Origin of the sequence: Nostoc linckia z4, from assembly GCF_002608075.1 — a bacterium.
GTDB classification, from domain to species: Bacteria; Cyanobacteriota; Cyanobacteriia; order Cyanobacteriales; family Nostocaceae; genus Nostoc; species Nostoc linckia.
In genome coordinates this window covers 1-57,671 of sequence record NZ_LAHA01000031.1, presented here as the reverse complement: position 1 = coordinate 57,671, position 57,671 = coordinate 1, and the positions used below count along the sequence as shown (strand labels likewise).

Genomic DNA, 57,671 nt, shown 5'->3' with positions numbered 1-57,671 from the left:
TGTGTTGGCTCCAGATAATCCCAACATGCGCCTAGCTTGTCAATGCATAGTGCAAGGTGATATTCAGATTCGGGTAGCGAATTAGCCAAATACATACTTGACAACAATTAAATAGGTGTATTTTTTTGAGCATCAATAAATAGTGCCCAAATTAGATAAAAAACAATAGCACAAACTCAATCTTTCTCGTAAATTTAAAGGTGTGAACATGAGTCAGTCTACTCCTGAAACAATTAAAAAACAGTCTTATACCGCAGAAGAAATTCAAGCTTGGATAGTCTCTCATATTGCAGAGCAATTGGGAGTCGAACCTCAAGATATAGATGTGCGACAGCCTTTAGATAGTTATGGTTTAGAGTCAGCACAAGCAATGCTTCTTGTGAGCAAAGCCGAGAAATTATTTGGTTTTGAACTATCTCCAATTTTATTATGGCATTACCCCACCATTGAAACATTATCTCAGCGCTTAGCCGAAGAATCTAAAGCTTCACAGTCAGAAATTTTTGAAATTTAAACTTCAAAGCTGTTCTTGAACTGATATCAAAAATAAAAATGATTTACAACAGAAAGCTGGGACGCCTTGAAGAGGCTATGGAAATTTTAAATAGCCGTGCTAAAACCTGGAACATAGTAACTATTAGCTGTATTAATGGGCTAATTTATGAAGAAACTATGAGACAGGCTTTAGAGATGATTCAGTGTCGCCATCCCCGTCTGAATTGTCGAATTGTGCGTTTGAAAAATAGTCTCAGCTTTCAAAGTCAAGGAACAGCAGATATTCCTTTACGCCTGGTGAAAGTGTTAGATAAACACCAGTGGCAAGAAGTTGTTTCTGAGGAAATCAATCAGAAAATTGATAGTAATAAACATTTACTACGAGTGGTAATTGTGCATGTTTTAGGTGATAGCAAAATCAACTATTTACTGACAACAATACACCATGCGATCGCAGATGGTTTATCATGTATTCAACTTCACTCAGAAATTTTAACTTTTTGCCAAAAAATCGTCTCAGGCGAACAAATTAATTCAGTGACTAGTTTAACTCCACTTCCGCCCATTGAAGAACTAATACCTCAATGGGCTAAGGGATTGAAAGGTAGGATAAATAGTGCATTTTTTTTGTTGCAGCTTGGATTAAAAGAACTTTGGAACCGGCCAAAAACATTAGGCTTTGAAAAGTATGCGCCTATCGCAAAGCGTAGTTCCAATATTATCCACAGACAACTTGGCCAAGAATTAACTCATAAATTTGTAAATTGTTGTAGAGAAGAAAATACGACAGTACATAATGCGTTATGTGCTGCCATGATGTTGACTGTGGCTAAAACAATAACTAAAGGTCAGAGAAAAGATATACGAGTCAATTGCTTATCATATCTTGATTTAAGGAGACATTTACAACCTCAAATTAGTCAAAAAAATCTAGCTATTTTAGCCTCTTCTATCATGCGATTCCACCTCATAAAGCCAAACAGTTCCTTTTGGGAACTAGCTAGAGAAGTGAAACAACAGTTGGAAGCTAGTCAAAAGCATGGCGAACTTTTTAAAATGATTTTAATTGCTAAAAATCTGATAAATTTTTGTTGTATTTATCCAAAAAAAATAGCCGCCACCGTATCTGTTTCTAATGTTGGTAAAATTAATATTCCCACAAATTACGGTAATTTTGAACTCGAAGAAATCAGTTTTATCAGTTCTAATTGTCTTTTTGCAGGTGTTTTTTCAATTCATGTTTCCACATTCCAAGGAAAAATGCTTTTGAATTTTGCATTTTCTCAACCTTCAATTAGCCAAAACACTATGGAGTATCTTGTAGATAATCTCATGTCTAATATTATTGAGATTTGCAATTTCAAAGATAATTCTTCTGAAATTTAAAAATATTACTTAAATAATGAGAATTAATCATGAACCATCCAACCACCGATTACAAATTCTGTATTTATTTTTAAATTCTGCTTCAAAGACTGATAAAACAAAATGAAAAAAATTAGGAGATTATTCAACTATGAACGTATCAGAACTGGTAGCAAACCTAACACAACAGGGCGTTGATTTGTGGGTTGATAACGACAAATTAAAGATTCGCTCTCCCAAAGGAGTAATCACACCAGATATTCAGGAAAAAATAGTTACTTATAAAACAGAAATTGTAGCATTTTTGCAGGAAATGGATGTCGCTGTAGATTTAGAGTCTACTCCTTTACCTCAAGGATTAAATCTACAAACAATTGGCCGTTTAATTGGTGGATTTGCTCAGCAATCATCTGTGGAATATAAACCGCCAATTATCGATCCTAAAATTATGGCTCAAAAATTAACAGTTACATTTAAACCTTTACCCAACACTTACAAGAATCAAGAAATTTTGAAATTTCGCCAAGAATTGCAAGAACAACTAAAATATTATGGTGTGAAAATTTTATCTTGGGAAGAAGCGATCGCGGAATTTAATTATGACTTGATACTCCCAATAATTAATAAAAAACAAAACTTTAAATTTAAGGGAGTTAAATCAGAAGTTAATGCAATTATTGATGTTGAAATTCCTCCTTCTTTCGTCAGAAAATTGGGCATTGTTTTAGCAGAAACCATCTATCAAATTTATTCTAGAGTTATATTAAATAATCGCAAAATTCCTGTAATTAAAATAGCTAGATTGAGTAGTTGGGCTGAAGATTATGCTGCGAAGTATGTTGATAATCCTAGTAAAACACAAGTAATTGTCATTACTAACATAGATCGTGACTTTATAAATCCCCTGATTCCATACAAAGAAAAAATTAATATTGGCTTAAACACCTTAATCAGAACATTTTCAGAAATTGTCATTGGAGTATCATCTGATAAGATTTCTATATTAAATATGAATCTTTCAGATTCCATTTTTAGAAGAAATGAAATCGCTAATTTTGTTTTAAAGTCGTTGATTCCTAAAGTTTTTGTACCAATTGCGCCGCTTTTATTAAGTCGATTTGAGGTAGAGCAGTATAATCCTCAAGAATCTATTTATGCTGGAAAATTAGTCAAATTAGGTCAAGAATTGGCATCAACAGATTTATTTCCTCCTGGTTTTAAGCTCGATAAAGTTATCAAACGAAAATCTCATAGAGATATAGTCAGTACCATTATAAATGGTAGAACGGGTGTTTCCTATGGCTTTGTTGCTTACGCTGAACCACCACAATATTTTGGAGAAATAGAAATCACAAAAAATGAGTGGGAAAATCTATTACCTGTTCCAGGGTTTAGCAGCCATGAAATTCGCCAAAATGACAAAGGTAGACGTTATGCCAAAATCAAAAAATTAGAAGAGTATGTATTTAGACAGATACCAGATATTTGGTTAGTAAGTTCTCGCTCAGGATCTAACAAAACAAACTTAAATATTGCTGATGATGCCATCAGAATTGGTTTGAAAGACAAGCTATATCTGCAACTACCTAAAGTGATTCGTTCCGAGCTAGTAGACATGAAACCTTCTTACGATATCTATGTCATGCTTGCTATCAGTCTTTCAGCTGCTTTATATACACCTGAATTAATCAAAGATGGTGCGCCAATCGTTCATTTCCACGGCTATCCAGCATTAGATTGGTTTAAACCAAATGAACATTGCGTTGGTGTTGATAATCCTTCTGTTCCTTGCGGAACTTATGAATCTGGCGTCTTCAATTTTTTGGGTATTTCTAGCTTAGTTAATCAACAACAAAACAACATATCTTTAGTGAGTTTAATAGAACCAGATCATGGTGCAAATTTTATAGCTCATGATTTAGAATATCTAGTTCAAAGATTGAAAGATGGGTGTATACAAGGACAAATTGAACTAGGTGGAAAACATTTTGCTTCTCTCAAATCTAAAATAGGTGAATGCAGAATTTGACACTCGCCTGTCTAATCTAATACGGTTCAGTTAAGCATTTCTTCCTTGTGTTTGCGTCCTTCTCTAACGAGACGCTACGCGAATGCGGTAGCCTCTGTCTTGCCGCTGCACGTCTACGTTAAAAAAATTGACTTTGACAAAGACTTTTAGCCTTAACTAAACCGTATTGCTGCCTAATACCAATTCACCAAAATATTGATACTTGTACGAGCGAACGGCTGTACCCTGCAAGAAGGCAGAGCCTACGTCCTGACGCTTGTATTTGTATCATTTATAAAGTGAAATGGTATAAGCAAGTTTCGCTTTCGCTCACTTGCTTGAAAAGGCAGGGAATTCCTGGTTATACGAGTCTACTTAACACTGTGCCACCTGAGCGGACTATAACCAACCTCACTATCCTTACCAAGGCTGCGTGGTTGGGCCAATCGTAAATTCGTTCGCGTTTGTATCTTCTGGCTGGTCAATCGCAAACGCCACAACATTGAACAGCATAGGACGAGGCGAAATCGTCTCAATATCGTTGAATGGGTAGAAATTCATGAATTTGACGTTGCTGGTCAGCGTCGGGTGGGTTGTCAGTTTTGGCGATGAACCTTTGGGGGTGTACTCGCCCCTGGAAGTGCGGTAGAAGTCATAAAACTCACGCTCAATAGCGGTGGAGTTCTCGTTCAGTTCATGCACAGTTCCGCTTGTGTATTTGGTTTCGCCGCCCGTGAATTCCGCATAGCGTTGTTTTGCCGCCTGTGCGATCGCTTTCTTTCTCTGTTCGAGGGTTGTAGAATTTCTCAAACCGTTACGGTTGGCTGCACCCATATAGTACATACTGACTGTGGCAATGGCCTTCAGGCGCGGGTCGATTTTGGCGGCACTGATGGCAAAGCTCCTGCTACCACAAATCCCCAGCACGCCGATTCTGTTCCTGTCAACGAATGACTGAGTACCTAGAAAATCTACCGCCGCACTGAAATCTTCGGCATAAATATCCGGCGAAACAACGTTGCGGGGCTGCCCCTCACTCTCGCCCCAGAAGGACAAATCGAGGGACAAGGTGATGAACCCTTGTTCAGCTAATTTTTGGGCATACAAGTTTGCACTTTGTTCTTTGACTGCGCCCATTGGGTGTCCGACAATGATTGCGGAATTCTTAGCGTTCCGATTCAAGGCTTTGGGAATGAAGAGATTTCCCGCAACCTTCATGTTGTATTGGTTTTTGAACGTAACTTTCTGCATAGTTACCTTATCGCTCTTGTAGAAGTTGTCCGCCCCCTCGACGATAGTGGACTGCTTTACGGATGCTTGGGAAATTTTATGAGAGACTTGTGTTTTGTCGAGGGAAAATGCCACCGTTGCGTAGATTGCACCAATCAAGACGGTTGGTATTAGAACGAGGTATTTCATTGAGTTCTCCGTATGTGTGGGTACGAGGCGAAATGTTCTGAGTTCTGATAGGCAGATTGCTCTCTTTAGTGCGATCGCACAAGCTCGATTGTCACTTTTACAGAGTCAGGAACTTTAAATGCCTCGATGCCACCATCTATTTTTCCGAGGATAATTAGTCCGTTGGCATATCCAGAATCTTGATAAAACATCGCCAAATTCCCCCAGGGAGCGTAATAAGCAATATCTCCAACAGCCGGATCGCTGCCTGGGGGTGCATCTTCTGTGGATAATTTTCTTGACAGATAACTGATTTTTTCGGTTTTCGCGTAATCTTCTAAAGTCAGCGTTAATGGCAGTAGAGAAATAAAATCCTGAGTGGTTTTGCTGTCTATCAAAGTAGCTGTAATTACTTTGTCTTTGACCTTGATGTTGATCTTCATACTGTCTGCCTGCTTGGTTGATATTTCAGTCGGCATCTTTGACGGGGGGCTAATGGTCATACTGTTATCGGCACGGCAGGCTGAGTCACTCAGGGACATCAACAGGGCGAGAACCAAAATCAGCATTCTTTTCTGGCAATTTTTCCCCTTGCCAGGAAATCCTCTGCAAAGCATTAAGCTCTTCCTCTATACTGTTCATCGCTGACCTGTTCCATCCAGTCCACAGCCCTACCGTCGATCTGTTCCAGAAGCAACTGCGGCTCCAGGAGGCTCGCCGTCTGATGTTGGGGCAAAACCTGGATGCGACCAGTGCTGCCTACCGGGTGGGGTATGACGATGCCTCGCACTTCAACCGGGAGTACAAGCGGCTCTTTGGTGCGCCACCGATGCGCGATGTGGAGCGGCTGCGAGAAGCTGTGAGTGAAACTGCTAGTTCAATACAATCTCCTCAAGACACCCGCCATCTTGCCAGAATTCACTAAAATATTGTGGAGATAACTCTGTGTAGCACACTGTATGCTGAGTGTTCTTGTGTCTTAGATAGTGCTGAATAATCCTCTTTTGTCACTTTGGTAGAATCCAATTGCCCAAACTCTAACGGAGCTTTATTTTCCATTTTTTGCCTATAAATTTTAGTTTATATTAGGAAATAAAGCCTCAAATCTAGATTGCATCAAATTTTCATAATTTTACTCTTATTATTATTTTTCGAGAGTAACAAAACAAAAATAAATTGTGTATCTTGCCCATTAGACTTATTGTAAAAGTCGGGAAAAGGGGAAGGGGAAAGGGGGAAAGGTTTGCTATTTTCCCTTTCCCCTTTAAGATGCATCCCTTTTTCTTTTTTTGACTTCTTATTTCCCCTGAACCTAGCAGTATCAGGGGTGTATGGCTATGCGCCCCTAAGATTAATAACTGTATATTACGAGTTGCATATGAGTTGCGATTGAGTATCTCCCTGGGATAATATGCTTATACATCAGAAGTCTATAGCTTAATTAAGCAATTTAAATACTGTTTTAACAGTAATAATATGATTGTTGCCAGGGACTAGTTTTAGAAACTTCTGTTCTTATATGTCTGCAAAGTAATAACTCATTTTGAATTCATTCAAACATGAATTGATATTGCTTATAAGCTAATGCACGCTAAAAAAGCAAATTATTCGTGGTTGCTGACTGTTGACCATTCCGCTCAGGGTCAAGGCTGAGCGCAGTCGAAGCTTTGACTGTGGACTATCAACGGTAAAAAGTAAACAGCTGTTGACGAATTAATGTGCAATTTTTACGTGGAACAGCTTACTAAAAATTTCTTGAATATAAAACTATGATTTGATGAAAAAATTTGCTACAACTCGTAAACCCTGATTCTCTATTCCCTACTCCCCACTCCCCAACTACACTATAGAATTTCAAAAATCAAAGATGATTCCTATAGCCGCAGTTGATTTTAAAATTTTCAGTATTAAGCAGACACAAGTCTTAAAGCATAAATAAACAACATGGCTCGGATAAAATCCTGTCCATTGTTAATTCACTACTATTATGAACCTCATCCGCCTACTATTACGTACTTCTTCTCTTCACCTCAGTCTGGCAATGTTAGCTGGCATTCTAAGCGGTGGTACTGCTGCGGGTTTAATTGCCCTAATTAATACAACACTAAATCAAAATCAACCATCGAAAGCTATACTATTCTGGAGTTTTATTGCTCTGTGTATACTACGGCTAATTGCTAATTTTATTTCTCAAATTTTATTAATTCAAGTTTCACAAAAAGCCATTCTCAATTTGCGGATTTTGTTAAGTCGTCGGATTTTAGCATCGCCTTTAAAGCAGTTAGAAAAAATTGGTATTCATGCTCTTTTAGCTGTCCTTGTTGAAGATATCCAGACAATTTCTAATACAATTATTATTATTCCTTTTTTATGTATTAATATTGCTATTGTAATTGCTTGCCTAATTTATTTGGGTTGGTTATCTCGACTTATTTTCCTTATAGGTATTAGCTTTATGTTCTTGGGAATATTTAGCTATTCATTACCAACAATGAAAGCCATGTCTTTTTTGAAACTGGCTCGCGAACAGGAAGATAAATTATTTAAGCATTTCCGCGCCATAACCCAAGGTACAAAGGAACTCAAACTACACCGCAGACGACGGCAAGCATTTCTCTCAGAAGATTTGCATAAGACTGCTCTATCCTCTCGCCAGCATAATGTTGTGGGTATGAGTATATTTGCTGCCGCTGCTAGTTGGGGACAAATTTTATTTTTTGTTGCCATTGGTTTGCTTTTATTCGCTATACCTGCAATTAACAAAATTCATCCTACAATTTTATCTGCATACGCTCTAACTATTATTTACTTGATATCTCCTCTGGAGTATATTATGAGTACAATGCCTAATATAACTAGAGCGGTAGTTGCTTTAAAAAAAGTAGAATCTTTAGGCCTTTCATTGACAAATTCTGCAAATGAAATCGTTGATGATACTTTATTGATATCCCATAAATGGAAACATTTAAAGCTGGAAAATATTACTCATAGTTACTATCACGAACCAGAAGAAAACAGTTTTGTACTTGGGCCTATTAACTTGAAACTTCATCAAGGAGAAATTATTTTTATTTTAGGAGGTAATGGTAGTGGTAAATCTACTCTTGCTAAATTAATTACTGGGCTTTACATACCTGAAACAGGAAATATTTATCTAGATGGTAATCCCATTAATAACGAGAATATAGAATGGTATCGTCAGCAATTTTCGGTGGTATTTTCTGATTTTTATCTTTTCGATCGCTTTCTGGGTTTTGATAATCAAAATCTCGATTTCCAAACTCAAAAATATCTCGCCAAATTGCAACTTGACCACAAAGTTAAGGTAAAGAATGGCGTACTTTCCACTACAGAGCTTTCTCAAGGACAACGCAAACGCCTTGCTTTGCTTACTGCTTATCTCGAAGATCGTCCCATCTATATGTTTGATGAATGGGCATCAGATCAAGATCCTGTATTCAAAGAAATTTTTTACACTCAACTTCTCCCAGAGCTAAAGAATAGAGGAAAAACTGTACTGGTTATTAGTCACGACGATCAATATTTTTATCTAGCAGATCGAATTGTCAAGCTGGAATACGGTCAAGTAAAAACTGAACATTTAAATATTAGAAAGGAGCAAATTAATGTTTTTGAATAATGTTTTCAAATTATCTGATGAATTCAGAAAATTTTTACCAGAAGAAATTACATTACGAGAAAAACAAAATCGAACTTTGAATGCAGATGTCAAATCTGTTCTCTATTATCGAGATTGGATTCGGACTCAAACTAATCATACTTTTGACAACACCAGAATATTAGGCACAGTTGCAACTACTAAAGGAGCCGAAAATTATTTACCTTATACTATCCCTAAAATTATTCAACAAATTTCTGAAATAGGGATGATGGCTGATATAGTCATTGGTTTAAATAATGGCTTTGAATGTCCAGTTGTTATAGATGGTTTTAGTTTGCTACCAAATACCGAAATTATTCATTTATATACTGAAGAAAAGTTAGCCAATAATATTCCAGCATCAATATTTGATAATGTAATGTGCCAAGGAAAACCTTATTACTTAACTAACATTGACCCTCTGCAATGCAGACATAGAATATTTGTTGTACATCAAAAACAGGGGCAACACTCAGCAGGGAAAATCCGAATTTTGGGAGATATTTATGGTTCATTACTACTCAAGAGTATTGAACATGGATGGATACCACCTGCCATTTTAGTGACTTTTGACGCTGAATCTCAGTTTTTAGTTGCCCACAATCATTCAGTTATAGATTTAGAATCTAATGGCTTAAAATTAATAGTCAATGAACTGCAAAATCAGTCTAAAATTGATATTTTAAGTACCAGAAATAAGTTTGCTGTTTATCAAAAAGCAATATTAGATGGAATTGAAGTTTTAGTGCCTGATTTTAGCGAGCAAGTGCCTCCTATCCAATGGTTTATGGATATTGCTCATGGTAGATTCAGCGGTTTTCAGTGTAAATGTGGAGGAGGCACATTTGGTAGAACTGATGTGATGGTGAGCTTATTAGTAGTGATTTCTAAAAATTATCCAGGTATTAGAGGCGAAGATACTCAACTTACCATCTTAGCTAAGTATGCAGGCTTTATAGACGACATATTTTTAGATGTCATTTCGACAAATAGAACTCCCAGTATGACGGATATGACAATAGAACAACCCCAAAAAAAAGCTTGGATAGAACAAATATATAGATGGTTCGTTTCTACTTATCCCTTAAATTTACTTTACGGAAAACATAACATTAAAATGTTGGTAAATCATGGTTTTCCTTATTTTATTTTAACCCATCCAATTAAATTTTGGAAACTAGTAATCGCAGATGAAAAAATTAATTTATATACGGTAATCAATAAAATAAAATTGATGATAATTGCATTTTTTATTTCTCAAAAAGTGCAAATAAATAGCCATAAAAAGTATGATGTCTTACAGGGGAGTGAAGCAAAAGCTTTTTGGTGAAAATATCTTCGAGTGATTGAAAATGTGGCGCAGACTCCGAATCATTTAATTTATATTATTCAGGCATATAAATTAATTACAGTAAAGAATCAACAGATAAATAAATAGCAAAATTTATCTAACAAAGCTGTTATTTACAGCTTTATTTTCTCAAATAGTGTGACAGCAACAGGATAAGATTTAAGGTGTTTATCATGACAAGTTTAGCAGGTAAAACAGTACTTTTGACAGGTGCATCGCGTGGTTTAGGAGTATATATTGCTCGCGCTCTAGCTAGAGAACATGCAACTGTAGTTTGTGTTTCTCGTTTGAAATCAGGGCTAGATATAACATGCGCTCAAATCAAAGCTTTGGGTGGGAAAGGGATAAGTATTCCCTTTGATATTAAAAATGTCACAGAATTATCAACTCTCAAGCAGCACATTAATAAAATTGTTGGTTCAGTAGATATTATAATTAATAATGCTGGCATAGAGATTTACGGAGATTTTGTTGATTATTCTCTAGAGGATATCCAGTCAATATTAACAATTAATTTACTCGCTGCTGCTGAATTAACCCGTTTGTTTCTGCCAAGTATGTTGGAGCGGCGTACTGGTCACATTGTTAATATTGCTTCTCTAGCTGGCAAAAAGGGAGTCCCTTACAACAGCATTTATTCTGCGAGTAAAGCTGGTTTGATTATGTGGACTGATGCTATGCGACAAGAATTAGCTGCCACTGATACTAACATCTCAGTAATCTGTCCAGGATATATCTCTGAAACTGGTATGACTGTTAATAGTCGTGTATCTGTTCCTTGGTTAGCAGGTATATCTACACCAATAGATGTAGCAAATGCAGTAATTAGAGCTATCAAACAAAACAACTCGGAGATAATTGTCAATCAAAATCTACTAACAGCAAATATGACTAAACTAATGTTTGCTATTGGGCAATTTTGTCCAGAATTTGTAGATAAAGTTTATCAGTGGTTGGACATAGTTAAGCTGAACCGCAGGCGTGCAAATGCCAAAAATTTTGCCGCAGATCATATCACTGCGCCAGTTCATCATTATGAAATACGTCACAAAAAGAGTTAAGTCCTGTTAAGAATTTGCTTTCAGGTAGATGAAGAAATTTCTGGCAGTATTTAGATTCGTTTGTAGTTTCAGGCTAGCTCGATGTGTAATGGCGATCGCTTTGGCAATATATCAACGCATATAAGGTCAACTTGTAGATCGCTATTTACTGTGCAAAAAAAATTAACATTTTGTTTTTCATGTCTGGTGGAATACCAATACTTGTATTTTTGACTTGAATAATAACGCGATCGCTACTATCTAAAATCACAGCGAATGTCACCTCGATTACTGTGTATGAAATTGCGTTGGTAAATAAGTTATATCTCAAAGGAGTAAAGCAATGTTTTTCACTAAACTATTACCATTACAACAATCCAGCAATTTTGTAGAAGAGAGAATTACATTACGAGAAAAACAAGACAGAACTTTAGAAGCAGATGTACAAGCTGTTTTGTCTTATAGAAATTGGATTCAGAGTAAAACTAATAATACTTTTGACAACACGAGAATATTAGGAATAGTTGCAACTACTAAAGGAGCCGAAAATTATTTACCCTATACCATCCCTAAAATCATTCAACAAATCTCACAAATGGGGATGATAGCTGATATAGTCATCGGTTTGAACAATGGTTTTGAATGTCCAACTGTTATCGATCAATTTGTGTTATTACCAGATATCCAAGTTATTCATCTATATACTGGAGAAAAGCTGGCAAACAATATTCCAGCGCCAATATTTGGCAATGTAATGTGCGAAGGTGAACCATATTATTTAAATAATATGGAGAAACATCATTGCAGACATAGAATATTTATTGTGCATCAAAAAGAAGGGAAACATTCAGCAGGTAAAATACGTATTTTAGGAGATATTTATGGTTCATTATTGCTTAAGAGTATAAAATATGGATGGATACCTCCTGCCATTTTGGTGACTTTTGATGCTGAATCTCTCTTTTTAGTCAATCAAAATTATTCAGTTATCGATCCAGAGTCTAACGGCTTAAAGTTAATAGTAAATCAACTACAAAATAACCCTAAAATAGATATCTTGGGTGCGAGAAATAAGTTTGCTATTTATCGAAAAGATATAGTGAATGGAACTGAAGTTTTACTTCCTAATTTTACTGAAGAAGTGCCTCCTATCCAATGGTTTCTAGATATTGTTCATGGTAGATTTAGCGGCTATCAGTGTAAATGGGGAGGAGGTACAGTTGGTAAAACTGACACAATAGTTAGTTTGTTAGCAGTAATCGCTGAAAGATATCCTGGAAGAGGTGAAGACGCTTTTCTGACTATCTTAGCTAAACATGCGGGGTTTGTAGACAACATAATTCTAGATGTTATTTCTACAAACAGAACGCCTAGTATTACAGATATGACAATGGATAAGCCACCAAAAAAAGCTTGGATAGAACAAGTATATAGATGGACAGCTTATCTTCAAGGATTGAAATTACTTTATGGACAACATAATATTAAAATGATAATAAATCCTGGCTTTCCCTGGTTTACTGTGACAAAACCAATTGGATTTTTAACAACAATCATAGGTGATGAACAAATCAACTTTAATACAGTAATTAAAAAAATTCAAGCTTTGGCAATCGCTTTTATTGTATTTCGCCAAATCAACAAAAGAAGTATAGAAAATCCTGATATTTTACAAGGCAATAAAGCAAAAGCCTTTTGGTAAAACTAATTCAGTGGATAACAATAGTAATAATTTGTAACCTTTAGGAAATTAAAAATATGATCTTTTTTACTGACCAGCGTGTAAGTCTTCCTTCTCCTCTTGTTAAACCACTTGATGATAACAATTGGATTATTAATTTGATTGCTGAAATTACTCATGAATCTGTTGAAACTGTTCGTCATAATCTAGAAGAAGAAGAAATTAATCTTGGTCGTAAACAAATCCGTGACTTTCATGAACAGGGTTTGTTACCCCATGTCTGGAGCGAAGAGATGAGCGAATTTTACAAGAATACAGATGCATTTTTGTACAATTTGGTGGCGTGGAACCGTAATCACATTAAGCTACAAATGCGTGATTGGATTGGGAAGTATTTGAGCCGGGAAAAGAGTTCTCCTTTGGATATTCTCTGTTTAGGGGATGGGTTGGGCATTGATACTCTTTATTTGGCTCAAGCTGGACATCATGTTACTTATTATGATGTTCCAGGCTATACGGAAACGTTTGCTCGTCGGCTCTTTAAAGACTCTGGCTTGGCAGTATCTATTGTTAATGATATTCAGGCAATTTCTAAAGAAGCTTATGATGTGGTTTTGTGCTTAGATGTGCTAGAACACGTTTCCGACCCACCCTCTTTTGTGGCTGAAATTGCTGGCTATTTGCGATTTGGAGGAAAAGCTATTATTCATGCCCCATTCTATTTAGTTAATGAGAATTATTTGACGCATTTGAAGTCAAATCAAAAGTATAGTGGCAGGTTGAGTCTGTTTACCAAACAGGGATTACATTTGGTTGATGGGCAACTTGGCTGGAACCCAATTGTACTGCGTAAAATTGACCAGAAAACGCAACTTCCCACAAGGTGGAATTTACATTTATGGAGTATTCAGTTAATAGGATTATATATTGCTATTAGCACTCGAATCTGGGGTAATCCATTTTTCTGGATTATTCCAAACAATAGATCTATGTTGAAAATAGGAAGTAAGAAGTAGGATAAAAAAGTGGCGATCGCTCTTGCAATATATAGACTTATATCGGATGCATCTGTATGAGAAGCGATCGCTATTCATTATCAACCAGCTATCAATAATGTAATTCAGATACAAATATCATACATACAGCTTTCTGTAATCAGACTAATCAAGGATATGAACTTAATCTATTTTCCTGAAGAACCGATTACAATTTTTACTGTGCCTAAAGCCTTTAAAGGACATATTGCTATTATTCAAGAGAACGCGATTAAGAGTTGGAAATTGCTTTCTCCTCAACCACAGATTATTTTGTTTGGTAACGACGAAGGTATCGAAGAAGTTTCTCAAAAATTGGATGTAATTCACGTGCCAAATATTCAGTTAAATGAATATGGTACACCTTTGTTAGATGGTATATTTCGACAAGCTCATGAACTTGCTAAAGGTTCTATTCTGAGTTATGTGAATACTGACATCATTCTATTAAATGACTTCTTGGTGGCTGTTAAGCAATTGCAAACCGCATCTTTCGATCGTTTTATCATGACTGGACAGCGTACTGATGTAAATATTACAGAACTGCTGAACTTTGATCTACCTAATTGGGATACAGAAATTCGTCACTTTGCTTTAAAACAAGGGGCATTGGCATCAATTGTGTGTATGGATTATTTTGTATTTCCTAAGCCACTTTATGCCGAAATTCCATCTTTTGCTGTTGGAAGGGGTCATTGGGATCATTGGATGGTTTATTATGCTCGGAAATTAGGAATACCGGTTGTTGATGCCACAGATGTGGTAACAGCCATACATCAGAATCATAACTATGCTCACTTATCAGGTGGTCGGGGTGTGGCTTACGTTAGAGGTGACGAAGCTAAACAAAATGCCAAGTTAGCCGGAGATGTGCATATGGCTAATGGATTTGTTGCAACCTGGAAGCTAACACCTTGGGGACTTAAAAAATCTAACTCATTATCTGCTATTTTCTCATTTCTGGTTGACATGCCTCGTTTTGTGAAGTTGGTAAAAGAGGTTAATTCTAAGACTAAAACCAATGTATAAAATTTTAAAAATGTTGTTTTAAACGCTGCGATCGCAGTTTAGCAATAATTACTGTCTGTGACTATTTTCATCTTAATAAAATTCAATAATTAACCATAAACATGGAGATAAATTATGGAAGCTACACAAATAAACCATTTGACAAATTGGACAGAAATAGTACTTAGAACGATAGGAATAAAGTTGAAAAAAAATCCAGATTCATTTCTTAATAACGTTTCTGGTGTCATTCATGTTGGTGCTAATACAGGTCAGGAGAGAAAAATCTATGCACAGCAAAAACTAGATGTCATTTGGATTGAACCAATACCTGAAATATTTGAAAAATTGAAAAATAATCTGAAAAAATACCCACGCCAGCAAGGATATAAATATTTGGTAACTGACAAGGAAAACGAAAATTATGAATTTAACATCGCTAACAATAATGGAGCATCTTCATCAATTTTTCATTTTAATCTTCATAAAGATATTTGGCCACAGGTTAATTATGAACGATCTATTATGCTTAAAAGTACGACATTGGTATCTTTAGTACATAAGGAAAATATAAACATAGACAAATATGATGCTCTTGTTATGGACACACAAGGTTCTGAATTACTTGTTTTGAAAGGAGCAGAGTCTATTTTAGATAAATTTAAATACATTAAAACAGAAGTACCTGATTTTGAATCGTATGTTGGTTGTTGTCAACTCAAGGATATTGAGAGTTTTCTGCTTAATCATGGGTTTAAAGAATACTCTAAGCATAATTTTGCTTCACGTAAAAACGGAGGAAATTACTACGACATAGTTTATGAAAAGGTGAATTAATAACTAAATTATAGTCTAGTGTTCAAAGGATTTGATGTATGAATATAAGCTTCTACAAGAATTTAATTCCAGTGTCTTTACGTGTCAAATACGCAAATATTAAAAGCAAATTTTTACCATTTAATTTACCATCAGTTGAAACTGGGGAAATCAATCTTCATTTAGGATGTGGTTTTGTGATACATCCTAAATTTGTTAACGTTGATCTTTTAGCAGCACCTCATATTCACTATCAAATATCAATCGATAAACTATCTCCTTTTGAAGACAATAGTGTGAATCTAATATACGCTTCACACTGTTTGGAGCATTTTCCCCATGCTAAAGTTCCCAAAGTTTTATCTGAATGGTTTCGCGTGCTGAAAAAAGGTGGCATCCTACGTTTATCTGTTCCTGATTTTGATTTATTGCTAAATATCTATAACAAAAATGGAAACAACATTGATACGATTTTAGGCATTCTAATGGGAGGTCAGGATTATGAGCATAACTTTCATATGACAACATTTACTAATTCCAGTGCAGAAAAGTTATTAAAAAGGACAGGATTTCAAAAGATTCGGCAATGGCAACCAAATTCTTGTGAAATGACTACCTTTGATGATTATTCTGTATATCAACATTTTGTGGGCGGGAAATATTATCCTGTAAGTCTTAATATTGAAGCAGTAAAATGAGATATTTTATTTGCGCTAATTATCGTCAACACTTAGTTTTGAAACAATTGATAGCACTCTTCAATTGTCTTAAGATTCATGATTTCAACATATAGGATTTCTATTTAATTTGTGAAATACAGCTAACTGGGCAGTTAATGAGATATTTTAACTTCTGACACTGCCTACCTTAATAAGTAGGTGGACACAATTATTTAGAAGACGCATTTCGACTTCTCCCAAGGGGAGACGCTACGCCAAGCAAGCGCTCAATGCTCAGTAAGCTGATTCCAAGAGGTTTGAGCGGAGTCGAAGGCGAGATCGAGTTAGGTTTAATTTATTTCTACTTATTTTTCATAAATGATTGAAAATCACTGCAAATATATATTTGAGTAATTAATCTTTATATGCTATTCAACTCTTTTGAGTTTCTTTTTGTGTTCTTACCTATAACAATCTTCGGATTTTATGGATTAGGTAGCTTTGGGCTTCGTCAAGCCGCAATTATTTGGCTAACTTTAGCATCCTTTGTCTTTTATGGATACTGGAATTATGGCTCAATAATCCTCATTGTTTCATCAATGATTTTTAACTATAGAATGGGTATTTTGTTAGGAAATAAATACCAAAATAATCCAGCAAAATCATATTCAATGTGGGTTTATAATTTATTTTTGTATCTAGGTATTGCTGTAAATTTAGCCATATTAGGCTACTATAAATATGCAAACTTTCTTATCGATAACTTCAATGTATTTACTGGGGCAGAATTGAATTTAAAAAATATAATACTCCCACTAGGTATTTCATTTTTTACTTTCCAAAAAATTGCATATTTAGTTGATTCATATAATGGAAAAACTCGAAGTTATAGTTTTTTAGATTATTGTTTATTTGTCATATTTTTTCCTCAATTAATTGCAGGGCCAATTGTTCATCATTGGGAAATAGTACCACAATTTGCTAATCAAAAAATTATCAAATTTAGTTATGAAAATTTTGCATTAGGATGGACTATTTTTTCTTTAGGATTATTTAAAAAAGTGATTATAGCAGATGGTGTATCTGCATATTCAACACCCATTTTTGTCGCAGCTGCATCTGGAACGGAACTTGATTCTTTTGAAGCTTGGCGTGGTGTCTTAGCGTATACATTCCAGCTATACTTTGACTTTTCAGGATACTCAGATATGGCAATTGGTATTTCCAGAATTTTTGGTATTACATTGCCAATTAACTTCGATTCTCCCTATAAAGCTAATAGTATTATTGATTTTTGGAGGCGTTGGCACATTACACTGTCGCGATTTCTTAAGGATTATCTATACATTCCTCTTGGAGGAAATCGTAAGGGAGAAACGAGGCGATATCTAAATCTTTTGATTACAATGCTGCTTGGAGGTTTATGGCATGGTGCGTCATGGACGTTTGTTATTTGGGGAGGACTGCATGGATGTTATTTAATCATAAATCATTTATATATATCTATGAAAAAATATTTATCTTGGCATAATAATAAACAATCTATTTTGGAAATATTATTTTACCGAATACTGACTTTTTTATCTGTAGTTATTGCCTGGGTATTTTTCCGTTCAGAGTCACTTGATGGAGCAATTATTATTCTGCAATCAATGATGAAGTTTAATTTTAGTAGTTTCTTTCACAATAACTTATCAAATTTAACTTCCAACATTGTTTTCTATGGATTTTGGTTGCCCTTTTTATTGCTCATTGTCTGGTTTGCACCTAATACTCAACAGATACTTATGCAGTATAAACCTACTTTATCAAGTGATGACAGTAAAATTAATCATGGATTTTTATGGAAACCTAACTTACTTTGGGCAACAAGCTTAGGACTGATATCTTTTATAGCTATATCAAAGGTATTAGAAGCTAAAGCATCAGAGTTTTTGTACTTTCAATTTTAATCAAAATATGTCGTACATTAAAAAAGAAACATCCAAGTTTGAATTGCAAATATCGAGCTATTTTGAACATCAGCACAAGACATGTAAAACCTATTTAATCATTGTTTTTTTGTGCTTGTTTTTAGGATTATCTACTCATCTAATTTTGGGTTTTTGCTTAGTAGGTCGTTATATTATAGGTACAGAAGATTGGATATCAGTTGCACAAAAACATAAAAAAAATAAAGCTTTATCAGTTTTAGGCAATAAAATATTGATTGTTGCTGGAAGTAATGCCCTTTTTGGTATTAGCGCAGAAACAATTTCTCAAGAAATAGGAATACCTACAGTAAACTTAGCGATTCATGCAGGGCTTGATATTAAATATATACTCGATGATGCAAAAAAAAGTATAGCGGAAGGAGACATTGTTTTGTTACCCCTAGAATATAGTGCATACATGTGGGATGGTGAAATTAGCAATACTTATCTTAAACACGTCTTATCAAACGATCCTGAATATTTTCATAGCTTAAGCACTGTTGAAAAGTTCAATCATATTTTAAAAATATCTAATACAGATATTGTATTAAGTCTATTCATGAATAATATTAGACAAGATGTTTTTTTTGATTTACATAAAACTTTAAAAACTAAATGTTACACAGGATTTTCTTTTAATGGTTTTGGAGACGAACTTTGTAATATAGGTGGTAAGGCATTAGACACTTTACCTGTTCAATTTGATATTGGTGAAAACTACAAAATTGATAGTCACGGTATTATTGAAGATTTTCTTAATTGGTGCAAACACAAAAAAGTTAAAGTTTTAGCTCTTTATCCTGTTATGCAGCAAAAAGAGCAATATCACCAAAAGAAATATCAATTATTTTTTGACGATATCAAAAAATATTACCAACATAATAAAATTCCTATACTTGGAGATCCTTATCAAGCTACTTTACAGCATAATTTAATGTTTGATACTCACTATCATCCTAATGATATTGGTAGAAAAATAAGAACTCAACAAGTAATATCTCTTATTAAACCCTACATTTAAAAATTCAACTTGGTGTGTAGTGGCGCTATTCCAGTTCCATAAGCACTCAAAAAGACAGTTGATTATCGCTTGTCAAGCAATTTTATTAATCAGGATTATATATGAACTTTACTTTCAACGCATGGACTTTCGTTTTCGCTGCTAGTATCAATACTTGCATTGGAAATTTGTTATTGAAGCGATCGCGCCTTGAAGCCCCCGACCCTGGTTTAGTATCATTACTATTGTCCCCTTGGTTTATCAGTGGACTGGTTTTTTACAGCATCAACGTAGTTCTATTTGGCAAAGCATTAGATAAACTAGCAGTTTCCACAGCTTACCCCGTCTTCGCTGGGTTGGGATTTGGCCTAATTGCTATTACTGGAAATTGGTTTTTTGGAGAACGCCTTGCCCTCAACCAATGCCTGGGACTAGGAATAATTTTGATGGGGATTATTATTATGTCACGTTCTTAATTCATCAATCTCAATTTGGCATCGTTGCATAGCCGCAGAACCTCGACTTTTTCACAGAAGTCGGGGATTTTGTTTTTCATCAATAATTGTTCATTGCTATATATAAATTTATTTCAGAAAATTTACGGTAACAATCACCAAAGCGATCGCGGTATTTTAATTTAAATAAATTATTAAATTTTTCAGTGACAAAATTTACAAAATATGCCTAAACCAGGATGTAGAAGCCCCAACCAACGTCGAAGTGTACTTAATCTTAGCCCAAAACTTGTGCTTTATAGCACAGCACTGTTCTGACGAATGCTGAACATTTTCTCTTTTAGAATGTGAGAAGCCACACTCTAGTGGTCTGCCAACCCAAAAATGCTGGGTGGAGGTTGGGGAAAGGTTAAAGGGAAAAGGGGAAGGGATAAAAGCCTTTTCCCTTTATCCCGCCAAGTTTACTTGGCGAACTACTAGTGGTCTGCCAACACAAAAATGCGCTTGTGAGGGCTGGGGAAAGGGAAAGGTCTAAAGAGTAAGGGATTTAAAACCTTTCCCCTTTCCCCTTTCCCCTTTCCCCTTTCCCTTTAAAGAGCCAAGTTCACTTGGCGAACTACTAGGCGTCTTGGCGTCTACGAAGCTAGGCAGAAAATCTCTTTTCTCACACTCTGGCTTCGATGAGGACTTGTGCAGTATATGGGTTTCAATCGTGGAATTTTTAAATAATTTTTTCTCTGCTGACCAGTTTATTCCTCACGGACATTGCTACCTCTGGAAACCAGGACTTGTATGGTTGCATTTAATTTCAGATGTGCTAACTGCACTTGCTTATTATTCAATTCCAGTCATGTTAGTTTATTTTGTTCGCAAACGAAGAGATGTACCTTTTGACTGGATATTCCTGATGTTTAGCACATTCATTGTTGCTTGCGGCACAACTCATTTAATGGATGTGTGGACGCTTTGGTACCCTGCTTATTGGCTATCAGGGTTAATTAAAGCTATTACCGCTTTTGTCTCAGTAGTTACCGCTTTAGAACTTGTACCATTAATACCCCAGGCATTAGCTCTACCAAGTCCTGCTCAACTAGAGACAGCTAATTGCCAACTAGCAAAGGAAATTGGTGAGCGCAAACGCACTGAGGAAATTTTAAGAGAAAACGAACAACGCTGGCAATTAGCTTTACGTGGTAATAATGATGGAATTTGGGACTGGAATCTTAAAACTAATGAAGTTTTCTTCTCCACTCGTTGGAAGGAAATGCTTGGTTACCAAGACCATGAAATTTCTAACCATTTAGATGAAATGTTAAAACGAGTGCATCCCGACGATGTCAATTGGGTAACACAAGCAGTTGAAGATCACTTTGCTAAGAAAACACCTTTTTACATTACCGAGCATCGAGTTTTATGTAAAGACGGTAGTTACAAATGGATTTTAAATCGAGGTCAAGGACTGTGGGATGAAAACGGCGATGTAGTGAGGATGGCAGGCTCCCATACTGATATAACTGAGCGCAAGCAAGCAGAGGAGGCACTCAGTAGTTTACTTAATCAATTAGAAAACATAGTTGAGGAACGGACAGCAGAATTAACTAGAATTAATCAATCATTACAGACAGAAATTACTCGGCGTCAACGAATAGAAGTAGCATTGCGGGAAAGCGAACAGCGATTCCGGTGTGCATTTCATCAGGCTGCTGTCGGCATTGCTCATGTGGCAATAAATGGAAGATGGTTATTAGTTAATCAAAGGCTTTGTGATATTCTTGGTTATACACTCGAAGAACTACAATTGCTAACTTTCCAAGATATTACTTATCCAGAGGATCTTGAAGCTGACCTAAAATATGTTGAGGATATTCTAGCAGATCGCATTCCCACTTTTTCAATGGAAAAGCGCTATTTCCGCAAAGATAATTCCATTGTTTGGGTTAACCTCACTGTATCTTTAATGCGCGAATCTAACGCACAGCCAAAGTATTTTATTGCTGTCATCGAAGATATTAGCGATCGCAAGCATTCCCAAGAGCAAATTCGAGCATCACTTTTAGAAAAAGAGGTCTTATTAAAAGAAATTTATCATCGGGTAAAAAATAATCTACAGGTGATTTCCAGTTTGCTCAATTTGCAATCTGCGTATATCACAGATAAACAAGATTTGGCAATCTTCCAACAAAGTCAACAACGAATTGCATCAATAGCTCTGATTCACGAAAAATTGTATCAATCCCAAGATTTAGCAAGGATTAATTTTAGGGAATATACCCAAGATTTGGTGGCAAGTTTATTCACTGCATATGAGGTCAATGAAGATAACATAGCTGTAAACATCAATATTACTGAGGATGTTTTACTAGGTTTGGATACAGCTATTCCTTGTAGCTTAATTATCCACGAACTTGTATCTAATTCCTTAAAATATGCATTTCCCGCAAATACAAATGGTTCAATTTGTATTCAACTTTATCCCAGCGATGACAATAATTTGATTCTGAAAGTTAGCGATGATGGTGTTGGGTTACCTCCAGACTTTGATTTACAAAAAATAGCATCATTAGGTTTACAGTTAGTCGATGCTCTCACCTATCAGTTGGCAGGAACTATCAATATCAAAGGTGAAAATGGAGTAGAATGCCAGTTGAAATTTCCCTTTATATAAAAAATAAAAAATCTTTAATATGACAAACGCCAAAATTTTAGTTGTAGAAGATGAAGCTATTGTTGCCAAAGATTTACAGTATCGATTAAAGAAATTTGGTTATCTGGTTCCTACCATAGCTTCTTCTGGAGAAGAAGCCATTAATAAAGCTGTGGAAATTTTGCCGGATTTGGTGCTAATGGATATTAGGTTAAAAGGCAAAATGGACGGCATAGAAGCTGCTGAAGAAATCTCGAAAAAATTGGATATTCCAATAATTTATTTGACGGCTTATGCAGATGAAACTACATTGCAAAGAGCCAAAATAACTGAACCATTTGGTTATTTAATCAAGCCGTTTAAAGAAAAAGAATTGCAAACTAATATTGAGATAACTTTGGTCAAACACGGTTTAGAAAAACAACTAAAAGCAAATAAAAAATGGCTGGATGCACTTTTAAAAAGTATCAGCGATGGTGTGATTGCTAGCGATTTACAAGAATTGGTAACTTTTATGAATCCTGTGGCTGAAAATTTGACTGGATGGAAACAAGAAGAAGCTTTTGGGAAAAGTTCATCAGAAGTATTTAATATTGCCAATGGAGAAACTCACCACCCGATTGAAAATCCCATTGTCAAAGCCCTTCAAGATGGTAGTATCGTCAATCTACCAACGGAAACGGTTTTGATTGCCAGAAACGGCGCAGAAATCCCAATTGATGATAGTGCTGCACCAATTAAAGATGACAAAGATAACATTACGGGTGCTGTGTTGATATTTCGAGATATTACTGAGCGCAAACGCGCCATTGAAGCGCGACAAAAGCAAATAGAGCAAGAACAACTTGTGAGTCAATTAGAAGAAATAAATCAACTCAAAAATGACTTCTTGAGTTTAGTTTCTCATGAGTTGCGATCGCCTCTGAGTAACATCAAAGTCATGATTCAAATGTTACAAACTACTACTGATATTGATGAAACTCAACACTATCTACAATTAATGGATGCCGAGTGCGATCGCGAGCTAGAACTAATCAACGATTTACTAGACTTACAACGCCTAGAAAGCTCATCCTACTCCATAATTACACCAGATGCACTGTTGTTACAACAGTGGCTACCTTGGGTGATTGAGCCATTTCAAATCCGTATTCAAGAACATCAGCAAACTCTACAAATAAATCTTCCTGCTAATCTCCCCCCACTATTCTCAGACGGCACTAGTTTAGAACGAATCTTAGGTGAATTGCTCAATAATGCTTGTAAATATACACCTGCGGGCGGTGAAATTATCTTCAATGTACATCAAAATTCTTCAGAAACACCCCCAAGAACTATTATTAGTATCAGGAACTCAACAGAAATTCCGGCAATAGAATTACCACGCATCTTTGAAAAATTCTATCGCCTTCCTCATGCAGATATCTGGAATCAAGGTGGCTCAGGATTAGGTCTACCCATAGTACAAAAGTTAGTGGAACAACTGCAAGGAACCATTGAAGTAGAAAGCAGCAATGGATGGACGACATTCACCCTAACCTTGCCTGATTTATAGTTTGTTAGCTTGTATCAGTTACAAAAACTGAGATAATTAGAACTCAGAATTGGTGAATTTAGGAATCAAAATCAGAAAGTCAGGTTTTTAAAACCAACACTTTCTTAAAAATTTATGATGTTTGACGTTGATTATTCCGTAATTCAATTTACTGAATTCTGGCTTTTGAATTCACCAATTCTTTATTCTGATGATTAAATAGAAAAAATGTCATTAACTACATCTTCTACACCCCAAGGATTTAGTGCATTTATTACTAACTTGGGTATCCGAGATACAACAGATGATTTTGTTGTGATTAAATCAGCAGTTCCTTGTGTGGCTGATGGAGTTTTCACTCAAAGTCTGTTTGCTGGGCCGAGTGTTACTATTAGCCGCGATAATTTAAAGGATTCACAAGCACAAGCAATTGTTGTTATTTCTAAAAATGCAAATGTCGCTAATGGTGCTGTTGGTATTGCTGACGCTCAAGAAGTTTTACAATTAGTTGCAGCTGAAACTGGAATTGCTGCACATGATATTGTCATAGCTTCCACAGGTGTCATTGGTAGACGTTACCCCATTGAAAAAATCCGCGCTGGTTTATCAGGATTCGGAAAAAAATTGACTGCTGTTGATTTTGATGCCGCAGCCCGTGGTATTATGACCACCGATACAGTACCAAAATTAGCTACACGTCAAATCGGAAATGTGAATCTGGTGGGAATTGCCAAAGGCGTCGGTATGATTGAGCCGAATATGGCTACCCTCCTAACTTTCTTTTTTACTGATGCTGCTATTGAAGCAAATAGTCTGCGTTCGATTTTTCGCTCTACCATCGATAAAACATTTAATTGCTTGAGTGTAGACACTGACACTTCTACAAGCGACTCCGCCGTAATTTTAGCAAATGGTTTAGCAGGGGAAGTTCCACTAGAAGATTTTGCTAATGCTTTGCAAGAAGTTGCACATGAATTAGTTCTCAAAATTGCTAAAGATGCAGAAGGAGCTACTAAGATTATTGAGGTAACTGTGGATTCTGCAATTAACTATGCACAAGCAAAAAAAGTAGCTAAAGCAATTGTCAATTCACCATTAGTAAAAACCGCCATCTATGGCGCAGATCCCAACTGGGGAAGAGTTGCTATGGCTATCGGTAAATGTGAAACTGAACAAGAAATCAATTCCGAAAAGGTTGTTATCAGATTTGATAATGTGAGAGTTTATCCTGATACTTTAAGCCCAGAAAACCTTGAACAACTGCGGCAAATTATGTCCCAAGACAAAGTACATATTCATGTTAGCTTGAATATTGGCGAAGCTGCTGCAACTGTGTGGGGTTGCGATCTTTCAGAAGGTTACATAGAAATTAATGGCAAATACTCAACTTGAGTATAGCGGCTACTTAATATAATTACCTTCGATCTAATGCTTACAGGACTTACGCAAAATATCTCTCAAACTCTCATTTCTGTGTGAACTCTGTGCCTCTGTGGTAGCCTACGGCAAGCCGCTCCGCGTCTACGTTCTTCCGTGACTCGTGCGTAAGTCCTAGCTTATTTATATCGCAACATTGATGTGGTTGATTTAAATAACCTATCAATTTTCAAAGGCTATAAATATTAAGTAGTAGCCCCTAAATATTGCAATATATTTTATTGTGGGATGCGTGTCCTCACCCGTCCGGGCGGGCAGGATGCCCACCCCACAAGAGTTTATTAATACACCATTTTAGCCTTGACACGCCAGTAGTAGCGTGACCGGGCTAAAGCCGTAAAGCACCGCTATACAAGATGCAATTGACATAAGTAATCTATTTGTATTATAGTATAATACAGATGATATGAGTTAGATTAAAAAAACTTGCTAGCCAGTACAGCACGGTGAAAATAAACTTAACATTTGTACGCAATTAGTTGATATTACGAGAGAATTTTTGCAAAATCTCCTAGTTCAGCACAAAATAGCTCGATAACGCTACATAACTAGATAAATATGGATTTTGATTATTATAGAAGTAATGATGGCAGCCCTGTAAATAATACTCGTCAAAGCTTACTTGCTAGCGGTTGGCGGCCATTTCACCGAGAATTAGACTGGGGCTTTTTATGGCATTTAATATCTCATGATTCACGGGAATTAACTCAAAAAGGTTTGAATTTAGCAAGTAATTTTGCTGATATTTTAGGACGACATAATTATGCATGGTGGGCTAATTTACTCAATGTCGTATCTGATAATACGCGTTACGAAATTGAAAAATTTTGGAATTACATCACACCAGATCCTCAATCACCAGATCATCGCTACAAAGATGTTTTGAGTACGGAAACACCGATAGTTCAATTTGTCAGTCGCAGTAGTATTCCCATTGATTATGTTCTCAATCGATTGCAAGAAATTACTGTATTGCGTGTTTTACATTTGTTAGCTCGTCCTGACATTATTACCCAATATTACTCAGAAAGAGATTTTTACTTCCCTGTAGAAAAGTTTTTTAGTTGGGAGCGCTTAGATGTCATCAATACTGTTTATGCCTACTGGTCTCAATATGACGTTTGGTTACAAATCGATCCTTACGATCGCGGACGACGCCAATATACTTTAATGGCAAGAAATTTAGCGCCATTAATTAACAAAGCAACTTACGACTTAGCAGTAATGCTAAGTGGATATCAAAGTCGTGTAGGCAAAGTCCACAGTCAATTTCCCATTCGCACATTTCCAGAAGATATCCAAAACTTTACCGATTCTGTACAGCAAACAATTCTCAATCAAAATCAGTTAGCAGTTGTTGTACATGGAGAACCAGGGACTGGAAAAACAGCTTGGACACAAGCAGTAGCAAAGGAAATTCTCGTACCTTTGGGTTTTGTAATTTTCATTTTAGATCATGATGCCATTACCAACTTTGTGCCACCTACTTACTTAGAGCGAATTTGTATAGTAATCAATGAAGCCGATAATTTAGCCCAAAATCGTGCATCTGAAGTAGCGCAATACAATAACAAAACCGAACACATTCTGAGTTTGCTAGATGGTACTTTATATCAGAGTATAATTGATGATTCTGGTATTCAAATGCAGCAACGATTAGTTGTTTTAATGACTTGCAACACCACTGAAAGATTAGATCCTGCCATGTTACGTAAAGGTAGGGTGGATTTAATGTATGAGTTTACGCAATTGTTTGTGTAAAATCATTTTTTACATCTTTAGATCCCCGACTTCTTAAAGAAGTCGGGGATCTTGTTGATATAGATACATATTTTTATATTTGTGAATAATATACTGGCTTATATATTACTGTACTTCAATTAATTAACTCAAATTCAGCATTTTAATGAATACAACATCAAAAATTCAACACCAAAAAACTGCTTTGATTACTGGAGCAGCTAGTGGAATCGGCTACCAATTTACCCAGATTTTTGCCCGCCATAATTATAACCTTGTTCTAGTAGATAAGAACGAAGAAAAACTGACTGAAATTGCAGAAGAATTGCCTAAAAAATTTAATATTTTTGTCAAAACTTTTGCTAAGGATTTATCTATACCAACATCACCAGAAGAAATTTTTACAGAACTACAGCAAGCATCCATCAAAATTGATGTACTAATTAACAATGCTGGTTTTGGTACTTACGGAACATTTAGCGAAACAGACCTCACCACTGAACTAAAAATGCTACAGGTAAATATAGTGAGTCTGACTCATTTAACTAAATTATTCCTCAAAGATATGCTCGAACAGGATTATGGAAAAATATTAAACGTTGCCTCAGCTGCTGCTTTTCAACCGGGGCCTCTTATGGCAGTTTATTTCGCTACTAAAGCTTATGTATTATCATTTTCAGAAGCGATCGCTAATGAATTAGAAGGTACGGGTGTTAGCGTCACTGTTCTTTGTCCAGGGCCTACAGCCTCTCAATTTCAGCAAACAGCTGCAATGGAAGACTCAAAAATTGCCAGTGTTAACAGAATGATGAAGACAGAAACCGTAGCTAAGATTGGCTATCGCGGTTTAATGACAAACAAAACTGTTGTTATTCCTGGGATGAGAAATAAGATATTGACTCAAAGCGTCAGATTTACACCCAGAAATTTAGTTACAAAAGTTGTCAGAAGTATGCACGAACTGAAAAAGAACAAGTAGCTTGATATCTCAAAATTTTTGATGATGCAATAAAGATTCGCGTCACCCATCCGCGAATCTTCAATTTTTTCCATGTTAAATAATATATTGATATAAAAATTTTCAAAATTTAAAATATTTGATTTTTTCTGGAATTGATAGTAGAAGTCTTGTAGCTAAACACGAGTGTGAGGATTTGCAGACCAAAACTTACCAGGGAAATAAATAGTTGTGAAAATTCAACAATTGATTACAGAAGCACTTAATCTACCGAATAATGCGATCGCCTATCATATCAGTCAGGAATTAGCAGCAATTTATCCGCAGAAAGGACTGGTAGAAGGGAGCGATCCTACATTTAATTTAGAGAAGTTTGCTACGGTAAACCTTTGTACTCTTCAAAATAATATCTTTATCCATAATCAGATTACGACTAGCTGGGATGGGATGGAGGAAGAAATTTACAATCATACCGAAAATGCCAGTTTTGAAGTTACATGGCAAGGTGACAAACTCGATATCCTATTAATGAGTTGGCAAGAAGGTTATTGTAAAACTCGATATTACTGGATTTTGGCTGATAATAAAGAAATAGCTGAAAATTTTTTTGTTGATGTTTGTGATTGGAATTCCGAAATCCGTGATGAAGTTTTAGTCTTTGAAGATGGTTATTGGGAAAAAAACCAAGATTTATTTCAATCCATTAAGGGTGCGACTTTTGATAATCTGATTTTACAGGGTAACCTCAAGCAAGATATTCAAGATGACCTGAATACATTCTTTGCATCCCGCGAAACTTACGCAGCTTATGGTGTACCTTGGAAGCGGGGTATTTTATTCATTGGTTCGCCGGGAAATGGCAAAACCCATACAGTCAAAGCATTGATTAATCAAATGCAACAACCTTGCTTGTACGTGAAAAGCTTTAAGTCTGAGTATGACACTGATAGCGAAAATATTCGCAAAGTATTCAAACAAGCTAGGCAATCAGCACCTTGTATTTTGGTACTAGAAGATATCGATTCTCTGTTGACTGATGAAAATCGCTCTTTCTTTTTAAATGAATTGGATGGCTTTGCTTTGAACGAAGGAATCATCACCATTGCAACTACAAATCATCCAGAACGTTTAGATTCAGCAATTAGCGATCGCCCCAGTCGCTTTGACCGCAAATATCACTTTGAATTACCAGATATCGAAGTTAGACAAGCTTACATAGCATTATGGAATCAGAAATTAAAAACTGTAATGCAGTTGTCTGACGAAGCTATAAATCATATAGTTACACTGACAGACGGCTTTTCTTTTGCATATCTAAAAGAACTATTTCTCTCATCAATGATTCGCTGGATGGGAACTCTAGAAACCGGGGCAATGGAGAAAATTATGCTATCTCAAGTTGCAGTTTTGCGAGAACAAATGAGTAGTACAACTATTACTAATGAAGCTTCAGAAAATTAGAATGAAAGTTAATAAATTTCAAAATTCTACTGAATTTTATGCCAGGGTAAAAGACTACTTGCTGAATCAGGAAGGGCTACATAACTTACTGTTGGGAATTAGCCATACCTTGATTGAAAATCCCGAACGCTTTGACGAAAAGCCTTATTTGGCAACAGTGGAAGAAAATGGAGATATTGTAGCTGTAGCCATGAGAACACCACCTAGACTATTGCTACTCTCACAAATAAAAGATTTTCAAGCAGTAGAATTACTCGCCCAAGATTTATCTATCTCCTACCCATCACTACCAGGAGTAAATGCTCCCACAAATGAAGCACAAGCCTTTATTTTGGCGTGGCATTCGCTGACTGGTCAATCCTACCAGTTAAAACTAGTCTTGCGTATCTTCAAATTAGAAAAAGTAAAACCAATTTCTCAAGTTGCAGGTTATTTACGTCTAGCTACAGACAAAAACGGAGAACTTTTGAAAAATTGGTATGAAAGCTTTTCTTTAGAAGCTTTGGGCGAGATTGAATCAGATGCAGAACGCTGGGTTCAACGAGTTTTGCACCAAGGTATTGCTTACCTTTGGCAGGATGAAGTACCAGTTTCAATAGCTTGTCATGTTGGAAACACGCCCAATGGTGCGCGGATTAGTATAGTTTACACACCGCCAGAGTATCGCCGTAGAGGCTACGCTAGTGCTTGTGTGGCAGCTTTGAGTCAGACTTTACTAGATCGAGGAAATAAATTCTGTTTTTTATTCACGGATTTGGCAAATCCAATATCCAATCATATATATCAAGAAATTGGTTACCAGCCAGTGGGGGATTGGCATAATTACTCGTTCGTCTGAAAATAAAGAGCAACAAAAGCATAATTTTAGGTGAAGTTGTAGCTTGCTTTACCGAAGTGGAACCCAACAAACCCCGAAAAATGTTGGGTTTCCTTTTGGCAGAGCCGACACCAGTCGCTCATACGGGAAACCCCAAAGACCGTGCTGGCTCCCCAACCTACGCAGTTTAAGGTTTTTGGCTTTAACACCAAGCGGATTGATTAATAACCTTCTATTATAAAACCAGCAGATTGAATTATCTGTTTAATTGACTCTTCAGAAGCCGCAGTATCTACAGTTACGGTTTTTGTATCAACGTTCACATCTATTTTGGCATCAGATTCCATAGTCTGAATAGATTTAGTTATTTTCTTGGCGCAATCATCACCTTTAAGATTGGGAATTTTCAATTGAATTGCCATTCCTGACCTCGTTAACTTAACTGGAATTTCTCTTTTGTAAACATAATAAAGGTTGAAATAGTAAGCACACATCTTACCGCAGTGAGGTAATTGAGCATCCTCAAGATAGTAATCAATAATCGCTATCCTTCAATAGTTATACTATTAACTGATTTTAGTTTTTCCCTTACACGTTTTTTCTTTCCCATGTTAAGAGTTCCCTTGTCTTCACAGAAAAGCTTTCTTAACCCAAGCGTATTGATATATAAACAAGAGCAAGAATATTTAAGCTATCATCAATGCCAGAACATAACTTTATCACCATAACCGATGTCCAAGCAGCACAAGCGCGACTTTTGGGAATTGCCCACCGTACACCCGTGCTGACTTCTAGAATTGTTGACCATCGCACTCATAGCCAAGTATTTTTTAAGTGCGAAAATTTTCAACGCACCGGTTCATTTAAATTTCGAGGTGCATACAACGCCTTAGCGCAACTATCGCCAGCACAAAAACAAACAGGCGTTATCGCTTATTCATCGGGAAATCATGCCCAAGCCATCGCCTTAGCTGGACAATTACTAAATATTCCCACCACCATTGTCATGCCTGAGGATGCACCAGCTGTTAAGCAAACTGCCACCCGCAGTTATGGTGCAGAGATAATTTTGTACGATCGCCAAACAACAAACCGGGAACAATTAGCCCAAAGTTTAGCAAGCGATAAGAATCTCACACTGATTCCGCCTTACGACCATCCCCATGTCGTTGCAGGACAAGGTACAGCAGCTTTAGAACTAATTCAAGAAGTTGGCGAATTGGACTTGCTATTAGTTTGTTGTGGCGGTGGTGGCTTACTTTCCGGTAGTGCGATCGCCACTAAAGCACTTTTACCTGATTGTAAAGTCATCGGTGTAGAACCGACACTCGCCGACGATGCTACCCGTTCCTTTCACAGCAAAACCCTGCAAACTATCAAAAATCCCAACACCATAGCTGATGGTGCGCGGACTCCTAGCCTTGGTCAAATTACTTTTCCCCTAGTTTTGCGCTACGTCGATGATATGGTGACCGTATCTGAACAAGCAATTATTCGCACCATGTTTTTCTTGTGGGAACGTCTGAAAATCGTCGTTGAACCCACCGGAGTACTAGCCGCAGCTGCCTTACTCGAAAATGTAGTCACACTACCACAAGCCAAAATTGGTGTCATCATCAGCGGTGGAAATGTAGATTTGGCACAAGTTAGTAAATTATTTTCTCAATCTTAATCAAGGGATTGGGGAGATAGGGCAGGGGAAAATAATAACTCCCCAGTCCCCCTTGTCCTCTAAAATCTGCCCAAAAAACAGTAAATCAGAGGTTTTTGCTAAAATTGTTTACACATGTTAATATTTCATCCTTAATTTAGGTGCAATTACTCAATATGACGCTCATGAAGGCTGTTTTCAAGGATTCAGAGCAAGTAACTCGGTTCTTTTCTCACCTTCAATTTGATGGTGATAAACTCAATCATCAGCCAGGGAGTGTATTGGGAAGTACAGCGCTGATTGCAGGAACTACGGTAGGTGCTGGGATTCTCGCTCTACCGGCGGTTACTTTGCCATCAGGTATTTTACCCTCAACATTTGGGTTGATTGCTGTTTGGCTGTACGCTTTAATTTCAGGTTTGTTGATTGCAGAAGTCACTTTAAATACCATGCGCCAAGAAGGGCGTTTGGGTATAAGTCTGTTAGGAGTTGTGGAGAAGACTCTGGGAAAGGTGGGGGCGCGAGTTGCTAGCAGCGCATATTTGTTTATGCACTATGCTCTGTTGGTAGCATACATTACCCAAGGCGGAGAGATTTTAGGAAATGCGATCGCAACTTTTTGGGGTATGCAGAACTTATTGCCTACATGGGTGGGTACAACGGCTTTCACACTCATCTTTGGTGGTGTAATGTATGTCGGGCGAGAAAAGTTTGTTGAGAAATTAAACAGCGTCTTTGTGGCAATTGTTATTGTTTCTTTTTTGGGACTTTTATTGCTAGCAGGAGGACAAGTTAAAAGTAGCCAATTTTTAACTCAGAACTGGAGTGCTTTGGGTAGCGCAGTTTCAGTTATGTGTGTAGCAATGTTTTATCAAAACATTGTACCGGTGGTGGTGACGCAACTAGAAGGAGATGTCAGCAAGATTCGCCGGTCTATATTCATTGGTTCTTTGATTCCTTTAATCATGTTCTTGGCCTGGAATGCTGTAATTTTGGCAAGCGTCAGTCAGGATGTTCTACACAGCACATCTACAGGCAAAACTTTTTTTGACCCACTAGAGATTTTGCGAGCCGGTGGTGCGGGAGAATGGTTAGGAGTGCTAGTATCAGTGTTTTCGGAGTTTGCCATCGTCACATCATTCATTGGATTTGTATACGGTTTATTGGATTTGTTCAAAGATATTTTTGTAATTGCACCGGGTAAAGTCTTTACTCGCCTACCTTTATATTCGCTAGTTCTTTTCCCTCCCATGACTTTTGGTACCCTCAATCCCACCATCTTTTTTACTGCCCTAGATTACACAGGAACATTCAGCATCTCAGTTTTGGGTGGAATTATTCCAGCATTAATGACTTGGAAACAACGTCAAAAACAAAAAAATTCCAATAGCATCCATCAGTCACTCGTTCCTGGAGGAAAGTTGACACTAATTGCCATGATTGCAGTGGCATTATTCCTCATATGCGGACAAATTATGTCAGTTTACACAAATTAAAACTCTCAATTAAAATTGTGATGTAGTATATAAACATAAAAGTGTAGTATTAAATCCCAACCACAATCAAATGAGTGATTCTCGGCTCATCAAAATCAGCAAATATCTGAGCAAATACCTGCGACACACACCAGATGCAATTGGAATTGAACTGGCTCCCGGTGGTTGGGTTGCTGTTGATAAACTACTTACAGCTTGTGCGAAAAACAAGTTTCCCATTAGCCATCAGGAATTACAGCTAGTAGTTGCATCTAGCGATAAACAACGCTTTTCTTTTGACTCTACAGGTACTCTGATTCGTGCTAATCAAGGACATAGTGTAGAAATTGATTTGCAATTGGAACCTGTTGTTCCCCCAGAGCAGCTTTATCATGGTACGGGACACAAATCTGTAGAGTCAATTCTGAAAACAGGACTTTGCAAAATGTCGCGTCATCACGTTCATTTATCGAAGGATATTGCCACAGCCCAGAACGTGGGAGCAAGACATGGAAAACCAGTGGTTTTTATTGTAGATGCTGCGGCAATGCATAAGGCTGGTTATCTTTTTTATTGTTCTGATAATGGTGTTTGGTTAGTGGATAGCGTACCACCTGAATATTTACAAAGAATTTGAACGTGAAAAAAATTCAAGATATATAAAGAAATATAAATTTGATGCAGTGGCGTGGCAAGACTTTGCAATAAATTTTCTTGTAGTGCGGGCTAGAAGCCCCCACTGGACGGGCGAGACGCCCATCCCATAAGAGGAAAGCTAATCCACTATTTTAAACTTATTAACATACTTTGAAATATTAGTGCCGACTTACTTAACTCATCGTTCGCAATAAAAGTTACACTTTTATGCCAAAAAATTGGCTACTTCCTGCTAATTACCTGATGTTCAAATAAAATACACTATTCTAAATTCTTTTTCCGAGATAATTATTTGTCTAGAAAATATAAATGTTGACTATTATTAATTGTCTATCGATTGTTATTTCTATTGCAGTTCTATTCTGCTTAGTTAAGTCTCATAAGCAAACACAACGAGCATTGATTTGGTGGAATAGCAGGCAATCGATGAGAATGTATCAACAGGGTGAAATGATTCAAAATGGCTTGCTACAAGAATCATTTGTCATCCGACGACATTTAGAAGTATCCTTGCTAAATCCTTCTGTTTCTCAACAGCAACAAGAGAAATATTACCTAGCAACTATTGAGAAGTTTCATCATTCACTCAAAGAACTGAGTGATTACTTATTTCCTGCACATATTGACGATAGTCTACCATTAGCAATTAGGCATATACTCGCTAAATGGGAATCACAGATTCCAAAACTAAATTTCCAAATAGAGTTGCCAAATGATTGGCATCACGAGTCAGTTTTTATTAGTAGTGTCATTTTGATAGCACTAGAGGATTTGCTGCAAATTATTTCGCCAACTATTTCTCATAAATTATCTCTATCTGTCAGTTTAAAATCCAAAAAAAGTTGGAATGAATTGACGGTTAATTTTAGTGGTATACAAATATTTAACAAAAGCAACAATTCTAATTTATCAGAATTAGATTATCTGCGTCGTGCATTTATTTTTTTAACATTAGGAGAATGCTTTTATCAGAAGAATAATAATGATGAAATATGGTATTTTCGCTGGCGATCGCCAGAAAATACTAAGCATACATAATACTGATAAAATTAAACTGGCTATAATAACTTTCTTAAAAATTATTCACAGTTCGTATCAGGAGAGTTAAATATGTATTCAGCTAACAACCAGAGAATTCTGGTAGTTGATGACCACGAATCTGTTTTATATGCAACCATCAATGTATTAAAAAAGCACTATCCACAAGCTGAAACTATTCAAGCGCAAAGCATAGAATCAGCACTCAAGCAATTAGAAAATGTCAAATTTGACTTGATTATAGTTGATTTAGCTATGCCAGAAATCATAGGAGGAACTGCCGAAATTGACAATGGTATTCAGCTACTCAAGACACTAATGCGGCAAGATCCAAGTTTGAATATTGTCGTACAAACTGCTAATACTCGTGCTTTAGTGCGGCTAAAAGCTGCAATTAGTAATCACGAAGGAGGTTTTACAGTTGCAGATAAAAGCTTGCCAATGAGTGAAATGTTAACCAAAGTTGATTGGGCACTCAAAGGTTTGCATAACACTCCTGTAGAAATACGTTCTGGTTTGGAGTTGAAACCGGAATGGCTAAAAGTTTTACAACTGGCATTTAAAGAAGGTTTAATGGATAAACCTATTTCCAAACAGATGAATATTTCTGAACGAACAGTAAGGCACTATTGGACTAAAATTTATGATGTGTTGCGAATTTACCCAGATGAGGGCAAAAATCTGCGAATTCAAGCTGAAATTCGAGCCAGAGAGGAAGGATTAATTGATTAATCAGAATTCAGAATTCAGGAGTCATAATTTAGCATTTACAAAATATAAATAACAGAATTATCAAATATCTATGGTGCGTCGAATTTGGAGAATAATTAATTCTAAAAATCAAGTTTGGCGTGTAGGTTTACTGCCAGGAATTAGTGCAATTGCATTCGTAATTGCATTGCGGTTAGTAGGTTCGCTCCAGTTTTTAGAGTTGGCTGCTTATGATACATTGATGCGGCTGCGTCCACAAGAAAAAATTGATGAGCGAATTTTAATCGTAGGAATTAACGAAAAAGATATTAATCGAGTTAAAAGTTATCCCATTCCTGACCGAGATCTTGCCTTGTTATTGAATAAATTAAAAACTTACAAACCTGCTGTAATTGGACTAGATATTATTAGAGATTTACCCCAAGAACCAGGACATACAGAACTCGTTACAACTTTAGCAGAGACTAAAAATTTAATTGCTGTTGAGAAAGTTTTACCAGATCTTAGTGGGTTCACTTTCAATCCACCACGGACTTTAACCCCAGAGCAAGTGGGCTTTAGTGATGCTTTAATTGATGGAGATGGAAAGCAACGTCGCAGTCTCTTGGCTACATCTAATTCCAATGGAGAATGGAAGCTTTCTTTTTCCTTGAGGTTAGCACAAATCTATTTAAAAACTAAAAATATTGCTCTCGACAATGTGGATGAAGACCCTTATAGTATGAGATTTGGTGTAACTAAACTTCCGCGTTTTCAACCTAATTCAGGTGGATATATACAAACAGATGCAGGTGGTAGTCAAATATTAATTAATTTCCGCAATTGCCGCAAACCTTTTCATACAGTTTCCCTAACAGAAATTCAAAGTGGAAAGGTTAATCCTGATTGGATTCGTGGGAAAATTGTCTTGATTGCTATGACTAGTCCTAGCGCCAAAGATTACGTAAATTCATCTGCAATCAATAGCGAAAATCCGGCTCTAAACTATGGTGTTGAAATTCAAGCACATGTAGTTAGTCAATTAGTGAGTGCGGTCTTAGATAATCGACCGATGATTAATGTTTGGGGAGATGGATGGGAATATTTATGGATTATCAGTTGGGGAATTTTGGGTTTAAGCTTAGGCCGTGGAATTCGCAATCCATTAAAGATCCTTCTTTATATTATTATCGCTAATATTTGCTTATTTTTTATATGTTATGGATTAATTATTATTGGTTGGTGGATACCAATTGTACCAGCTTGTTTAATTTTAGTTTTTAATGGTATAGGTTTAGCAGCCTTTTATCGATATGATGAAGCATTACGCGATCGCATTCAATATCGACAGTTAATTATCGACCAAGTTTTTGATACCATCCATAGTCATCCCTTGCAAACATTGAACATAATTTTAAGAGAAGTTCAAAGCGATGAAGGGTTATCGAATCAAGAACTTGTATCCCAACTTCAACAACTAAATCAAGAACTGCGCGATGTCTACGATTTAGTCAGAAAAGAAGCTGCAACTGAATTAAATAATTTTTATTCGCCACAAGAACAAAGATTAGATTTATCTCAACCCCTTGATGAAATTCTTTTTGAAGTTTACAACGATATTTTAGAGCGAGACTATAGTTTCTTTAAAAATATAAAACAGAAGATATTCAAGTTTGAACCGATGGATGAATGCAATTTAAGCATTGAACAAAAGCGAAGTCTTTGCCGCTTTTTGGAAGAAGCATTGCGAAATGTCAAAAAGTATGCTGATGGCACTAATCGTTTGGAAATAATTTGTAGTCAAGAGGATGGTAAAAATGTAATTCGGGTAGCAGACAACGGTTTGAAAATTGAGACGATGGCAGATTTATCATCACATTCAGGGTTTGGAACTAAGTTAGCTAAAAATTTAGCAAAACAATTGCGTGGTGAATTTAAGCGATATCCAAATACTCCAAGAGGGATAGTTTGTCAACTTACTTGGTCTGCCAGAAAACTGTGGTTTTGGCGATTTTAACAACTGCAAAATCAGAGCGTCAATCATGCGTTGATACTGACGATCGCAGTCATGGCGATCGCATCCTGCCAATGATTGTTGATATTTTCCCATATCAAAGCAATACAAATACCCAATGTAGAGACGTTGCATTGCAACGTCTCTACAAGATTTGGCAACGATATGCAAACAGATTGGCACAAACGTGCAATGCAATTGGCAGAAACAGCTAACAAATTCTCTGGTCAATTATTTATTGTATTAATCAAACGCGATCGCAATGAAATTTATACCTATTTCATTGCAGTGCTACAACAACAAGTCTTTTGTTTACTTAACCATAAGGAGTATGAGATATGGCAAAGGAAGCCTCAGCCGCAACTACAGTCATGTCAGTAATTTCGCTAGTTTTTGGAATTATAGGTTTGTTAGCATCTTTCATCCCTTGCTTTGGAACATTTGCCATCTGGCTGGCATTACCATCTTCTGTTGTGGGTGGAATAGCTACTTACTTGGCTTACTCCAAGGCAGAGTCGAAGGTGTTTCCCTTAGTAGCACTAACTATAAGCACTATTGGTTTAGTAATTTCTGGTACTCAAATTATCGCATTAAATGGTGCCACTCGTAGCATTCAAGATGGTATTCAGCGAGGCCTTGAACAAGGGCGTTAAAAAGCAATAATCGTTGCAATTGTGAAATTCTTTAAGTACTTACCGGACATCTACAGAGAGTATCGATATGTCAACTACGGCTTACTTGTACTCGCTATGATTTTTTTACTCTACCCACTTGGGGTTTCTATTCCAGGCCAGGTAGAGGCTTATCTCCCCTTCGAGTTACCTACAATTCCAAGCTATATTGCCACAAATTATCCCGATTTACCCTGTTCAAGTTGCGGTTTAACACGAAGTATTGTTGCTCTGTACCATTTTGATTTGGATGCTGCTTTGGCTTTTAATAAAGCCGGAATTTTAATTGTAGCTTTAGCGATCGCTCAATTTTTTCTCCGGTTTCCGTTGTTGTTCTGGAAATCTTCAGGACTTTGTTGGTTTGACTTGATTCAGTTAGTAGCTTGTGGCTTAGTTGTTCGGATGTTTCTAGATACGAGTATGATTTTCGGATAAGGTAAATTCATGAAATCATTTTTTTCTTCTCAATCTTCTAAATTCAGTCTAATGATGACTCTTTGCACATTTGGTGTATCAGTATTCAATATTCCTGCGTTAGCATCTCCCGATGAAGTTTGCATAAAAACATCATCAGGTCAAGTTGTCTGTGGAAAATCTGTACAAAGCCCAAATTCAAGTTCCCAGAAACCTGATAGTGATGAGACGATACAAACAGGAGTATATGATAATTACGTATTGGATCTAAAATCCTGTAGAAGAAAAGAGAGAGGACTTAGTTGTACTCTTTTTCTTAGCAGTAGTGAAGACAGAAGTTTTGAGTTATACACGAATTATAATAGGATTGTAGATAACGAAGGTACTGAATATCTTCCAAATACGATTCAAGTTGGAAAAAATATGGCTGGCAAAGGTGGTGTTATTAAAATGAATTTCGTAAAGAATATAAAATATAAAGCTGTTCTCATTTTTGATGAGATACCTACTTCAACTTCTTACATAAGTTTATTGCAGATAGTAACCGGCTATTTTCTTCGTGGTGAACCACCAAAATTTCGGAATATTCCTATTATTAATCCTGATGGTTCATTTGCTCCCGTTCCTGATACGCCAAAACCTCGCGTTTCACAACCATCATCAAATAATAATTCTATTCCTAAACCCAAAGTTTGCTTACCTGTTGTAGGTTGCTTGTAATACCAATACATCTAAGCCAATTGCAGAAATGCTCACCATATTTAGATCCCCGACTTCTTCAAGAAGTCGGGGATCTGGGCATCAACTTTTGCCAATTGTTTGGCGCTTTCTTGCAAAACCTAATACTGTAGATGGAAAGCCATTTCCTGATTATGTTGAGTTTATTGCTAATAATAAAATAGTTTGCGGCAAATTTTTTACAGGTCGTGTTAATCCAAATGGGAACAGTGTAACAGTTATTGAAGATACGTGTTTGAGATTCAGTTAGTTACTGCTGATGCAAATATTATTGTTGTTGATGCTTTCTACCTCATCCCAATATCTCCTCCAACTCCTTGATGACAACTGCCTTTAGTAATGGTAAAGAATGCTGAACCGTTGCCCATACTACAGCAACATCAACCTGCCAATATTCGTGTACAAGCATATCCTTCATACCTGCTATTGATTTCCAAGGTACATCTGGATAGTGAACACGACGCTCATTAGGAATTTTTTTAACAGCTTCACCAATAATTTCTAAGAGCTTCACCACCGCCAAAGTTTTCTCTCTGTTTGACTCAAAAGACTCATAATTAACACCATCTACAAATAAATCAATTTCGATAATAGCGTCTAAAATATCCTGTAAAAATTCGGTATAACTACGCTTCATATATAAATTGCTTCAGCCAAAACACGATCGCGAATCCGAGGTTTAAGCCCACTCTTAGTTACAATATCTACTTTCACCCCAAAAAGCTGACTTAAATAATCTCTAAGTTCTACCAACATAATGAAGGTAGGTGCTGTTTCATAATCAACCAGAATATCAATATCACTCAATTCTGTCTGCTCTCCCCTTGCATAAGAGCCAAAGATACCGATTTCTGTAATTTGATAAGTTTCACAGAGAGATTGCTTATGTAGTGATAAGACTTGTCGGAGTTCATCAAACGTTTTCATAACAATCAGAAAGTTTAACCTTCAGACAGATAAGATACAGAAATATTAAAGATATGTCCCTGACGTATTTTAACTTGGTGCGATGTCTACGACAAGCCGCAAAGCGTCTACGCAAAATACCAGCCTCAATCATTTTTCCATGTGGGAGCAATCACAGTCACAGCGATCGCATTTTTTCAATAATTATTGAGATTTTCACATTTTCAACGACGATTGAATGCAATTCTTGTGGGATCGCCACCTAAGGACTACTCTAAATATTAAGGCGATCGCATTTTCCTGGGAATTGCTTCTACTGTACCAATTGCTTTGCACTTTCTTATAAAATCTAATCCCAATGAATGTGAAAAAATAGAGATTCTGATTACGAAAAATAAATTTTTTTATGTAGATTTTTAGCGTCAATTACAAAAATGTGACAACTTCTGTAATTGTATTTTTATGGAAAACAATTCACTTTGATAATCTGCGTAGACGCTTTGCGGCTTGTCGTAGACATCGCACACCACCAACACAGTAGCCATGAGTAAGCTTTTCTGCGTGTCAAAACAACTCTTAACAAGTAAACTGCTGCTTAGTCTCACCTTAATTCTATCTTTAATACTGACAAACACAGCCCTAGCTGACTATAAACCACCTAAAAACCCTTCTAGTCCAAAAACTGCTACAGGTTCAAATGGTACTAGAACTAATGAATGTACTGGCAATGGAAAGACAACTCTGACAGCACTTGCTCCTTTTTCTTATGTTGGACAAACAGCTTCTTTGCAACCGACATTTGCTTGGTTTGTACCCAATTCTCCAACTCGTGAAATTAAATTTAGTCTTTACCGATATGAAGATGGCAAACCTAAGTCTCTGTATACAAAACAGCTGCAAAGTTCGCCAGGAATTATGCAATTTTCACTTATCAATGAAAAGATGAGTTTATCAGTTGGACAACAGTATTTGTGGCAAGTTGCTTTGTTGTGTAACCCCAACCATCCATCAGAAAATTTAATTGTGAGGGCAGAAATTAAAGTTGTGGAAATACCGCCTAGCTTAAAAAATGCGCTTTCACAAACAAAAGAATTAATGAAACGTTCAGAATTATATGCAGAAAATGGACTTTGGTACGATGCATTAGCTGAATCACCAAATAAAACATCAACTCTAATATTGTTGTCACAACTTACGAAAATAGAAGTAGAAAAAGTTAACGAAATTCCAGAATCAGCCGACAAGAAATATTTGCAGCAACAGATTTTACAGTTTCAACAAATTGTAGATTTTGAAAAATTATTAAACTAAATGTAGGGTGTGTTATGCCGGAGGCTAACGCACCGTCAAGAATTCAAGGTGCGTTGCACTGCGTGACAACGCACCCTACATTTACTATTTTCTTATATTAAAATTAAATGTGCTAGTGAAAACTCTTGTATTTATAATCAAGGAATTATAAAAATTAAAAGTTTATGACAGCAAGTAATATTAGGCAGCAAATTTTAGAGCATCTTAAAATATTACCCGCAGAACAAGTAAAAAATCTTCTTTTAATCTGGCTGACTGATTCATCAGCTTCGTTGGAAGATTTTGAGCGGTTACTGATAAATTAATTTAGTCAAATTACAGAAGAATTATTTGAGTACGGTGAGATAGATGCAGCATTAAATTTTCAACCTCTTACTGAAACTCAAATGGTTCAGCAAAGTCAATCTGCTCTTGAAGCTTATTGTTGCACAGGTTCAGGAGTGGCGCATGACCGCGTGCGCGAATGGGTAGATACCTACAACCAATTTCCGATTAAAATTAGAGGTGACCAATAGGCAGGATGAGTAAATTGTCCTCCTTTTGTAATCAGTTCTATTTGAGCAGATTGCAAAGCTTCTGCTTTACTAATATTCGGATTATTTAACAATTTTTTGTAGAAACTAATGGCGATTTGTGCTGTGGAATTATCTGGAATTGCCCAAAGGGAAGCTAAGGTACTTTTTGCGCCTGCTTGGATAGCCACACCTGCTAATCCTAGCGCGGAACGTTCATCTCCGGCTGCTGTTTCGCAAGCAGTTAAAGTTAATAATTCTAACACCTGATTATTACTGGTAAATTTGCGAATCAGTCCTTCTAATTCGTTAAAAGAGAGTTTTTCATTTTTACCTGTAGTTGGGTTTTTACCTGTGACAATGAACGTATTTTCTAGGCCGGTATCAAACTCTCCATGTGTGGCAATGTGGATAATTGAGTAAGCTTGTTTATCTAGTTCTGTTTTGAGGCGATCGCTGTTAAAATCATCATTGAGTAATTTCTTTCCTGGAATCTGTTCCAGCACTCCATTTATTTCTGTATCCACATCAGAAAGTGGCTGATATGTATTATTATCAATTTTGGCATCGACGGTTAAACCCAATGCAAGTACCCGCCACTTTTGCCGGTTTAAAGGTTGAATATCAGTCAGATTAATGCTGGAAATTGTGGCAATGGCATACTTTTGAATCAAATATTTCTCGCCATCATAAAGTGTAGCCATCGGTACACTCCGCAAGATGCCATCTTGAACAAATATCAGTGTTTTAATATCAAGCTGCTGAAATTCTTCAGCAAAAGGCTCAATGAACCACTGATAAATTTGTTTGGCTATTGTAGTGTCATATCCAGAAAGTTCATCCCCACGATCCTCTAAACTTCTGCGGAATTGATTTATTGTGTCGATAAAATTTTGGCGGTTGATGGAAATTGAATTCCAACGATTTTTACCATTTGGCAGAGTTACAATTATTGTGACCCGATCTTCCAAAATGATAGTATTTAAAAAAGCAGTGTTGGCATAAGTAAATTTTTCTAGATTCCCTTGTGGTAATGGTTCAATAATGCAATCGTTACCAAAATAATTTTGTAATTCTGCTAGTTTGAGCGAATCCATAGTTTGCAGAATAAAAGTGATATTATTACTGTCTTGGGAAACTAGGGATTTATTTGCAGTTTTTTGTGGTTCTTCCAGACTCAATCTTAATCCCACTAATTCGCGGTAAATTGGCTCAATAGTATCGCGAAAATCAAATTGGATATCCCGATTAGCTGTTAAAATGTCACGACGAATAGTATCTATAATATTAATTGCTCGTTGATACGCAGAAATCGCTTCGCTTGTTTTGAAAAGGGCTTTGAATATCCTTCCAGTTTGCCATTCCCAAAGATATAAACTATCCCGCGCTTTCAAACCTTGTTCGGCTACGAGTATTGCTTTATTAGTAATTAAAAGTGCTTGGGAATATTCTTGACGACATTCATATATATGTCCTAATTCTCCTAAGGCAAAAGATTCTGCCCGAAAGTCTTTTATTTTATCAGCTATCGCCACGGCTTGCTCAAGTAAAACTGTTGCTTTTGATGATGCGTCTGGCTGAATACAGCTAATTCGAGAGGATGCAGTTTCTCTAGCTACAGGTTGCAGTAAACGCACCAAGTCGATAGTTGCATACACGCGCCTGCGACTCTCAGGTAAACGTTCTAGCAAGTTAATTGTTTGTTGGAGGCTGTTTGCTGCTTCAGTATTGGCATTGTTGCGGTAATATAAAGGGATGATTCGCAAGTGCGATCGCATTTCCCCAGCAACATCATTCTGACTGCTAGCTATTTCTATACTTTGGCGCAGATATTTCAATGCTTGGGAATCTTGTTGTTGAGCATCATCGACAAGTTTTTTCGCCACTTCATCATCACCGCTTTGTGTTGCTGAATCTGCGCGTCGATATTTAACTAAAGCTTGGCTAATATGAGCATTAGCTAAACTATTGAAAACTGAAACACGCAACTCAGCAATATTAAGTTTGTTAGCAATTGCTAGACTTTTTTCGAGATTTGTGATAGTAAAGAGATAATTTCCCCTCAGTCTATTTGCATCACCCAAACTTCCAAAAGCTGCGGCTTCACCAATGAAATCTTTGTGCATTTTGGCAATTTGTAAAGCGCTGTCGCTGCTACAATTATCGCTTGCATCGGGATTGCATAGTAGAGCGATCGCTTTGATTGGTTGTCCTAAACTACTATACACTTGGGCAAGTTCTGTGAGCGATCGCCCCACTCGTTGCAAATTTCCCACTTGGCGATAATAAGCGATAACTTGCTGCCATTGAATAATTGCTTGTTCGCTTTGACCAATTTCATGATAAACTAGCGCCAAATTTTCTCGCACAATTGCTTCTGCTGCAACATTTTTATTTTGTTGATAAATATTTAAAGCTTTCTCCCAACGTTCAATAGCTGCTTTTAAATCTCCAGTTTGGTAAAATTCCAATCCTTGCTGCATTAGTTGACTTGCATCAGGAGATTGTGCCCTAACTATTCCAAGTTGAAGAGGCTTGGTTATTAATAGTACATCACCCAGCCACAAGCAAAATGTCAAACTCGATATGAATAAAAATGCCAACCAGTAGCGCCATCTTGATTTGTAGTTTTTTCTTTTTAAAAAGAATATTGTGGCTATCTTCTGAAATTTCAGCACAGGTAGATTGACAATAAATAATTAACAAAGTTAGTTTTGTATTTTATCTCTAATCAGGTATATTCACTATTAATAATCAATAAAATAAGATCCCCGACTTCTTTAAGAAGTCGGGGATCTGAACCTTGAATAAATCATGAAAAAAATTCTGACACAACTAACTGTAATAAGTTGGTTGATTTGCGTTGTATTGGCAGAATCAGTTTTAGCTCAAAGTAGTAACATCGTACCTGATGATACTTTAAACTCCGAAAGTTCTTTAGTTGAAGAAAACTTCTTGGGTCTGCCTATAGAATTAATCCAAGGAGGAGCAATTAGAGGTATTAACCTATTTCACAGTTTTCGGGAGTTTAATGTCAGCGAGGGTCGAAGTGCTTATTTTATTAACCCTAGCGCTGATATTCAAAATATATTAGCACGAGTGGCAGGAACAAACCGTTCGGAGATTTTTGGTGTTCTGGGTACTCTTCAAAGTGACTTTTCTCCTTCCAAAGCCAATTTATTTTTAATTAATCCCAATGGCATTATATTTGGTCAAAATGGTAGCATCAATGTTGGTGGTTCATTCGTTGCTACTACTGCGGATGCGGTACGATTTAATAACCAAGGATTATTTAGCGCTTCTAGTCCCGAAGTTCCTCAACTTTTGACGATTAATCCTTCGGCTTTTTTGTTTAATCAAATACAACCTGCGCCAATTATTAATCAATCAAGAGGCGTAAATCTTTATCCAGGCATAACATCAGGAATTACTTCTTCCTATGAGAAAAGCATATTACTCTTAGGCGGTAATGTCATTTTTGATGGCGGTATAATCACAGCTTTAGGTGGCAAAGTTGAAGTAGGAGGATTGGCAGAAAATGGTAGTGTTGCATTAAATATAGATGGGAATAATCTCGATTTAATATTCCCAACAAATGTTGCTAAAGCAGATATTTATTTAACTAAGCAAGCACTCATCAATACTACTGGTGAAGCTGGTGGTGAAACTCAATTGGTAGGTAATAATATTAAAATTGCTGGACAATCTGAAATTATTTCAGTAACTTTCCGCAATCAAAATAGCAGAAACATAAAAATTCAAGCATCACAGTTAGATATTTTTGAATCATCTCAGATTGCTACACTTAAATACGCTGCTGGAACGGGCGGAAATATTATCATTGATACCCAAAATCTCAATATATTTGATATTTCTAGCATTGGTACAAATGCAGAAGGGATTGGAAAGGGTGGAGATATTATCATTAATACCCAAAATCTCAATATGTCTCTCAATATGTCTGGTGTTACTCGTCTTCCTGTGATTGTTACAAATACATCTAGTACTGGAGATGGCGGAGATATTTTAATTAATACAGAAAACTTGAACATGAATTTGGCTTTTATTGGTACTGCAACTTATGGCGGACAGGGTAATGCAGGTAATGTATCAATACAAGCTACTAATTCTGTCAACTTGAATAATAGTACATTATCTACTTCCTCTATTGGGTTAGGTAACTCAACTACTCAAGGTGCTGGAGGAAATATGATGATTTCTGCTAAAACATTAAACCTGGAAAATGTATCAGCAATCGCAACTACTAGCTTTTTAGGACAAGGAAATCCTGGTGATACAACGCTCAAAATTTCCGATTCTATCAATTTGTCAAATAGCGGAATATTTGCTAATTCTTTTAGTGCGGCATCAGGTGGTAATATTAATATCGAAACTGAAAATTTAAATATACTTGATGGCAGTCAATTAACTAATAGTAGCTTTGACTTCATCAGCAATAACTCTTTAGATGTTTTAACCAAAACAAATAATTTTCTAGATCCAGCAATTGAGCAGACTCTACTTACTGCAATATTACTACTGCGTAATGATATTAATTTACAAAATACACAAAACTTAGGTCAGTCCAACTCTGGAAATATTAATATACGGGCGACTAAATCAGTAGTCATGAGTAGTATATCACCCACTGATAAAAACCGTCAGAACATAATATCAACTGAAACTCTAGGTGCAGGAAAAGCCGGAACTTTCACTTTAGAAACAGGAGAATTCATTGCCCGTGATGGTTCAGTAATCTCAACTAAAACTACAAGTTCCGGTGATGGCGGAAACTTAATAATCAAAGCTGACGCAGTTGAATTAACTGATAATGCCCAAATTGTTGCCCTGAGTGAAGGAACAGGAAAAGCGGGTAATATTAATTTGAATGCCGCAAGAAATTTAATTGCAACTAATAGTAATATTTCTACCTCCTCGATACAATCTTCTGGAGGAAATATCAATATTAATGCAGAAAATATCCGCCTTTTTGGTAACAGCGACATTCGCACTAATGTTTTTACTGGCGCTGGTGGAGGCGGTGATATTACTCTAAGTGCCAATTCAATTATTGCCCTTGATGATAGCGATATTCTCTCATTTGCCAGCGATGGTCAAGGCGGGGATATTAGATTCAACACCCGTGCATTTCTCAGTTCTCCCCTCTATCGTCCTACTGCTTTTACAACTGATACTGCTACCATAAATACACTTAATGACAATCAACAAGTAGATGTCAATGCCAGTGGTGCAGTTTCAGGAACTATTACCGGAGTACCCGACATCAGCTTTCTGCAAAACAGTTTGACAGAACTACCAGAAAATGCAATTGATACCAACGCTTTACTCGCCAATAGTTGTATTGTCAGACGGAATAATCAACAAGGTGGTAGTTTTTTTGTCACCGGTTCTGGCGGTTTACCCGAACGTCCTGGTGATGCACCACTTTCACCATATTCCACTGGAACTATGCAGTCTGTCTCAAATCAAAACAATTCGTCTACAAGAAATATTTCCCGTTCAAGATGGAAAATTGGTGACCCCATAATTGAACCGCAAGGAATATATCGACTATCAAATGACAAGGTTGTTTTAAGCCGTGAATGTTCTTAATTAATAGGAAGTTCGTATTCATACCAATTCTTTATAAAGATGCGCCTAATTATTCTCCGACATAGCGAATTATCTTTAAAAAATCTCTGTGTACCTTTGCGTTGAAAAAAAGTGGCATATTTGGCGCAGCTTGACAAACAAATGGTATCAGAACTTCAGCCGTTATTTTCTAAATATAGGACTTATAATCGTGAAGTTTAGTAAAGTGTGTTAACTTTCCCCGAATTTAATACCTATATCTTATGGTAGAAGGAAAACAGTATTGTAATTTCTAAGCTAGTTATTAACTTTTCTGATGGATTAATTTATGCTGAACATTATTGCTTGGATAATTCTGGGTTTGATTGCCGGAGCTATAGCAAAAGCTATCTATCCCGGTCGTCAAGGTGGTGGAATCATTGCAACTATGGTACTGGGTATTATAGGTGCTGTAGTTGGCGGAATATTAGTTACTCTTTTAGAGACTGGTAGATTTCAATTGGCTGCCGCATCCCTGAGTATCCCTGGTATAATTGTTGCCGTCATTGGTGCAATCATCGCTATCTTTATATGGAATTTAGTGTCTAATCGTGCTACTTATTAATTGAATCAAATTGCTAGAAAAATTCTAATTGGAGCTAAGTTGTTAGCTAATTTTGCCCAAATAAAAAAAACTCCACTTCATCGAAGTTAGTGGAGTAGTTAATGTTAAAATACCTGAAATGAATCTGCACTAAAATTATGAATTACATTGCATAGGCTACACTAGCTTAAAGCTTTCTTGATTTCATCTTTGATGTTTTCTACAACGTGAATACCTTGGGCTTCGGCTTGCTTTGCTTGTCCTTCAGCTTTATCTTGGGGATTACCAGTTACTTCACCCACAATCTCTTGAATTTTTCCTTCTATATTTTTTGCAGTCGCTTCGATTCTTTTTTCGGCACTCATGGTTTTATCTCCGGCTTGTAGTTAGTCAAGTTACTACTAAATGTAATAGCAATGTATTGTTTGTTACTTCCATCAAGGGGGAGAAAAATTATGCAAAGTATAATATCTTAAGATGGATGCCAAATGGTGCAACACCGCATAGTCTAAAATGTAGGTGATGGATAATAGAGAATTTATATATTTTGAAGAAAAAGTCACGATACAATCAGCAGATAGATATCTAGGGGCGTACAACCATACGCCCCTATCGCTTTGGCAATTTCCATCAAAAGCAAATTTTCACAACAAAGGAAAGTCAAGGAGTGGCAACAAAACGTCATAAAAACATCTGGAAAAGCGAAATTAATGACATCATTCGCGGTGCGTGTGGAGGTTTTTTATTTGGCATACCTTTGCTGTACACAATGGAGGTCTGGTGGATTGGATCGCTGGCAAAACCACAACTGATGATGATGGCCATCGCCCTGATGTTTATTGTGGTTTTCTTGCTCAACCAAACAGAAGGTTTTCGCAAACGCAGATATACTTGGGAAGCTCAACAAGCTGCAATGGATACTGTAGAAGCAATGGCCATTGGAATAATTTGCTCTACCTTTGTGCTGCTACTATTGCGAGAATTGACCCTAGAAACTTCCCTGAGAGAATCTTTAGGTAAAATTATTTTTGAAAGTGTACCTTTCACTCTTGGCGTAGCATTAGCCAACCAGTTTTTGGGAGACACTAGAAACGGCAATGGCGACGAGGAAACAATACCTGGCAAATATGATAAAGCTAAGAAAAACGAAAGCGAAATAGATGCCACTTTAGCAGATATAGGTGCAACTTTAATTGGTGCGATCGTTGTTGCATTTAACATTGCGCCAACAGATGAAATTACCATGTTAGCCGCCGCCGCTTCACCGCTTTGGGAATTAGCAATTATCGCTGCATCTTTGCTGATTTCTTATAGCATTGTATTTCAAGCAGGCTTTTCTGACCAGCGAAAGCGAAGACAGCAAAAAGGAATTTTCCAAAGGCCATCTAGCGAAACTATCATGTCTTATCTAGTATCACTACTAGCAGGTGCTTTTATGCTGTGGTTCTTTCAAAAGTTGACTTTTAGCGACCCCTGGACAATGTGGTTAGACCACACCTTAATGTTAGGTTTACCTGCGACTATTGGCGGCGCAGCTGGTAGGTTAGCGATATGACTAAAACAGAACAAAAACCAAAGCGTTCTTTTGCTGAGTGGGTAACATTCACTATTGCCTCGTTTATCCTAGCCATCATTGTAAGTTTAGTAGTCTACACTTGGCTAAACGAAAAAAACCAACCTCCTATTATTTCTGTCAGTAAAAAAGAGACGATCCGCGAAATTAATGGGCAATTTTATGTACCTTTTGAAGTCGCAAATACTGGAGGAGGCACAGCCGAGTCAGTTCAAATTATTGCTGAGTTAGTAATTGATGGCGAAGTTGCAGAATCAGGAGAACAACAAATTGACTTTTTATCTAGTCGAGAAACAGAAGAAGGCGCATTTGTATTCAGCAAAAACCCCAGCAAAGGTAAATTAAATCTGCGTATTGGTAGTTATAAATTGCCATAATGCAAGAGAATTCAGGAGTCAGAATTCAGAATTCTGAATTTTTAATTTTTATCCTCATATTAGACCTGTTGCATAGACTTCTTGCATAAGTCGGGTAAAGGGGGAAAGGTTTGGTATTTTCCCTTTTCCCTTTGACCACAAGAGTCCAAAAAGCACTTTTGCAAGAACTCTATTCAATAATGCCTAAAATATTAGTATTTATAGTTTATCTACTGCTAAAACTTGTTTAACAAAAGACTCTATCCATTGCAAATATTCTGAACCTCCTACTACTGCGGTATTATTATGCTCCGCAGTTGGAACTAAAAATAGTTGCTTTGGTTCGGGAGCAGCAGCATAAAGTTTTTCGCTCATAAAAGAAGGTACAGCTGAATCAGCAACGCCATGAATGAATAAAACAGGTATTTTTAAGTTTGGCAATTTTTTAATAGATTCAAATCGCTGTGTCAAAATTAAATCTACAGGAAACATCCAAAATTTTTTTCGATAAGTAATTAAATCGCGGATGGATGTAAAAGAGCTTTCCACGATTAAACCAGCAGCTTGTGGCTGTTTCACTGCTAAATCGATGGCTATTGCACCCCCCAAAGAATGACCATAAATAAAAATTTGCCTGGGTGAAATTTGTTGTTGCTGTACTAAGTAATTCCAAGCTGTGGCTGCATCCTCGTAAACCCGCTTTTCATTGGGAAAAGAACCTCCACTGCGGCCATAACCCCGATAATCAATTAGTAACACTGAAAATCCTAACTGATAAAATCGATTGGCGTGAGCTACATTTGCGCCAATATTAATGCCGTTACCGTGCAAATATAGCAACACCTTGGCATTTGGTTGCTTAGTTTTTATCCACCAACCATGAATGCGTTCTAACTTACCTGTTTTTGCAGCTACAGGTAACCAAACTTCTTCGTAAGGGAGATTAAAAAACTCCGGTGTCTTTTCAATCACAGGAGTGGGAAAGAAAATGAATCGAGTTTGGCTGATAAAAAGAAATAGACAAATGCCTAAGTAACTAAACGCCGTAATTATCCCAGCCCAGAGTAGCATTCGTGTAAATACTGGTATTATAAATTGCAGTTTGTCACTTTTCATTCATCCCCGATTTTGTTTTTTTGAGTGTATATTATAACAAAAAAAATACTGAATATAACTGCTTTAGCATTTTAAAATACGCGATTAAGCCATAACAAAAAAAATTTATCTAAAAATCAAATATTTAGTAAATTTACGTATGCAAGTTTAAGTCTTCATCAATGAAAGTAGAGTTAGTCCATATCAGGAGAAGACTGTGACACCCTTAAACGAAGCTCAACTAGAGCAACTAAAGGAAATCAGCACACACTTGCGACAAGTGAGGCAACAAAAATCCATACGCATCGAAGAAATAAGTGAAAAAACAATGATTCGATTAGGCGTTTTGGAAGCATTAGAACATGAGCGATTTGAAGAACTACCAGAGCCTATTTTTCTCCAAGGATTCATCCGTCGTTATGGAGATGCCTTAGGCCTAGATGGAAATGCTTTATCGCACATGCTGATAGCGAATGTTGTCCGCCAAGACCCTAAAAATACTCATAAAAATTTAGATAAAAAACGCAATACATATATACCTCTTCTTATTACCTATATTTTATTATTACTAAGTGCGTCTGCTGGTCTTCTTCATACACTTAATCCACGCCTGACAGCTGAATCAGTGACTCCAGAAGATAACAATCAGCAGTCGATAGTTAGTAATCAGTGAAGGCAAACAGGGCATGGGGAAAGGGAAAGGGGAAAACGAGAAAGATTAAATTTATTCCTTTCCCCTTTCCCCTTTAACCTTTAACCTTTTCCCCTACCTCATGCCCATTTTTAAGATATTTGCGGTTTACGCAGATGCCAATTGGTGGATTGCTCATAAGCATGAGCTACCTGAAAAAGCTGGTCTTCTCGTAGTACATTACCAATTAGCTGTAATCCTATGGGTAACCCTCCATCGTCAAAACCACATGGCAAGCTGATGCTAGGTAAGCCAGCAAGATTGACGGGAATAGTCATTAAGTCATTTAGATACATGCTTAAGGGGTCAGTAGTTTTTTCCCCTGCTTTAAATGCTGTTGTGGGAGATGTGGGACAAACTAACACATCAACTTTACCAAAAGCTTTTTCAAAGTCTTGCTTAATCAGTGTCCGGACTTTTTGAGCTTTTAAATAATAGGCGTCGTAGTAGCCAGCGGAAAGGGCGTAAGTGCCGATCATAATCCGGCGTTTGACTTCTGTGCCAAAACCATTGGCACGGGTACGGGTGTACATAGATAGCAGATTATCGGCATCAGCGGCTCGGTAACCGTATTTAACGCCATCGTAACGAGCTAGGTTAGCTGAGGCTTCCGATGGAGCGATGATGTAGTAAGTTGGCAAGCCATAACGAAAGCGCGGACACGAAATTATATGAATTTCTGCTCCCAAGCTTTGTAGTTGGTCAACAGCTTTGGTAACAGCTTGTTCTACTACAGAATCTAGACCTTCGCCAAAAGTTTCTTTAATGATACCAATTCTCAGTTGGCCTCTTGGTTTAAAGTCTGGTTTTAAGTGAGCAGCGTAGTTGGGAATGGAAACTTTGAGGCTAGTGGAATCTTTGGGATCGTAACCTGCGATCGCATTCAATAATATCGCAGCATCTTCTACTGTGTTTCCAAATGGCCCAATTTGATCTAAAGATGAAGCATAAGCCACCAAACCATAACGCGAAACCAAGCCATAAGTTGGTTTCATCCCCACAACACCGCAAAAAGATGCAGGTTGACGAATGGAACCCCCAGTATCAGAACCGAGAGCAACCACACATTCTTCGGCTGCTACCGCAGCAGCAGAACCACCAGAAGAACCACCAGGGACTCGTGACAAATCCCAAGGGTTAGCCGTAATTTGGTAGGCCGAGTTTTCTGTGGAACTACCCATCGCAAACTCATCTAAATTAGTTTTACCCACCATCACCGCTCCAGCATCAGCCAGTTTTTGTGTCACTGTTGATTCATAAGGCGGCACAAAATTTTCCAAAATCCGGGAGCCGCAGGTGGTGGTAATGCCCTTGGTACACATATTGTCCTTAATCCCCACTGGAATCCCTGCTAGCAGTCCGATTTGTTCTCCAGCAGCGATTTTGGCATCCACAGTACCCGCCTGCTCTAATGCCCGTTCTGCCGTCACACATAAAAAACTGTGCAGTTTCGGCTCTAACGCTTGAATGCGCTCTAAAGCTTCTTGGGTAATTTCAACAGCAGAACGTTCTTTTTTTACTAGCTGTTCGTGCAACTCGCGGATGGATGCCATGATTGCTCTCTTTGTGACTCAAGTCCTTGATTTTAGTACATATTGAATGGAGGGTAAAGGGGAAAGGGGGAAAGGGGGAAAGGGGAAAGGGGAAAGRGGAAAGGGTAAAGGGGAAAGGGGAAAGGGGAAAGGGGAAAGGCGCAAAGTTGGAGCGGAGGAGACCTCCGATCCAAACTTTGTAAAAGAGGACAAGGACGGATCTTTCCTTTCCCCTTTGCCCCTTACCCTTTTCCCTGTGGCCCTTTAGCGTTACTATCTCCCATGCCCCATGCCCCATGCCCTATGCCCTATGCCCTATGTCCAAATACAAGCGAATTAGTATCTATTTAAATGTGTTTAATAAGCTTTTAAAACATTAGTTATCTGCTTATTAACTGCTTACTTATTCGTTTATTAAACTTTTGATATATTGTGATTAATTTTGTGTAAGAGTATAGCAATGTTTTATTGCGTTGAAGAGTTGTATTATTGATAATACTTAATTTACAATTTTCATCATTTTATCAATTAATTAATTTTGTTTGCAAAATTTGTTTGGAAAGGGGGTAGGATGGTAAAAATATTAACACGCAAATATATAGGCAGGCAAAATGTCTATGATATTGGGGTAGAACGCGACCATAATTTTGCGATTAAAAGCGGTTTAATAGCTTCTAATTGCTTCAATAAATCCCATTCAACTGCCTACGGTTATGTAACTTATCAAACAGCATATTTAAAAGCTAATTATCCATTGGAATATATGGCGGCACTGTTGACGGCAAACAGTGGTGATACAGATAAGGTACAAAAATACATTACTAACTGTACAAATATGGGTATTCCCATAGATCCGCCAGATATCAATCGTTCTGGTGTTGATTTCACGCCGACAGGAGGAAAGATTTTGTTTGGCTTTTCGGCTGTACGTAATGTGGGACAAAATGCGATCGCCAGTATTTTGTCAGCGAGAAATGAAACAGGAGAGTTTAAATCTCTGGCAGATTTTTGCGATCGCGTGGATTTACGTGCAGTTAACCGCCGTACTTTAGAGTCACTTATATATTGTGGAGCCTTTGATAAAATTGAAACTAACCGTCAACAGTTAATTAATGACCTAGAATTAGTATATGATTGGGCACAATCTCGCGCTAAAGATAGAGCTAGCGGTCAAGGGAATCTCTTTGATTTATTAGGTGATGGATTTTCTCAAACTCCAAATAAAAGAGTAAATAATGCCTTTGAAACTGCTCCCAAGTCTACAGCTGTGGCGGATTTTCCTCCACAAAAAAAATTACAAATGGAGAAAGAATTATTAGGTTTTTATGTATCAGATCATCCACTCAAATCTTTACGACAAATAGCACCACTTTTGACTCCAATTAATCTTTCACAACTGGGAGAGCAAAGGGAAGATGCAAGACTTTGTGCAGTTGTTATGTTGAATAACGTCAAAAAGGTTGTTACCAAAAAAGGCGATCAAATGGCAATTTTGCAAATAGAAGACTTAACTACACAAGTAGAAGCTGTAGTTTTTCCCAAAACTTATGAACGTATTAGTTCGTTACTCCAGGTTGATACCAGATTAATTATTTGGGGAAAAGTAGATCGACGTGACGATCAAACTCAATATATCGTTGAAGACGTAGAACCAGTAGAAACAGTTCAAATGGTAATGGTGGAATTAAATCCCCAGCAAGCAGTGAATATTGAAGAATTACATCGGTTAAAAACAATTTTGCAAGAGCATTCACCAGATAAAGAAAAAGCGAAAATGCCAGTAATTGGAGTTATACAAACTGAAAATTCGCGTAAACTTGTTCGCTTGGGTTGGCAATTTTGCGTACAAGATTCTAGGATTACTGTCCAAGCTTTACAAAACGCCAGATTTTCTGCTCATATCAAATCGCTGACTGGTAGCTGAATATTAAAAGTGAAAAATCCACTAGTACTGTAAGTAAATTAAGTTAACGGTTTTACTGAACTGTCAACAGTAAATTGCCTTAAGTATTTAGGGATTTGGAAGTTTTTTTTAGTTACTTATGCGGATGGAATAGAACTTAAGAAAATGGTATCTTTTTATGCCATGAACCTTGAGGCTGCGACTGGGGGAAGGAGTTATAACTTGATGATCGTCAACGAGCTACATAAATTTGTTTCATACTGTAAAAGAATTCAACCCCAAACTCAGGAGGATATTCAAAAATTTTTTGAAGGGGTGCTGTTGTTTCCTTATGATAAGGAACTTTTGTTGCAGGCTTATTTATTTTTGAATATTAAAGACTTGTTTCCCTCATGCGCGGAATTGTTGTTGTTTGAAAAATCACCAATATCAGATTATACAGATTTGGGTAAATGTGATTTTGTTTACTTAACCTATAAAGGCAGTCTGTTTTTAATTGAAACTAAGTTTATTGATACAGAAGCAACCGGAGCAACAGAAAGAAAAAGAAGAAATAAACACAGAAATAAGGTATTTGAGCAAGTTATTACCTTAAAAGGTCGATTTAGCGAATATTGGAATATGAGACTAGACCAATTAGAATGTGGAGTTTTCACAACAGATCCAGAAGTCGCTTGGCGCGGAAATGGTGTGAATGTCATCTCGAAATCAATATCTATAGACCATTTGGAAAAATGGCGAAGAAATTATCACACTGTTGAAAAAGGTATTGAAGTCAGCAAACGTTATTAAATTCAACTCAAAATTCATTCTCTATCAACATAAGTTTGCTCTATGGCAATCATATTTGATTTTATATTCCCAGTGTTTAGACCCCGGACTTGTCAAAGAAGTCTGGGGTTTAAGTTTTAGGTTGTTGACTGTTCGCTGTTGACTGCTGACTGTCAACGGTCAACGGTCAACAGTCTTCTATGGAATATTTTTTTACTTGGAAGTTTCTTAAATAGCGATCGCCAACACTAGTATTGAATCTAACCAACTAGTAAAAATAATTTTGTCTTTGTTCAACTATTAATATCTTTGACCCGGAAAATATGTCAGATTACTGGAATAAGTACCAAACGTCTGACAGGAAAACCAAAAAAAATGAAAATTTGGTCTACTATTGCTGTGCTAGCTTCTTCTTGGCTCATATTTGGGGTGATATCTTCCAAGCCAATTAACGCTATTTCTGTTGTAGGACAAAACGCCACGTCATTTCCTACACCAAGCAGCCTGAAAAAGATTACTGTTAGTAACGCTGAGTTTGGATTGAAGAGAGTTGACACCAAAGGTAACGTTACCATTTTCCAGACAACAACAGTCCCACTCCAGGAAGGAAACGTTTACGGATGGCGAATGAAACTCAAAAATTATCAAGGTGAAGTCAAATGGCGCGAAGTTTTGCGTTTACCAAAACCTCCACAAACTTGGGGTACAGATAACGGTGAAAACTTTTCAATTTCCGCAGACGGTACCACATCTATAACCAGGCGCACACAGCCTGCTACCGACGGCGTGATTGAGAATTTTTGGACGATCGCTCCTGGCGATCCACTTGGTAAATATAAAATAGAAGTCTATATTGACGACCGTTTAATTAATACTTTTGAGTTTGAAGTGATTCCAGTTAAGCGGATATAAAAGAGACTGGGGAGATGGGGAGATGGGGAGATGGGGAGATGGGGAGATGGG

Annotated in this window: 51 protein-coding genes and 1 pseudogene (1 of these 52 running past the window's edge); 43 read left to right on the top strand and 9 right to left on the bottom strand. The window is 36.9% G+C overall.

Translation table 11 applies throughout. From position 1 onward, the window contains the following. The 4 genes from VF06_RS22755 to VF06_RS22740 form a co-directional block, all read left to right on the top strand. Window positions 1–85, top strand: partial view of a 2Fe-2S iron-sulfur cluster-binding protein gene (locus tag VF06_RS22755; protein WP_099067525.1) — the end only. It extends 203 nt beyond the left edge of the window; the window shows 85 of its 288 coding nt (coding positions 204–288); its start codon lies beyond the left edge, outside the window; the stop codon is at window positions 83–85. Between the two features lie 123 nt (window positions 86–208). Further along, entirely contained in the window at window positions 209–514 is a 306-nt protein-coding gene (locus VF06_RS22750; protein WP_099067526.1) for a phosphopantetheine-binding protein, read from the top strand. Window positions 515–552: 38 nt separating this feature from the next. Next, window positions 553–1,881, top strand: a complete 1,329-nt coding sequence (locus VF06_RS22745) for a phthiocerol/phthiodiolone dimycocerosyl transferase family protein (RefSeq protein ID WP_099067527.1) — start codon at window positions 553–555, stop codon at window positions 1,879–1,881. A gap of 130 nt (window positions 1,882–2,011) precedes the next feature. Further along, complete coding sequence (locus tag VF06_RS22740) at window positions 2,012–3,889, top strand: TubC N-terminal docking domain-related protein (protein WP_099067528.1); 1,878 nt, start codon at window positions 2,012–2,014, stop codon at window positions 3,887–3,889. A 399-nt stretch (window positions 3,890–4,288) separates the two neighbouring features. Here the strand turns inward: VF06_RS22740 and VF06_RS22735 are convergent, their stop codons facing one another. Both VF06_RS22735 and VF06_RS22730 read right to left on the bottom strand, forming a co-directional pair. Next, entirely contained in the window at window positions 4,289–5,287 is a 999-nt protein-coding gene (locus VF06_RS22735; protein ID WP_143861707.1) for an alpha/beta hydrolase, read from the bottom strand. A gap of 65 nt (window positions 5,288–5,352) precedes the next feature. Next, window positions 5,353–5,709, bottom strand: coding sequence for a cyclophilin-like fold protein (locus tag VF06_RS22730; RefSeq protein ID WP_244918067.1), 357 nt, complete (start codon window positions 5,707–5,709; stop codon window positions 5,353–5,355). A gap of 209 nt (window positions 5,710–5,918) precedes the next feature. On the opposite strand from VF06_RS22730, the pseudogene VF06_RS22725 reads away from it, so the two are divergent. From VF06_RS22725 to VF06_RS22635, 19 genes and pseudogenes are all read left to right on the top strand, one after another. Then, window positions 5,919–6,191: pseudogene (locus tag VF06_RS22725) on the top strand (helix-turn-helix domain-containing protein); the annotation flags it as partial. Between the two features lie 1,062 nt (window positions 6,192–7,253). Then, entirely contained in the window at window positions 7,254–8,906 is a 1,653-nt protein-coding gene (locus tag VF06_RS22720) for a cyclic peptide export ABC transporter (RefSeq protein ID WP_099067529.1), read from the top strand. Then, complete coding sequence (locus tag VF06_RS22715; protein ID WP_099067530.1) at window positions 8,893–10,257, top strand: hypothetical protein; 1,365 nt, start codon at window positions 8,893–8,895, stop codon at window positions 10,255–10,257. Before VF06_RS22720 ends, VF06_RS22715 begins: the two co-directional genes overlap by 14 nt. Before the next feature lie 194 nt (window positions 10,258–10,451). Continuing rightward, window positions 10,452–11,339, top strand: a complete 888-nt coding sequence (locus tag VF06_RS22710) for an SDR family NAD(P)-dependent oxidoreductase (RefSeq protein ID WP_073645620.1) — start codon at window positions 10,452–10,454, stop codon at window positions 11,337–11,339. A gap of 322 nt (window positions 11,340–11,661) precedes the next feature. Next, window positions 11,662–13,020, top strand: a complete 1,359-nt coding sequence (locus tag VF06_RS22705) for a hypothetical protein (protein WP_099067531.1) — start codon at window positions 11,662–11,664, stop codon at window positions 13,018–13,020. A 56-nt stretch (window positions 13,021–13,076) separates the two neighbouring features. After that, window positions 13,077–14,015: a class I SAM-dependent methyltransferase gene (locus tag VF06_RS22700; RefSeq protein WP_099067532.1), complete on the top strand. Its 939-nt coding sequence runs from the start codon at window positions 13,077–13,079 to the stop codon at window positions 14,013–14,015. Window positions 14,016–14,171: 156 nt separating this feature from the next. After that, window positions 14,172–15,062 carry a hypothetical protein gene (locus VF06_RS22695; RefSeq protein WP_099067533.1) on the top strand — a complete coding sequence of 297 codons (891 nt, stop codon included), beginning with the start codon at window positions 14,172–14,174 and terminating at the stop codon, window positions 15,060–15,062. A 114-nt stretch (window positions 15,063–15,176) separates the two neighbouring features. Beyond that, a complete protein-coding gene (locus VF06_RS22690; protein WP_099067534.1) occupies window positions 15,177–15,878 on the top strand; it encodes an FkbM family methyltransferase in 702 nt (233 codons plus the stop codon). A 71-nt stretch (window positions 15,879–15,949) separates the two neighbouring features. Continuing rightward, window positions 15,950–16,555, top strand: coding sequence for a class I SAM-dependent methyltransferase (locus tag VF06_RS22685; protein ID WP_257207535.1), 606 nt, complete (start codon window positions 15,950–15,952; stop codon window positions 16,553–16,555). Between the two features lie 416 nt (window positions 16,556–16,971). Beyond that, window positions 16,972–18,468, top strand: coding sequence for an MBOAT family O-acyltransferase (locus VF06_RS22680; RefSeq protein WP_244918066.1), 1,497 nt, complete (start codon window positions 16,972–16,974; stop codon window positions 18,466–18,468). A gap of 7 nt (window positions 18,469–18,475) precedes the next feature. Next, window positions 18,476–19,510, top strand: a complete 1,035-nt coding sequence (locus tag VF06_RS22675) for a hypothetical protein (protein ID WP_099067537.1) — start codon at window positions 18,476–18,478, stop codon at window positions 19,508–19,510. Window positions 19,511–19,611: 101 nt separating this feature from the next. After that, window positions 19,612–19,965: a DMT family transporter gene (locus VF06_RS22670; protein ID WP_099067538.1), complete on the top strand. Its 354-nt coding sequence runs from the start codon at window positions 19,612–19,614 to the stop codon at window positions 19,963–19,965. A gap of 688 nt (window positions 19,966–20,653) precedes the next feature. Next, entirely contained in the window at window positions 20,654–22,609 is a 1,956-nt protein-coding gene (locus VF06_RS22665) for a PAS domain-containing sensor histidine kinase (RefSeq protein WP_244918069.1), read from the top strand. A gap of 19 nt (window positions 22,610–22,628) precedes the next feature. Then, window positions 22,629–24,143 (top strand): hybrid sensor histidine kinase/response regulator, encoded by a 1,515-nt coding sequence (locus tag VF06_RS22660; protein WP_099067540.1) that lies wholly within the window; start codon window positions 22,629–22,631, stop codon window positions 24,141–24,143. 207 nt (window positions 24,144–24,350) lie between these two features. Next, complete coding sequence (gene argJ / locus VF06_RS22655) at window positions 24,351–25,514, top strand: bifunctional glutamate N-acetyltransferase/amino-acid acetyltransferase ArgJ (RefSeq protein ID WP_099067541.1); 1,164 nt, start codon at window positions 24,351–24,353, stop codon at window positions 25,512–25,514. A gap of 603 nt (window positions 25,515–26,117) precedes the next feature. Beyond that, window positions 26,118–27,320, top strand: a complete 1,203-nt coding sequence (locus VF06_RS22650) for an AAA family ATPase (protein WP_099067542.1) — start codon at window positions 26,118–26,120, stop codon at window positions 27,318–27,320. A gap of 145 nt (window positions 27,321–27,465) precedes the next feature. Then, window positions 27,466–28,278: an SDR family NAD(P)-dependent oxidoreductase gene (locus tag VF06_RS22645; protein ID WP_099067543.1), complete on the top strand. Its 813-nt coding sequence runs from the start codon at window positions 27,466–27,468 to the stop codon at window positions 28,276–28,278. Between the two features lie 210 nt (window positions 28,279–28,488). Next, on the top strand, window positions 28,489–29,718 hold the full coding sequence (locus VF06_RS22640; RefSeq protein WP_099067544.1) for an AAA family ATPase: 1,230 nt from the start codon (window positions 28,489–28,491) through the stop codon (window positions 29,716–29,718). A 1-nt stretch (window position 29,719) separates the two neighbouring features. Continuing rightward, window positions 29,720–30,556 carry a GNAT family N-acetyltransferase gene (locus VF06_RS22635; protein WP_099067545.1) on the top strand — a complete coding sequence of 279 codons (837 nt, stop codon included), beginning with the start codon at window positions 29,720–29,722 and terminating at the stop codon, window positions 30,554–30,556. Window positions 30,557–30,756: 200 nt separating this feature from the next. Here VF06_RS22635 and VF06_RS22630 read toward each other — a convergent pair whose 3' ends face one another. Further along, entirely contained in the window at window positions 30,757–30,957 is a 201-nt protein-coding gene (locus VF06_RS22630) for a heavy-metal-associated domain-containing protein (RefSeq protein ID WP_099067569.1), read from the bottom strand. A gap of 278 nt (window positions 30,958–31,235) precedes the next feature. Here VF06_RS22630 and VF06_RS22625 point away from each other — a divergent pair, with 278 nt between their 5' ends. The 10 genes from VF06_RS22625 (at window position 31,236) to VF06_RS22580 (ending at window position 39,865) form a co-directional block, all read left to right on the top strand. Continuing rightward, window positions 31,236–32,207 carry a threo-3-hydroxy-L-aspartate ammonia-lyase gene (locus VF06_RS22625; protein ID WP_099067546.1) on the top strand — a complete coding sequence of 324 codons (972 nt, stop codon included), beginning with the start codon at window positions 31,236–31,238 and terminating at the stop codon, window positions 32,205–32,207. Between the two features lie 164 nt (window positions 32,208–32,371). Beyond that, on the top strand, window positions 32,372–33,682 hold the full coding sequence (locus VF06_RS22620; RefSeq protein ID WP_371411454.1) for an amino acid permease: 1,311 nt from the start codon (window positions 32,372–32,374) through the stop codon (window positions 33,680–33,682). 70 nt (window positions 33,683–33,752) lie between these two features. After that, on the top strand, window positions 33,753–34,298 hold the full coding sequence (locus tag VF06_RS22615; protein ID WP_099067548.1) for an RNA 2'-phosphotransferase: 546 nt from the start codon (window positions 33,753–33,755) through the stop codon (window positions 34,296–34,298). Between the two features lie 452 nt (window positions 34,299–34,750). Next, window positions 34,751–35,356 carry a hypothetical protein gene (locus VF06_RS22610; protein ID WP_099067549.1) on the top strand — a complete coding sequence of 202 codons (606 nt, stop codon included), beginning with the start codon at window positions 34,751–34,753 and terminating at the stop codon, window positions 35,354–35,356. A 72-nt stretch (window positions 35,357–35,428) separates the two neighbouring features. Then, complete coding sequence (locus VF06_RS22605) at window positions 35,429–36,088, top strand: response regulator transcription factor (RefSeq protein ID WP_099067550.1); 660 nt, start codon at window positions 35,429–35,431, stop codon at window positions 36,086–36,088. 70 nt (window positions 36,089–36,158) lie between these two features. Then, window positions 36,159–38,063: a sensor histidine kinase gene (locus VF06_RS22600; RefSeq protein WP_099067551.1), complete on the top strand. Its 1,905-nt coding sequence runs from the start codon at window positions 36,159–36,161 to the stop codon at window positions 38,061–38,063. Beyond that, entirely contained in the window at window positions 38,051–38,275 is a 225-nt protein-coding gene (locus VF06_RS42135; protein ID WP_143861706.1) for a hypothetical protein, read from the top strand. Before VF06_RS22600 ends, VF06_RS42135 begins: the two co-directional genes overlap by 13 nt. A 123-nt stretch (window positions 38,276–38,398) precedes the next feature. Continuing rightward, window positions 38,399–38,713, top strand: coding sequence for a hypothetical protein (locus VF06_RS22590; protein ID WP_143861705.1), 315 nt, complete (start codon window positions 38,399–38,401; stop codon window positions 38,711–38,713). A 21-nt stretch (window positions 38,714–38,734) separates the two neighbouring features. Beyond that, window positions 38,735–39,166 carry a DUF2752 domain-containing protein gene (locus tag VF06_RS22585; RefSeq protein WP_143861704.1) on the top strand — a complete coding sequence of 144 codons (432 nt, stop codon included), beginning with the start codon at window positions 38,735–38,737 and terminating at the stop codon, window positions 39,164–39,166. Between the two features lie 9 nt (window positions 39,167–39,175). Next, entirely contained in the window at window positions 39,176–39,865 is a 690-nt protein-coding gene (locus VF06_RS22580; RefSeq protein ID WP_099067555.1) for a hypothetical protein, read from the top strand. A gap of 310 nt (window positions 39,866–40,175) precedes the next feature. Here the strand turns inward: VF06_RS22580 and VF06_RS22570 are convergent, their stop codons facing one another. Continuing rightward, window positions 40,176–40,520 carry a HepT-like ribonuclease domain-containing protein gene (locus VF06_RS22570; protein ID WP_099067557.1) on the bottom strand — a complete coding sequence of 115 codons (345 nt, stop codon included), beginning with the start codon at window positions 40,518–40,520 and terminating at the stop codon, window positions 40,176–40,178. Further along, the gene (locus tag VF06_RS22565) at window positions 40,517–40,810 is read right to left on the bottom strand and encodes a nucleotidyltransferase family protein (protein ID WP_099067558.1); all 294 of its coding nucleotides are present in this window, start codon (window positions 40,808–40,810) and stop codon (window positions 40,517–40,519) included. Before VF06_RS22565 ends, VF06_RS22570 begins: the two co-directional genes overlap by 4 nt. A 540-nt stretch (window positions 40,811–41,350) precedes the next feature. Between VF06_RS22565 and VF06_RS22560 the strand changes: the two genes are divergently transcribed. Beyond that, entirely contained in the window at window positions 41,351–42,100 is a 750-nt protein-coding gene (locus VF06_RS22560; RefSeq protein WP_180267331.1) for a DUF928 domain-containing protein, read from the top strand. A gap of 164 nt (window positions 42,101–42,264) precedes the next feature. Further along, complete coding sequence (locus tag VF06_RS42855) at window positions 42,265–42,405, top strand: hypothetical protein (protein ID WP_244918065.1); 141 nt, start codon at window positions 42,265–42,267, stop codon at window positions 42,403–42,405. A 170-nt stretch (window positions 42,406–42,575) separates the two neighbouring features. Here the strand turns inward: VF06_RS42855 and VF06_RS22550 are convergent, their stop codons facing one another. After that, a complete protein-coding gene (locus tag VF06_RS22550) occupies window positions 42,576–45,095 on the bottom strand; it encodes a CHAT domain-containing protein (RefSeq protein WP_218963794.1) in 2,520 nt (839 codons plus the stop codon). A 331-nt stretch (window positions 45,096–45,426) separates the two neighbouring features. Between VF06_RS22550 and VF06_RS22545 the strand changes: the two genes are divergently transcribed. Both VF06_RS22545 and VF06_RS22540 read left to right on the top strand, forming a co-directional pair. Next, entirely contained in the window at window positions 45,427–48,225 is a 2,799-nt protein-coding gene (locus tag VF06_RS22545) for a two-partner secretion domain-containing protein (RefSeq protein WP_099067560.1), read from the top strand. Between the two features lie 310 nt (window positions 48,226–48,535). Then, window positions 48,536–48,808, top strand: a complete 273-nt coding sequence (locus VF06_RS22540; protein WP_099067571.1) for a GlsB/YeaQ/YmgE family stress response membrane protein — start codon at window positions 48,536–48,538, stop codon at window positions 48,806–48,808. 161 nt (window positions 48,809–48,969) lie between these two features. Here the strand turns inward: VF06_RS22540 and VF06_RS22535 are convergent, their stop codons facing one another. Next, window positions 48,970–49,152, bottom strand: a complete 183-nt coding sequence (locus VF06_RS22535; protein ID WP_073642970.1) for a CsbD family protein — start codon at window positions 49,150–49,152, stop codon at window positions 48,970–48,972. Between the two features lie 302 nt (window positions 49,153–49,454). Here VF06_RS22535 and VF06_RS22530 point away from each other — a divergent pair, with 302 nt between their 5' ends. Together VF06_RS22530 and VF06_RS22525 are read left to right on the top strand one after the other, a co-directional pair. Continuing rightward, entirely contained in the window at window positions 49,455–50,342 is an 888-nt protein-coding gene (locus VF06_RS22530) for a TIGR02587 family membrane protein (RefSeq protein WP_099067561.1), read from the top strand. Next, the gene (locus tag VF06_RS22525) at window positions 50,339–50,737 is read left to right on the top strand and encodes a TIGR02588 family protein (protein ID WP_099067562.1); all 399 of its coding nucleotides are present in this window, start codon (window positions 50,339–50,341) and stop codon (window positions 50,735–50,737) included. Before VF06_RS22530 ends, VF06_RS22525 begins: the two co-directional genes overlap by 4 nt. Before the next feature lie 198 nt (window positions 50,738–50,935). Here the strand turns inward: VF06_RS22525 and VF06_RS22520 are convergent, their stop codons facing one another. Continuing rightward, window positions 50,936–51,832, bottom strand: coding sequence for an alpha/beta hydrolase (locus VF06_RS22520; RefSeq protein WP_180267332.1), 897 nt, complete (start codon window positions 51,830–51,832; stop codon window positions 50,936–50,938). Window positions 51,833–52,028: 196 nt separating this feature from the next. Here VF06_RS22520 and VF06_RS22515 point away from each other — a divergent pair, with 196 nt between their 5' ends. Further along, window positions 52,029–52,484: a helix-turn-helix domain-containing protein gene (locus VF06_RS22515; RefSeq protein WP_099067563.1), complete on the top strand. Its 456-nt coding sequence runs from the start codon at window positions 52,029–52,031 to the stop codon at window positions 52,482–52,484. A gap of 110 nt (window positions 52,485–52,594) precedes the next feature. Here VF06_RS22515 and gatA read toward each other — a convergent pair whose 3' ends face one another. After that, window positions 52,595–54,055 carry an Asp-tRNA(Asn)/Glu-tRNA(Gln) amidotransferase subunit GatA gene (gene gatA / locus VF06_RS22510; protein WP_099067564.1) on the bottom strand — a complete coding sequence of 487 codons (1,461 nt, stop codon included), beginning with the start codon at window positions 54,053–54,055 and terminating at the stop codon, window positions 52,595–52,597. 550 nt (window positions 54,056–54,605) lie between these two features. On the opposite strand from gatA, the gene VF06_RS22500 reads away from it, so the two are divergent. From VF06_RS22500 to VF06_RS22490, 3 genes are all read left to right on the top strand, one after another. Then, the gene (locus tag VF06_RS22500; RefSeq protein WP_099067565.1) at window positions 54,606–55,958 is read left to right on the top strand and encodes a helix-hairpin-helix domain-containing protein; all 1,353 of its coding nucleotides are present in this window, start codon (window positions 54,606–54,608) and stop codon (window positions 55,956–55,958) included. A gap of 204 nt (window positions 55,959–56,162) precedes the next feature. Next, window positions 56,163–56,729: a hypothetical protein gene (locus tag VF06_RS22495; RefSeq protein WP_099067573.1), complete on the top strand. Its 567-nt coding sequence runs from the start codon at window positions 56,163–56,165 to the stop codon at window positions 56,727–56,729. Between the two features lie 354 nt (window positions 56,730–57,083). Beyond that, complete coding sequence (locus VF06_RS22490) at window positions 57,084–57,620, top strand: PM0630 family protein (protein WP_099067566.1); 537 nt, start codon at window positions 57,084–57,086, stop codon at window positions 57,618–57,620. The last annotated feature ends 51 nt before the right edge of the window (window positions 57,621–57,671 follow it).

Coding starts and splice junctions, on each gene's coding strand:
- VF06_RS22750 (WP_099067526.1), top strand. CDS start 209: ATGAGTCAGTCTACTCCTGAAACAATTAAAAAACAGTCTTATACCGCA.
- VF06_RS22745 (WP_099067527.1), top strand. CDS start 553: ATGATTTACAACAGAAAGCTGGGACGCCTTGAAGAGGCTATGGAAATT.
- VF06_RS22740 (WP_099067528.1), top strand. CDS start 2,012: ATGAACGTATCAGAACTGGTAGCAAACCTAACACAACAGGGCGTTGAT.
- VF06_RS22735 (WP_143861707.1), bottom strand. CDS start 5,287: ATGAAATACCTCGTTCTAATACCAACCGTCTTGATTGGTGCAATCTAC.
- VF06_RS22730 (WP_244918067.1), bottom strand. CDS start 5,709: ATGAAGATCAACATCAAGGTCAAAGACAAAGTAATTACAGCTACTTTG.
- VF06_RS22720 (WP_099067529.1), top strand. CDS start 7,254: ATGAACCTCATCCGCCTACTATTACGTACTTCTTCTCTTCACCTCAGT.
- VF06_RS22715 (WP_099067530.1), top strand. CDS start 8,893: ATGTTTTTGAATAATGTTTTCAAATTATCTGATGAATTCAGAAAATTT.
- VF06_RS22710 (WP_073645620.1), top strand. CDS start 10,452: ATGACAAGTTTAGCAGGTAAAACAGTACTTTTGACAGGTGCATCGCGT.
- VF06_RS22705 (WP_099067531.1), top strand. CDS start 11,662: ATGTTTTTCACTAAACTATTACCATTACAACAATCCAGCAATTTTGTA.
- VF06_RS22700 (WP_099067532.1), top strand. CDS start 13,077: ATGATCTTTTTTACTGACCAGCGTGTAAGTCTTCCTTCTCCTCTTGTT.
- VF06_RS22695 (WP_099067533.1), top strand. CDS start 14,172: ATGAACTTAATCTATTTTCCTGAAGAACCGATTACAATTTTTACTGTG.
- VF06_RS22690 (WP_099067534.1), top strand. CDS start 15,177: ATGGAAGCTACACAAATAAACCATTTGACAAATTGGACAGAAATAGTA.
- VF06_RS22675 (WP_099067537.1), top strand. CDS start 18,476: ATGTCGTACATTAAAAAAGAAACATCCAAGTTTGAATTGCAAATATCG.
- VF06_RS22670 (WP_099067538.1), top strand. CDS start 19,612: ATGAACTTTACTTTCAACGCATGGACTTTCGTTTTCGCTGCTAGTATC.
- VF06_RS22660 (WP_099067540.1), top strand. CDS start 22,629: ATGACAAACGCCAAAATTTTAGTTGTAGAAGATGAAGCTATTGTTGCC.
- argJ (WP_099067541.1), top strand. CDS start 24,351: ATGTCATTAACTACATCTTCTACACCCCAAGGATTTAGTGCATTTATT.
- VF06_RS22650 (WP_099067542.1), top strand. CDS start 26,118: ATGGATTTTGATTATTATAGAAGTAATGATGGCAGCCCTGTAAATAAT.
- VF06_RS22645 (WP_099067543.1), top strand. CDS start 27,466: ATGAATACAACATCAAAAATTCAACACCAAAAAACTGCTTTGATTACT.
- VF06_RS22635 (WP_099067545.1), top strand. CDS start 29,720: ATGAAAGTTAATAAATTTCAAAATTCTACTGAATTTTATGCCAGGGTA.
- VF06_RS22630 (WP_099067569.1), bottom strand. CDS start 30,957: ATGGCAATTCAATTGAAAATTCCCAATCTTAAAGGTGATGATTGCGCC.
- VF06_RS22625 (WP_099067546.1), top strand. CDS start 31,236: ATGCCAGAACATAACTTTATCACCATAACCGATGTCCAAGCAGCACAA.
- VF06_RS22620 (WP_371411454.1), top strand. CDS start 32,372: ATGAAGGCTGTTTTCAAGGATTCAGAGCAAGTAACTCGGTTCTTTTCT.
- VF06_RS22615 (WP_099067548.1), top strand. CDS start 33,753: ATGAGTGATTCTCGGCTCATCAAAATCAGCAAATATCTGAGCAAATAC.
- VF06_RS22610 (WP_099067549.1), top strand. CDS start 34,751: ATGTATCAACAGGGTGAAATGATTCAAAATGGCTTGCTACAAGAATCA.
- VF06_RS22605 (WP_099067550.1), top strand. CDS start 35,429: ATGTATTCAGCTAACAACCAGAGAATTCTGGTAGTTGATGACCACGAA.
- VF06_RS22600 (WP_099067551.1), top strand. CDS start 36,159: ATGGTGCGTCGAATTTGGAGAATAATTAATTCTAAAAATCAAGTTTGG.
- VF06_RS22590 (WP_143861705.1), top strand. CDS start 38,399: ATGGCAAAGGAAGCCTCAGCCGCAACTACAGTCATGTCAGTAATTTCG.
- VF06_RS22580 (WP_099067555.1), top strand. CDS start 39,176: ATGAAATCATTTTTTTCTTCTCAATCTTCTAAATTCAGTCTAATGATG.
- VF06_RS22570 (WP_099067557.1), bottom strand. CDS start 40,520: ATGAAGCGTAGTTATACCGAATTTTTACAGGATATTTTAGACGCTATT.
- VF06_RS22565 (WP_099067558.1), bottom strand. CDS start 40,810: ATGAAAACGTTTGATGAACTCCGACAAGTCTTATCACTACATAAGCAA.
- VF06_RS42855 (WP_244918065.1), top strand. CDS start 42,265: ATGACAGCAAGTAATATTAGGCAGCAAATTTTAGAGCATCTTAAAATA.
- VF06_RS22550 (WP_218963794.1), bottom strand. CDS start 45,095: ATGCAGCAAGGATTGGAATTTTACCAAACTGGAGATTTAAAAGCAGCT.
- VF06_RS22545 (WP_099067560.1), top strand. CDS start 45,427: ATGAAAAAAATTCTGACACAACTAACTGTAATAAGTTGGTTGATTTGC.
- VF06_RS22535 (WP_073642970.1), bottom strand. CDS start 49,152: ATGAGTGCCGAAAAAAGAATCGAAGCGACTGCAAAAAATATAGAAGGA.
- VF06_RS22525 (WP_099067562.1), top strand. CDS start 50,339: ATGACTAAAACAGAACAAAAACCAAAGCGTTCTTTTGCTGAGTGGGTA.
- VF06_RS22520 (WP_180267332.1), bottom strand. CDS start 51,832: ATGAAAAGTGACAAACTGCAATTTATAATACCAGTATTTACACGAATG.
- gatA (WP_099067564.1), bottom strand. CDS start 54,055: ATGGCATCCATCCGCGAGTTGCACGAACAGCTAGTAAAAAAAGAACGT.
- VF06_RS22500 (WP_099067565.1), top strand. CDS start 54,606: ATGGTAAAAATATTAACACGCAAATATATAGGCAGGCAAAATGTCTAT.
- VF06_RS22495 (WP_099067573.1), top strand. CDS start 56,163: ATGATCGTCAACGAGCTACATAAATTTGTTTCATACTGTAAAAGAATT.
- VF06_RS22490 (WP_099067566.1), top strand. CDS start 57,084: ATGAAAATTTGGTCTACTATTGCTGTGCTAGCTTCTTCTTGGCTCATA.